Consider the following 56,607-nt stretch of genomic DNA (forward strand, 5'->3'; position numbering starts at 1 on the left):
ATATCGACAGGTGGCTTTCGGGTATCGAGGCCCTGCCCGGCTGGAAACACCCCTATGACCTGATGCCGGGCTCTCCGGCGGATCGCGCCTGAGCCGACCTCGGCGCGCATGAGAAACAAACAGACACGACAGGACAACCAAAGGAGTCCGCACATGACCGAAGCCTATATCTATGACGCGGTCCGCACGCCGCGCGGCAAGGGCCGCAAGGACGGCGCTCTGCACGAAGTCACCGCCGTGCGCCTCAGCACCCATGTGCTGAACGCGCTGAAAGACCGCAACGGCCTCGACGGTCACGCCGTCGAGGACGTGATCTGGGGCAACGTCACTCAAGTGATGGAACAGGGCGGCTGCCTGGCACGGACCGCCGTGCTGGCCTCGGACCTCGACGAATCCATCCCCGGCCTTGCCATCAACCGCTTCTGCGCCTCCGGCATGGAAGCCGTGAACTTGGCCGCGAACCAGGTCAAGGGCGGCGCGGGCGAGGCCTATATCGCCGGCGGCGTCGAGATGATGGGCCGCGTGGCCATGGGCAGCGACGGCGCGGCGATTGCCGTTGACCCCAGCGTTGCCATGGACAGCTACTTCGTCCCTCAGGGCATCTCGGCGGACATCATCGCCACCGAATACGGCTTCAACCGCGACCAGGCCGATGCGCTGGCGGTTGAGAGCCAGAACCGCGCGGCGGCGGCGTGGAAGGACAAGCGTTTCGAGAAATCCATCATCGAGGTGAAGGACCAGAACGGCCTCACGATCCTCGACCACGACGAATACATGCGCCCCGGCACCGACATGCAGGCGCTGGGTGGGCTCAATGCCAGCTTCCAGCAGATGGGCGAGGTGATGCCGGGCTTCGACGCCGTGGCAAAGCTGAAGTACCCGCACCTTGAGAAAATCAACCACATCCACCATGCCGGCAACAGCTCTGGCATCGTGGACGGGTCGGCCGGTGTGCTGATCGGCTCCAAGGAATTCGGTGAGAAATGGGGCCTGAAACCCCGCGCCCGCATCCGCCAGACCTGCAAGATCGGCACCGATCCAACGATCATGCTGACCGGCCCGGTGCCGGCGACGCAGAAGATCCTGGCGGATTCTGGCATGAACATCGGCGACATCGACCTTTTCGAGGTGAACGAGGCCTTCGCCTCGGTCGTGCTGCGCTTCATGCAGGCCTTCGACGTCGATCCCGAGCTGGTCAACGTCAATGGCGGCTCGATTGCCATGGGCCACCCGCTGGGCGCAACCGGCGCGATCATCATCGGCACGCTTTTGGACGAGCTGGAACGCTCGGACAAGGAAGTCGGGCTCGCCACGCTCTGCATTGCGTCCGGCATGGGCGCGGCCACGATCATCGAACGCGTGTAACCCGGGATACGAGGATTAGAGACATGACTGATTTCACGATGGAAAAAGGCGCCGACGGCGTCGCAATCATCACCTGGGACACCCAAGGCAAGTCCATGAACGTGATGAACATGGAAGGCTGGCCCCTGCTGGAAAGCCTGGTGGACGACGCGCTGGCGGACGATGCGGTCAAGGGCATCGTCATCACGTCGGGCAAGGAGGGCACGTTCGCCGGGGGCATGGACCTGAACGTCATCGCCAAGATGAAGGAAATGGCCGGCGACAACCCGGCGCAGGGCCTGATGGACGGGCTGATGAACATGCACTCGATCCTGCGTAAGATCGAGCGCGGCGGCATGGATGACAAGAACAAGGGCGGCAAGCCCATCGCCGCCGCCCTGCCCGGCACGGCGCTTGGCATCGGGCTGGAAATCCCGCTGGCCTGCCACCGCATCTTTGCCGCCGACAACCCCAAGGCCAAGATCGGCCTGCCCGAGATCATGGTCGGCATCTTCCCCGGCGCGGGCGGCACCACCCGCCTTGTCCGCAAGCTGGGCGCAATGGGGGCCTCGCCCCTGCTGCTCGAAGGCAAGCTGAACGATCCCAATAAAGCCAAGTCCGCCGGCGTGGTGGACGAGGTCGTGCCCGCCGACGAGTTGATTGCAAAAGCCAAGGAATGGGTCCTTTCCGAGCCCAGCTTCGTCAAGCCGTGGGACGAGAAGGGCTACAAGATGCCCGGCGGTGCGCCATACCATCCGGCAGGCTTCATGACCTTCGTGGGCGCCTCGGCCATGGTGAACGGCAAGACCCAGGGCGCCTTCCCGGCGGCCAAGGCGCTGCTCTCCGCTGTCTATGAAGGCGCGCTCGTGCCCTTCGACACCGCGCTCAAGATCGAGGCGCGCTGGTTCACCAACGTCCTGATGAACCCCTCCTCGGCGGCCATGATCCGCAGCCTTTTCATCAACAAGGAGGCGCTGGAAAAAGGCGCCAACCGCCCCGACGTGCCCGACCAGAAGGTCAAGAAGGTGGGCGTCATGGGTGCGGGCATGATGGGCGCGGGCATCGCGCTCGTCTCGGCCATGGCGGGGATGGAGGTCGTGCTGATCGACCAGAAACAAGAAGCCGCCGACAAGGGCAAGGCCTATACCGCCGATTACATGGACAAGGGCATCAAGCGCGGCAAGGCCACCGAGGAAAAGAAGGCGGCGACGCTGGACCTCATTACCGCGACCACCGATTACAACGCGCTGAAAGGGGCCGACCTGATCATCGAGGCCGTGTTCGAGGACCCCGGCGTCAAGGCCGAGGTGACGAAAGAGGTGCTCAAGGTCGTGGGCGACGAGTGCATCTTCGCCACCAACACCTCGACTCTGCCAATTACCGAACTGGCCAAGGCGTCGGACAACCCCGAACAGTTCATCGGCATCCACTTCTTCTCGCCCGTCGAAAAGATGATGCTGGTCGAGATCATCAAGGGCGCGGAAACCGGCCCGCGCGCCGTCGCCAAGGCTCTGGATTACGTTCGCCAGATCCGCAAGACACCCATAGTGGTCAATGACGCGCGGTTCTTCTACTGCAACCGCTGCATCATCCCTTACATCAACGAGGGCATCCGCATGGTGGCCGAGGGCGTGACGCCAGCGCTGATCGACAACGCTGCCCGTCAGTTGGGCTTCCCCGTGGGGCCGCTGCAACTGGTCGACGAGACCTCGATCGACCTCGGTGCCAAGATCGCCCGCGCCACCAAGGCCGCGATGGGTGACGATTATCCCGACGGTGCCGTCGACGAGGTGATCTTCTGGATGGAAGGTGAGGGCCGTCTGGGCCGCAAGTCCAACGCAGGCTTCTTTGATTACGACGACAAGGGCAAGCGGCAGGGCTACTGGTCCGGGCTGGAGGAGAAGTACCCTCATGCCGAAGATCAGCCCGACCTGATCGAAGTGCAGCATCGCCTGATGTTCGCACAGGTGCTGGAAGCCGTCCGCGCGCTGGAGGAAGGCGTGCTGGAAGACATTCGCGAAGGCGACGTCGGCGCGATCCTCGCCTGGGGCTTCGCGCCGTGGTCGGGCGGTCCGTTCTCGTGGCTCGACATCATCGGCACGCCCTACGCGGCCGAACGCTGTGACGAGCTGACGGCCAAGTTCGGCGAGCGCTTCGCCACGCCCGAATTGCTGCGCGAGATGGCCGGGAAGAACCAGTCCTTCTACAAACGGTTTGGCACAGAGGCAGAAGCCGCGTAACCGCACCCCTTCGAGCAAAGGCAAAACCCGCGCGGCAAGGCAACCGCGCGGGTTATTTCTTTAAGCTAAGACAAGCTGGCCGCCGTTAGGCCGGAACAGCCGCCGCCCAGATATCCTGCGGGGAGTTGCCGCAAACCGCGGCAATCTCGTCCTCGATCTGCACGGCCAGGAACCGCGCCTCGTCCATCGACAGGACAGAATAGAATGGGCGGGGTTCTTCGGTGAAGGCCGCGTCGATCATGTCCGCGAAGCCCGGGCAGAAGAACAGCGCGCCGTCCTCACCGAACACCACCTGGTCGGCGGCGAAATGCAGGACCAAAACCTCCACATCGTCATCGGGCGGCGTGCGGGCGACACCGTAAAGCCCCTCGATCGCCTCGGCGGGGATCAGGGTGAAGGGATCGCCGTAGAGATCCTCAGCCGCGTCGCTCTCCACCATGATGTTCTGCCCCGGCAGCACGCGCATCACCTCGCGGTTGCCAAGCGCACCGGCGGGCACCTCAAGCGGCCAGAATTGACGCGGACAATGGTCCTGTCCGCTCCACAGACGGATACGGCTGACCTTTGTGACTGTCTGAAGCCCCCCATCGAAGGTCAGAACCCTGTCGCCCTCTGCAATCGCCTCGACGGGGCGCCAACCCATGCCGGTCGCCACTTTCGTGCCGGAAATCAGACCTGATTTGACTGCCGTCGCATCTGCGTTTTCGAAACTTTCGCGCGTCCCAGGCGTGGATTTCCATCCGAACATCAATCTTTTCCCCTCATGGGCCGTTGGCAGACGGCATCAGCAGACCGATCCCATGTGGCGTGATTCTCGGGACGCTCCTTGGTCGAAAAAGTGGCACGATTAGGGCATTGTTTCCTGCGCGTGACCATTCGGGACGGCTCCTGACAACAAGGCTAAACCTTGAAACGAAAGTGGCTTAAAATTTGTAGCCGAACCTTTCGATATCGACTGCACACAGACGCGACACCAGTTCCGCGTCAGCCTCATTGTAGTAGCCGCGGTAATCCTGCGCGCGGTCCGACCGGTTCTCGTGCGGCAGGTCCAGCCGGAATCCCAGATGTGCCCACAACGGTGCGGCGTCCGACTCGAAATGCTCCAGCCGGATATAAAGCTGCGCCTGCGGCTCGCCCTTTGCCGCGCGCATGTAGCTGGCGTAATCCGCGGCACGGATCGACGCCTGGATCTCCGCGGCGTTCAGAAACCCAGTGAAATCGGCGGCTCTGGCGCGGGCTACGGCGGGATGGTCGAAGGTCTGAACCTGCAACCAGTGGTAATAGCTGACCATTCTGTCCCAAGGGTTGCGCACCAAGGTGAAGCACAGGGCCTGCGCCACGAAGTCAGGCGACACCAGCCCGTCGATATCCGCCAGCGTCGAATGCTTCCACAAACGTCCAGCGGTTTGCGCATCCTTGATCCGACGCCGCCTCTTCTTCGCTTTCGGCGTGTCGCCGATCAGGATGTCGTCCCGCATCGCCCGCCCCTCCAGGGCCAGCGCCAGGGAGGTGCCCCCCGTCTTCGGGATATGCACGAAGATATAGTTGCGGCCCGGCGAGATGATCATGGAAGGACGCTAGGCCATAGAGGATGCCTTGGAAAGATTGCCGCAAGTGCGAAACAGCTTTGCGTTCGGCCGGGAAATACGCGATACCTCCTGCCGATCAGAACATACGCTTTCACGAAAGGAAGTCTGGCATGGGTTGGATGAAAGACGAGACCGGGCTTGGCCGGAACCCCGCCAACTACGTTCCGTTGACGCCGCTGTCGCACCTGCGTCGCGCCGCGCACGTGTTCCCCGACCACGATGCGGTCGTCTACGGCACTTTTCGCAAGACCTATGCCGAGTATTACGAGCGCGCGACGCGTCTTGCCTCCGCCCTCCAGAAGCTTGGCATCGTCCCCGGTGACGTTGTGGCCACGCTCCTGCCCAACATCCCCGCACATGCCGAGGCGCATTTCGGCGTGCCGGCCTCCGGTGCCGTGTTGAACACGATCAATACCCGCCTGGAACCTGACACCATCGCCTATATCCTCGACCACGGCGAGGCCAAGGTCGTTCTGATCGACCCGCAGTTCCTGCCCGCCTGTGCCGCAGCGATCGAGATGATGGAGGGCCCGGCCCCCACCCTGATCGAGGTCCCGGATGACCAGGCCGGTGTAAAGGCTTACGGCGACTACATGCTATACGAGGATTTCCTCGCCACGGGCGATCCGGCCTTCAAGTGGATCATGCCCGAGGACGAATGGGAAAGCCTTGCGCTCAATTACACCTCCGGCACCACCGGGCGCCCCAAGGGCGTGGTCTACAGCCATCGCGGCGCCTACCTGCTGACCACGGGCGTCGCGGTCACCTGGCCGATGCCGCGCCACGCGCGCTATCTGACCATCGTGCCACTGTTTCACTGCAACAACTGGAACCACACCTGGATGATGCCGATGGTCGGCGGCACCGTGGTGTGCTGCCGCGACATCACGGCAGCCAATATCTACAACGCCATCGCCGACGAGGGCGTCACCCATTTCGGTGCGGCCCCCATCGTGCTCAACATGATCGTCAACGCCAAGGACGAAGAGCGCCGCGAATTCGACCACGCGGTCAATGTCTTTACCGCCGGCGCGCCGCCCCCCGCCGCCACCCTGCGCGCAATCGAGCCGCTGGGCTTTGACGTGACGCAGGTCTACGGCCTGACGGAAACTTATGGCCATGTCACCGAATGCCTGTGGCACGACCGCTGGAACGACCTGCCCGAGGACGAACGCTACGCCATCAAGGCCCGCACCGGTATCCTCATGCCCTTCATGGAAGATATCACCGCGTTGGACCCCGAGACGATGGAACAGGTTCCCATGGACGGCGAAACCCAGGGCGAGGTGATGATCAAGGGCAACGCGGTGATGAAAGGTTATCTCAAGAACCCGAAGGCTACCGAAGAGGCCTTCCGCGGCGGCTATTTCCACTCCGGCGATATCGCCTACCAGCACGAGGACGGCTACCTCAAGATCGCCGACCGGGCCAAAGACATCATCATCTCGGGCGGCGAGAACATCAGCTCGGTCGAGGTCGAAGGCGCATTGATGATGCATCCCGCCGTGCTGCTGTGCGCCGTGGTGGCCATGCCGGACGAGAAATGGGGCGAAGTGCCCTGCGCCTTCGTCGAGGTCAAGGACAGCGCCACGGTCACCGAGGACGACCTGATTGCCTTCTGTCGCGAGCGGCTGGCCGGCTTCAAATGCCCCAAGAAAGTGGTGTTCGAGGAACTGCCCAAGACTTCCACCGGCAAGATCCAGAAGTTCGAGCTTCGCAAGGCGTTTAAATAGGCGCGGCGTCATCGGCAATTGCCCGCGCGCGGGTCGGCGTGATATGCTTGCCCGAACGCGCTAACGAGGCAGAGCAGGCCCACGCGACATGACGGCGTTGAGCGAATACGAACGGCTGGAGGCCTCTGGCCTGTGGCGGGCGTCCCCGGACGCGCAGCGCGTTGATGTCTACGTCTCTCTCGGTGATGCCACGCTGACCATTCTTGACAGGCGTGAACGGCCCCTCACCCACTGGTCGCTCGCCGCCATCGCGCGGGCCAATCCCGGCAAACGACCCGCGCTCTATCATCCCGACGGCGACGCGAGCGAGGTCCTGGAACTGGACGACGACGCGTCCGAGGTTATCGACGCCATCGAAAAACTTCGCACCGCCGTGGACCGGGCCCGCCCGCGTCCGGGCCGGCTTAGGCTGGTGATGTTCTTGGGCAGCCTCGCGGCCGTCGCGGCTCTATCGACCCTTTGGTTGCCCGGCGCGTTGCGCGACCACGCCACCAAGGTCCTGCCGCAGGTCACCCGCGACGAGATCGGCCAAGCCCTGCGCCGCCATATCGAACGGGTCACCGGCCCGGCCTGTGACGGCCCGGAGGGCCGCCGCGCCCTTTCGGAATTGGGCAACCGGCTTCCGGCCGGAGACGACCCAGGCACTCTCGACGTGATGCGCGACGGCGTGAAAGGCGCGGTCGCCCTGCCCGGCAAGACCATCCTGTTGGACCGCGCCCTCGTCGAGGATTTCGAAGAGCCCGACGTGCTGGCCGGTTTCATCGTCGAGCAACGTATGCGCGCAAGTGTCCATGATCCCATCGATGCCCTGCTGCAACATGCCGGAACGTGGGACAGCCTCCGCCTGCTGACCACCGGCGATCTGCCCGAGGATGTCCTGTCGGACTATGCCCGGCACCTTCTGACACGCAAGCCGGAGCCGCTGCCCGTCGAAACGCTGCTGAACGGATTTGAGAGCTGGTCGGTGCGGTCGACGCCTTATGCCTATGCTCTGGACGTCACCGGCGAGTCCACGCTCGGCCTGATCGAGGCAGATCCCTTCGCCAGCGAAGCACCGCCGCCGATCCTCAGCGATGCCGACTGGATCAGGCTGCAAGGCATCTGCGGCAGCTGAGGCCACCACAGAACGCACTGATCATTTTCGCAAGTAGGCGTTGGGATATCCCGCGCGACGTACGGCCCGCATGCCTGCCTGAAGCTGTGCCTGCGTCTCAAAAGGACCCACGACCACCGAAGAATAGCGCTCGCCCTTGTGGGTGGTCTTGCCCATCCGGGCCGGAAGCCCCGCATTGGCGAGCCGCTGTGCAGCACTTCGCGCCAGGTTCGGTTCGCTGAAGATGCCGACCTGCACATAGCGATGGCTGGCCGCCTTGGCCGCCGATCTGGGTGCCGAGGACCGTGTGGAAACCGTGGGCTTCACGGCTTCGCTGCGAGGAGCGGTCTCGGCGAAGTTACGAGTCCGCTTGACGGAACGCACCTGCCCATCGCCGCGGCGCACGACAGTGATCGGATCGGGCACCATCCGGCCTCGCGTGGCGATGATCACACCCGCTGCCCGTTGCTGTTCAAAGCTGGTGTAGGGGTATTGCAGACCCGGATAGTTGTGCGTCACCTCGCGCCCGGTGCGGCGGTCGATAAGGCGGCGCGGCACGGTTTTGGTCCAGGCGACCTCCATCATCGCCTTGCCGGCGAATGTCTGGTGGGCGCGCCGCGGGTTCAGGCGGTCATCCTCCCAGACCGGCTGATAGCCCTCGGGCACGTAGACGCCGCGCGTGCTGCTGACTTGCCGTTCATAGACGTGCCGCGGCGCCACGCGCACGGGCGGCGACGGCACCTCCCGCGGGGTCACGACTTGGCCGGGCTGCACCACATACACTGGCGCGGGCATGGGCGCGGGCCGCGTTTGCGGCGCCGGGGCCGCCGTCACGACCCGGATCGCTGTGCCCGTGCCGGACCCGCCGGAAATGACGTTGGCGTGCGGTGCGGTTTGCGGCCCACAGCGCACCGCGAGGCCCTGCTTGGCTTGCATGTAACGTTGCGACAGTGCGCTGGCGCCTTGGCAGGCGGGCTGGCTCTGCACCACGCGTTCAGCCTTCGGGGTCGGCTTCGGCGCAGGTTTCGGCGCGGTCGCCGTCTTGGGCGAGACCGTGATGATCTTGGGGGCGGTTGCGGCCGTGCTGGGCGCAGCCGGCTTCGACGCAGGTGCAGGGCGCACGACTTTCTTCGGCGCAGTGGCCACGCGCCTGGTCGTCGGGACCGGCTTCGGTGCGGCGGCAGGCTGTTGCGGAACGGTGATAACCTCGGGCTGCCGTGCAGCCGGTTGCGCCGGGGCGGGCCGCGCCGATGCGGTCGCGGTACCGGCATCCAAAGACGGCTTGAACCCGCAGATCACCTTGCGGCCCCGCGTCACGCGGGGCACCCAGGTCACATTGCCGTCGATGCCCGCGCGGATGAACACGCATCCCCGGCTGTCGACATATTGCCGGCCGGTGTAGCTCGCCGGTGGAAACTCCGCCGGAACCCTCGCGCCCGAATCACTCTGCGCGACAGCCTCGCCGTGCGCTAAAGTCGCGGCGATTGCAGCTATCGCCAAAACACGCGTCGCTCTCATTTTGCCCCCAAGACAGATGGGGAAAGAGTGCCTTAATATCCTCTCTGAGTAAACAGCAATTAGCCTATTTGGTGCCGAACATCCGATCGCCCGCATCACCTAGCCCCGGGAGGATATATCCGATGTCGTTCAGCCGCTCGTCCAGTGCCGCCGTCACGATGGGCACATCCGGATGCGCCTCCTTCATCCGGGCCACGCCCTCGGGCGCGGCCAGCAGGCAGAGAAACCGGATATCCGTAGCACCCGCCTCTTTCACCATCTCGACCGCTGCCGCCGAGGAATTACCCGTGGCCAGCATCGGGTCGACCACGATGGTCAACCGTTTGCTTAACTGCTCGGGCACCTTGAAATAGTATTTCACCGGCTTCAGAGTCTCCTCGTCGCGGTACAGCCCGACGAACCCAACGCGGGCTGACGGGATCAGCTCCAACATGCCGTCAAGCAACCCGTTGCCCGCCCGCAGTATCGAGATCAGCGCCAGCTTGCGCCCCGCCAGCACGGGCGCGTCCATCTCCTGCAACGGCGTTTCGATGGTCTGCGTGGTCATCTTCAGCTCACGTGTGACCTCGTAGGCCAGCAACTGGCTGATCTCCCGCAGAAGCTGCCGGAACACGGCGGTTGGCGTGTGCTTGTCGCGCATCAGGGTCAGCTTGTGCTGCACCAAGGGGTGGGTCACGACGGTCAGGTGCTCTTTCATCTCGGCTCCGTTCGGCAAGGCAGGTAGGCTGAACTGTTCTTTCCAGAAAAAACCGCGAAGGGCAACGCAGAGGTCAGGGAAGAAAAGACCGCCCCGGCCCGCGCTCCGCCAATCCAAGATGCGCGGCCACGCTCGCGGCCACATCGACGAAATCCACGATCCCGGCCTCATGCGCCCCGACCCCGGCCACCAGCACCGGCACGCGCTCGCGCGTGTGGTCGGTGCCCGGCCAGGTGGGGTCGTTGCCGTGATCGGCGGTGATCAACATCAGGTCGCCCGGTCGCAGGAGCGACAGGCATTGGCCGATCCCGAGGTCGAACCGCTCCAGCGCCTCCGCATAGCCTTTCACGTCGCGCCGGTGCCCGTACTTGCTGTCGAACTCGACGAAATTGGCGAATGTCAGGCTGCCCTCGGCCGCCACGACCACGGCCTCCTCCAGCTCTTGCATCAAAGCCGCATCGCTGCCGGTCGTCAGGTCGTCGATCCCTTGCATCGAGAAAATGTCGCCGATCTTGCCGAGACCGTGCACTTGTCGCCCCCCCGCCTGAGCCCAGTCGCACAAGGTCGGCGCCGGCGGCGCCATGGCAAAGTCCTTGCGCCGTTCGGTCCGCTCGAACCCATCGCGTTCCGAGCCGACGAACGGGCGCGCGATGACACGCCCTACGCCCATGTCGTGCAAGAGCGGCGCGATCGTGCGGCAAAGGTCCAGCAACCTGTCCAGCCCGAACCGTTCCTCGTGCGCGGCGACCTGGAACACGCTGTCGGTCGAGGTATAACAGACCGGCCAGCCCGTGCGCATATGCTCTGCGCCAAGCGCCTTCAGGATCTCGGTGCCCGAGGCGTGGCAATTGCCGAGGATGCCGTCCACCCCCGCGGCCTTTCGCACCGCCGCGACCAGCGCCTCGGGAAAGGCCGGCACCTCTTGCGGAAAGACATGCCACGCAAACGGTACCGGCACCCCGGCCAGTTCCCAATGCCCGGTCGGCGTATCCTTTCCCGGCGAAATTCCTTGCGCCGCACCCCAGCATCCTTCGGGCGCCGCGCCAAGCCCCGGCGCCGCCGCGCCCGAGGCCAGCGCCACCGCGGCTCCAAGCCCCAGCCGGTCAAGGTTGGGCAGACTCAACCCGCCTGGTCGCGCCTGCGCGATATGGCCGAGCGTGTTGGCGCCGGTATCGGGAACAATCCCGTTGAAGAACCTGTCGGCATCCGGCGCCCCGCCGATACCCACCGAGTCCATCACCACCAGAAAGGCGCGACTCATGGCCCGACATGCTCGATCACCAGAGGGCTCTCCGCAGGCGCAACCGGCCCGATCTCGATCGCGCGGCGCACGATGGCCTCGGCGATATCGGCATGGGCCGCCCGGCTGGCATGAATGCGCAACAAAGGCTGTCCCGCGATCACCTCTGCGCCCAGGGTCAGAATGTCGGACAGGCCCACCGCCGGGTCGATCCGGTCGGTTTCAACCCTGCGACCACCGCCGAGCGCGATTACCGCGTGGCCCAGCGCCTCGCCGTCAATCGCGGCGACAAAACCCGGCGCCTGTGCCGGGACCTCGCGGATGATGGTCGCCTCGGGCAGGAACCGCTGCCACGTATCGACGAACTGAACCGGCCCGCCCAGGGTGCGCAGCATCCGACCAAAGGTCTCTGCCGCCTGCCCGTTCTTCAACACGTTCAGCACCTGGCGCACGCCGCTTTCCGGACTGTCGCACAGACCGCCATGATACAGCGCCTCGCCGCCCAGATAGCAGGTCAGCTTTGCCAGCCGCCCCTCGACCGTTCCGGTCAGGACGCGCATCGCCTCGGCCACTTCCACCGCGTTGCCTGCCGAGGGCGCAAGGGGCTGGCTCATATCCGTGATCAGCGCGCTGCACCTGCATCCGGTCGCGTTCGCGGTTTCGACCAGCGATCCGGCCAGCGACCGCGCCGCGTCCAAATTCTTCATGAACGCGCCCGAGCCCTTCTTGACGTCCAGCACCAGCCCCGTCAGCCCCGCCGCCAGCTTCTTGGACAGGATCGAAGCCGTGATCAGATCCACGCTTTCCACCGTGCCCGACACATCCCGCACCGCGTAAAGCCGCCGGTCCGCCGGGGCGATCTCGGCGCTGGCCGCGGCGATCACGACGCCGAGTTCCTCGACAATCCTTTGCAACCGCCCGGTCTCCAACTCGGTCGAAACGCCCGGAATGGCCTCCAGCTTGTCCAGCGTTCCACCGGTATGGCCCAGCCCGCGACCCGAGATCATGGGCACCGCCGCGCCGCAGGCCGCCAGCGCCGGCGCCAGCACCAGGCTGATGCAATCGCCGATCCCTCCGGTCGAATGCTTGTCCAGAACGGGGCGATCGGTGCGCCACTGCAATATCTGCCCGCTGTCGCGCATCGCCAGTGTCAGCGCACGGCGGCTGTCGGGCGCAAGCGATTTCAGCAGGACCGCCATGGCAAAGGCCCCGGCCTGCGCATCGCTCACGCCGCCATCGGCAAGACCGCTCACGAAACCTTCGAGGGCCTCGTCAGATACCGCGTCGCCATCGCGTATCGCCGCTATGACCTGTCGCGCTTCCAACGCTCAGCCGTTCGCCATGTGTTTGGTCGCAAATGCGCCGGGCAGCAGGTCCTTCAGGGCCCGGGTCTCACTTGCGCCGCCCAGCGTGGCCATCGTGACCGGCGTGTCCCCGCCGCCGAATTCCGCCAACTTCTGTCGGCACCCGCCGCAGGGCGACACCGGTTCGGGGCTGTCGGCAATGACCAGGATCTCTGCAATTTCGGTCTCGCCCGCAGCCACCATCGCGGCAATGGCCCCAGCCTCGGCGCAAGTGCCTTCGGGATAGGCAACGTTCTCGACGTTGCACCCGGCGAACGTCCGACCGTTGCGCGTCGTCAGAGCGGCCCCGACCTTGAAGCCCGAATAGGGCGCATAGGCGTTGTCCCGCACGCGCCGCGCATCGTCCAGCAAACTCATCACGCCTCCCGGTCTGTTGCCCGCATCCTCGCTCTTTTGAGATTGCGTCGCCACGCCCCGATATGCAAGCTAACTGTGGCCCGGCACCAACAGGGCTGGAACATCCGGCGGATACAATATAGTTTAGCCTTAAACTATTTCCTCAGAGGGACCTTATGGCCGATAATTCGAACGAAACCCTGCGCCAGGCAGCACTGACCTACCACGAATTTCCAAAGCCCGGCAAACTCGAGATTCGTGCGACGAAACCGCTGGCCAACGGCCGCGACCTGGCCCGAGCCTATTCGCCCGGCGTCGCCGAGGCCTGCCTCGAAATCAAGGCGAACCCGAACGACGCCAGCCGCTATACCGGTCGCGCCAACCAGGTTGCCGTGGTCACCAACGGCACTGCCGTCCTCGGCCTTGGCAATATCGGCGCGCTGGCCGCCAAACCGGTGATGGAGGGCAAGGCGGTCCTGTTCAAGAAGTTTGCCAATATCGACTGTTTCGACCTCGAACTGGACGAGCAGGACCCCGAGCGCCTGGCCGAGATCGTCTGCGCCCTGGAGCCGTCCTTCGGCGCCATCAACCTCGAGGACATCAAGGCGCCCGACTGTTTCATCGTCGAAAAGATTTGCCGCGAGCGCATGAACATTCCGGTCTTTCACGACGACCAGCACGGCACCGCCATCGTCGTTGGGGCGGCGGCCACCAACGCGCTGCACGTCGCCGGCAAATCCTTCGAGGACATCAAGATCGTCTCCACAGGTGGCGGCGCTGCCGGCATCGCCTGCCTTAACCTGCTGCTGAAACTGGGCGTGAAGCGCGAAAATGTCTGGCTCTGCGACATCCACGGCCTCGTCTACGAGGGCCGCACCGAGGACATGAACCCGCAAAAGGCCGCCTTCGCGCAAAAGACCGACCTGCGCACGCTCGACGATGTAGTCGAAGGGGCCGATCTGTTTCTCGGCCTTTCCGGTGCGGGCATTGTGACGCCCGAGCATGTTTCCCGCATGTCCGACCGCCCCATCATCCTGGCGTTGGCCAACCCCGTGCCTGAAATCATGCCCGACGAGGTGCGCAAGATCGCGCCCAATGCGATCATCGCCACGGGCCGCAGCGATTTTCCGAACCAGGTCAACAACGTGCTCTGCTTTCCGTTCATCTTCCGCGGGGCGCTGGACGTGGGTGCGACCGACATCAACGACGCCATGCAGATCGCCTGCGTCGAGGCCATTGCCGAACTGGCCCGCGCCACCACTTCAGCAGAGGCTGCCGCCGCCTATCAGGGCGAACCGATGAATTTCGGACCCGATTACCTGATCCCCAAACCCTTCGATCCGCGGCTTTCCAGCGTCGTACCCACCGCCGTCGCCAAGGCCGCAATGGACTCGGGCGTGGCCGCGCGTCCGATCGAGGATCTGAACGCCTATTCCGCCAACCTCCAGGCCTCGGTCTTCAAGTCGGCGATGCTGATGCGCCCGGTCTTCGAGGCCGCGGCCACCGCTGCCCGCCGGATCGTCTTTGCCGAGGGCGAGGACGAGCGCGTGCTGCGCGCCGCGCAGGCGATCCTTGAGGAAACGACCGAGCTGCCGATCCTGATTGGCCGCCCCGACGTGATCGCCGCGCGCTGCGAACGGATCGGGCTGGAGATCCGCCCCGACAAGGATTTCAGCATCGTGAACCCGGAACGCGACCATCGCTACCGCGACTACTGGGCCACGTATCATGACATCATGAAACGGCGCGGTGTCACCCCCGACCTCGCCAAGGCAATCATGCGCACAAACACCACCGCCATCGGCGCCATAATGGTCTACCGCGAGGAGGCCGACTCGCTCATCTGCGGCACGTTCGGCGAGTATCGCTGGCATCTGAACTACGTCACGCAAGTGCTGGGCGACGCCGATCATCACCCGCATGGCGCGCTCTCGATGATGATCCTCGAGGACGGCCCGCTGTTCATCGCCGACACCCATGTCCGCGTCCGCCCCACGCCCGAAGAACTGGCAGAGACCGCCATCGGCGCAGCGCGCCACGTCAAGCGGTTCGGGTTGGAACCCAGTGTCGCCTTCTGCTCGCAGTCGCAGTTCGGCAACCAGGGCAGCGATTCCGGCAAGCGCCTGCGCGAAGCGCTCGAAATCCTTGACCGCGCGCCGCGCAATTTCTGCTACGAGGGCGAGATGAACCTCGACGCCGCACTCGACCCCGATTTGCGGCAGCGCTTGCTGCCCGACAACCGTATGGAAGGCGCCGCCAACGTGCTGCTCTTCTCCAACGGCGACACCGCCTCAGGCGTGCGCAACATCCTCAAGATGAAGGCCGGCGGGCTGGAGGTCGGGCCGATCCTGATGGGCATGGGCAACCGGGCGCATATCGTGACCCCGTCGATCACCGCGCGCGGGCTCCTCAATATGGCGGCCATCGCGGGCACGCCGGTGGCGCATTACGGCTGACGCGCCAGCATATTCCCTTCGCAGGGCGGCTTGCGATATTGTGACACGGGCCGCCGGGACAGTCTTGTCTCGGCGCGTTGCCCTGGCGTAAACGATGCGCGAGGACCGTGGAGGGGATACAATGGCATACAAAGACATCTACGAAGGTTGGAAAGCCGATCCGGAAGGCTTCTGGATGCAGGCCGCCGAGGCGATCGACTGGGAGAAGAAACCTTCCAAGGCGCTGTTTGATGACAAGACCCCCTTCTATGAATGGTATAGCGACGGCAAGGTGAATGGCTGTTTCAACGCCGTTGATCGCCACGTCGCGAGCGGACACGGCGACCAGGTGGCGATCATCCATGACAGCCCCATCACCGACAGCGTAACCAAGATCACCTACGCCGAACTGAAGGACCGCGTTGCCGGCCTGGCCGGGGCGCTGCGGGCCAAGGGCGTGGAAAAGGGCGACCGTGTCCTCATCTACATGCCCATGGTTCCCGAGGCGCTGGAGGCAATGCTGGCCTGCGCCCGGATCGGCGCGATCCACTCGGTGGTCTTCGGCGGTTTCGCGGCGCACGAACTGGCCGTGCGCATTGACGATGCCAAGCCCAAATGCATTATCGCTGCCTCCTGCGGGCTCGAGCCGGGCCGTGTCGTCCACTACAAGCCCCTGCTCGACGGCGCCGTGGACCAGGCCACGCACAAGCCCGACTTCTGCGTGATTTTCCAGCGCGAGCAGGTAACAGCCCTTCTGACAGAGGGCCGCGACGTTGACTGGCACGATTTCCAGAAAGGCACCGAACCCGCCGACTGCCTGCCAGTCGAGGGCAATCACCCCGCCTATATCCTCTATACCTCCGGCACCACCGGCGCGCCCAAGGGCGTCGTCCGCGCCACGGGCGGCCATCTCGTGGCGCTGCACTGGAGCATGAAGAACATCTACAACGTCGATCCCGGCGACGTGTTCTGGGCCGCGTCCGACGTCGGCTGGGTCGTGGGGCACAGTTATATCTGCTATGCGCCGCTGATCCACGGCAACACCACCATCGTGTTCGAGGGCAAGCCTGTCGGCACCCCCGATGCCGGCACCTTCTGGCGCGTCATTGAAGATCACAAGGTGAAGTCCTTCTTCACCGCGCCCACCGCCTTCCGCGCCGTGAAACGCGAGGATCCGCGTGGCGAGTACCTGAAGAAATACGACCTCTCGAATCTGAACGCTATCTACCTCGCGGGCGAACGTGCCGACCCCGACACCATCGAGTGGACACAAAAGATGACCGGCAAGCCGGTCTATGACCACTGGTGGCAGACCGAAACCGGCTGGACCATCGCGGGTATGCCCGCGGGGATCGAGGCACTGCCGGTCAAGATCGGCTCGCCTACCGTGGCGATGCCCGGCTACGACATCCAGATCCTCGACGATGCGGGCCACCCGGTCGCGCCCGGCACGCTGGGCGCCATCGCGATCAAGTTGCCCCTCCCCCCCGGCACCCTGCCCACGCTCTGGAATGCCGAGGACCGTTTCCGCAAAAGCTATCTCGACCATTTCCCCGGCTATTACGAGACCGGCGACGCCGGCATGATCGACGAAGACGGCTATGTCTGGATCATGGCGCGCACCGATGACGTGATCAACGTCGCGGGTCACCGCCTGTCTACCGGCGGGATGGAAGAAGTGCTGGCCAGCCACCCCGACGTGGCCGAATGCGCAGTAATCGGCGTCAGTGACGAACTTAAGGGGCAACTGCCCGTCGGCTTCGTCTGCCTGACGAAGGGCGTCGACCGTCCGCACGAGGAGATCACCGCCGAATGCGTCAAGCTGGTGCGCGACCAGATCGGCCCGGTCGCCGCCTTCAAGCTGGCCGTCGTGGTCGACCGCCTGCCCAAGACCCGCTCGGGCAAGATCCTGCGCGCCACCATGGTCAAGATCGCCGACAGCCAGGATTTCAAGATGCCTGCCACGATCGACGATCCGGCAATCCTGGACGAGATCCGCGATGCGCTGCAAACTATCGGACTGGCGAAGTAGGGTTTAGCTGAACTGCTCTCGCAACAGCCGTTCCTCCAGCCCGTGGCCCGGATCGAACAAAATCCGGTGCTGAATGGTGGGATCGGACCGCACCTCGACCGACAGGACATCGCGGATCGAACTGCTGTCCGCATCCGCCATCACCGGCCGCTTGCCGGGGTCCAGTACGTCGAACCGCACATGCGCGTTCTTCGGCAACAGCGCGCCGCGCCAGCGCCTTGGCCGGAAGGCCGCCACCGCCGTCAGCGCCAGCACGTCCGACCCGATCGGCAGGATCGGTCCGTGTGCGCTGTAGTTATAAGCCGTCGATCCGGCGGGTGTCGCCAGAAGGCAGCCATCGCAGCTCAGCTCTTCCAGCCGCAACCGCCCGTCCACCGTAATCCGCAGCTTGGCGGCCTGGGGCCCAGCCCGGAGCAAGGACACCTCGTTGATCGCCAAAGCTTCGTGCGTGCGCCCGTCCTTGTCGGTGGCCGACATGAACAGCGGGTTAATAACCTCTTCCTCGGCTTCCTCCAGCCGCTCCAGCAGGTCCGATTCGCTGTATTCGTTCATCAGAAAGCCGACTGTGCCGCGATTCATCCCGTAAACCGGCTTTCCCAGCTTCTGAACCGCGTGCAGTGTCTCCAGCATGAACCCGTCGCCGCCCAACGCGACGATCAGGTCCGCCTTCTCCGGCTCGGCATGATCGAACCGCGCCGCGAGGGCCGCTCGGGCCGTCTGCGCTATGGGCACATTGCTGGCGACAAAGGCGATTTTCTGCGGATTGCCCATTTTGGCTACCTTGATTTGTTCTGGATGTTGATCGAAGCATAAATCGCGCCTTCGTACCAGCGATGCCGGTCCGCGGGCCGCATGTGTCGTATTACCGCCTTCCAAAGAGACGGTGTTTCCGATACGAAATCGCCTGGCTCGCAATGTGGAGGACATCACCAATGGCGCACGACGGAAATCAAGATTTTGTTTCAGAAGGCTTTTTCACGGAATCGCTGGCGTCTCGCGACCCCGATATCGCTGAAGCTATCCAAAAGGAATTGGGTCGCCAACGCGACGAAATCGAATTGATCGCATCGGAAAATATCGTCTCCGCCGCCGTGATGGAAGCGCAAGGCAGCGTGATGACCAACAAGTACGCTGAAGGCTATGCCGGCCGACGCTACTATGGCGGGTGTCAGTTCGTCGACATCGCCGAGAACCTGGCCATCGAGCGCGCGTGCAAGCTCTTCGACTGCGGCTTTGCCAACGTTCAGCCCAACTCGGGCAGCCAGGCCAATCAGGGTGTGTTCACCGCCCTACTGCAACCCGGCGACACCATCCTCGGCATGAGCCTCGATGCAGGCGGCCACCTGACCCACGGCGCTGCGCCCAACCAGTCGGGCAAGTGGTTCAATGCGGTGCAATACGGCGTGCGCAAGGAAGACAACCTGATCGACTACGATCTGGTCGAGGCCCTGGCCAAGGAACACCAGCCCAAGCTGCTGATCGCCGGTGGTTCGGCCGTGCCGCGCCAGATCGACTTTGCCCGGATGCGCGAGATTGCCGACATGGTCGGGGCCTACCTGCACGTGGACATGGCCCACTTCGCTGGCCTCGTCGCGGCGGGTCTGCACCCCTCGCCCTTCCCGCACGCGCACGTGGCCACGACGACCACGCACAAGACCCTGCGCGGCCCGCGCGGCGGCATGATCCTCACCAATGATGAGGCACTGGCGAAGAAGTTCAACTCCGCCATCTTCCCCGGCATCCAGGGCGGCCCGCTGATGCACGTGATCGCGGCCAAGGCCGTCGCGTTTGGCGAGGCACTGCGGCCCGAGTTCAAGTCCTACATCCAGCAGGTCATCACCAACGCGCAGGCGATGAGCGACCAGCTGATCAAGGGCGGGCTCGACACCGTGACCCACGGCACCGACACCCATGTCCTGCTCGTGGACCTGCGGCCCAAGGGCGTCAAGGGCAACGCCACCGAGAAATCGCTGGGCCGTGCGCACATCACCTGCAACAAGAACGGCGTTCCGTTCGATCCGGAAAAACCCACCGTCACCAGTGGTATCCGCCTTGGCTCGCCCGCCGGCACGACGCGCGGTTTCGGCGAAACCGAGTTCCGGCAGATCGCCGACTGGATCGTCGAAGTGGTCGATGGGCTTGCTGCCAATGGTGAGGACGGCAACAGCGACGCCGAGGCCAAGGTCAAGGCCGAGGTCGCGGATCTCTGCGCCCGCTTCCCGCTGTACCCGAACCTCTGATTTCGGTCTGAACGCACCTGGAACCCGCGTAAGCCCTTGCTCGCGCGGGTTTTTATATGATCCTCTGCCAGCGCAACGCGAACAGCACCAGCGCGCCCAGGATCAGCAGGTTGAACACCAGCCCGGCCAGCCAATGGATCAGCCGGCTGCGCCGCCGATCAGCCGCATCGATGGTTTTCAGGTGCGCCTCCAGACCCTCGAAAGCCCTCTCCACACGCGCCTCGTCCACTTGGGCGGCCAACCGCGGATGCGACAGTTTCCGCTCCGCGTCCACAAGGTACCGGCCGTCTTCCCGGAGGCGCTTGGGCAATATCCGCCCGGCGCGGCGCAACCGCGTGCCAAGGGTCTTGCCCCGAAGCCCCAGCTTTTCGTAAAGCTGCTTTTCAAGCGCCTCGCGCCGTGTACCAAATTGTTTGCGATCAATCACTTAAGCCACCCCTCGGCAGCGCACATTAGGCGCAATTGAATGCGGGAGCAATGGCGTGTATTGGCTTAAGCCATGCTGAACGTCATTCACCACACCTCGGACGGCAATGCACCGCCGCTTCTCATCGCCCACGGGCTTTATGGCTCTGGGCGAAATTGGGGCGTAATCGCCAAGCGGCTGTCCAACCGTGGCCTGGTCATGGCCGTCGACATGCGCAACCACGGCACAAGCCCTTGGTTTTCCAAGCATTCCTATCAGGACCTCGCCGCCGATCTCGCCGAGGTGATCGAGGCCGAAGCAGACGGGCCGATCGACGTGCTGGGCCATTCGATGGGCGGCAAGGCGGCGATGGTGCTGGCGCTGACCCGCCCCGACCTTGTGCACCGGCTGATCGTGGCCGACATCGCGCCGGTCAGCTATGGCCACAGCCAGGCTCAGTATATCGACGCGATGCGTAGCGTGGACCTGTCGCAGGTCACCAAGCGGTCGGACGCCGAGGCACAGTTGAAAGGCGTCGTGGATGACCCGGCGCTGATCCCGTTTTTCACACAATCGCTTGATGTAAAAGAGAAAAAATGGCGCCTCAACCTCGATGCGCTCGAGGCCGAGATGCCGAAAATCCTCAGCTTTCCCGACATGGACAGCCGCTTCGACGGCAAGACGCTGTTCCTGTCCGGCGCGAACTCCGACTATGTCGCGCGGGAGTACCGAGCCCGCATCAAGGAGCTGTTCCCCGACGCCACCTTCATCAAGCTCAAGGACGCGGGTCACTGGCTGCATGCCGAGCGGCCGCGGGAGTTCGAATCCGCCGTGCGCGGCTGGCTGGAAAATACCGCGTCGGTATAGCGTCGGTATCCGAGTGGTATCGCGTCGGTGCCGCGTCACCCGGCGCAGCGGGGATGGCAGGGCTGCTTCGCCTCGACCCGCGACGCTCACGGGGCCTGTGGCCGATTTGCGAAGATATGGTGAAATTTGATCGCCGCGCCGCCAGATATGGTTGACCGGCGGCAAACAGCGCTATATCGCAGAAGCACAGGTGTTAGACGCGGTAGCATCACTGACAGCGGGGTCCGGCGGCCATTGGCCACGGACCCCGTTCGCATTCCGACCTACTGCCATTCGGCGCATCGGATGATGAAAAGGCGCCAGGTGCTCAGACGCGGTCCTTGCATCGCGGGAGTCACCCCGCACCCTGACGCCTTTGCCGAACCGACCACCCCAGGGGGCATCCGGCCCAGCTTTGCCGCAGGCCTCATAGAGACCCTTGGCGATCCCGCCGCCGGAAGGCAGCGACACCGTTCCACACCCGTCGCCGGGCGTGGCCGCCTCAAGATCCGAAGACCTCCTGGCCACGGACAAGGGGCACGCCCCTGCCCGCCTGCATCGACCCGGCGATACGCGGTTCGTTCTGCCCCGAAGGACGTGAACGTTTCCGGCATCGGCCTGAACCGGCTTGAGCGGTCGTTAAGGCCCAAAGGCCCCCGTTTCCACCCGCGCCGGCCCCGAGGGGCCTTTGCGACGCTGCGCTGGGTCAGCGACCCGTTGCAGTCATTCAAATGACACACCCGAAACCGTGTTCGGGCAAGAAAAAAGTAATGAGGCATCGAAATTTCTTGGGGATAACCTGTTGATATTACGCCGGGAATCCCTGTGGATAAGTCTCGAAATCTTAATGTTTTGGCTGCTTTGCTCCGGGATAACTGCAATCGTGACGGGAGCAGGCGCACCTGGGCAGTTTCTGCAGTTGCAAATTTACCTTTTTTGGAAAATTGACTCAGAAATGCGCGACTCACGTGATATGCTGTCGGGACATATCACCAGGGTGGGGACCCATGCTTAAAACATCTTTGTGCGCCGCTGCCGCGGCATTTCTCGTGATGGCCGATACTGCCAAGGCCGATACCTACATCCTCGTTAGCTGCTATCGCGGCCCTTGGAACGAAGTGATCTGGGACAAGGCGAACCCGAACTTCGTCGATTCGCTGGTCAGCGCGGGCTACAGCGAGCAGGAAGCGGCCAGCGTCGCCAACTATATCTGCCGCGACCCGCGTCTCGTGAACAATCCGATCGCCCTGGCAAAGGAAGTCCGTTCCGCAATGGCCAACGCGCCGCGCGGGTGAGGGACGGTCCGGACGCGGCTCTTCAAACCGTCCGGGCGACGGTTTGAAGCGCGAACGGGCGGAGCCTAGGGAATAGGCCGGGCGGCGACGCCCTGCGTCCGATTCGTGGCGCCGTAGGGTGGGTGAAAACCCACGCGTGCCGAACCGTTATGCCGGGTGGGTTTTTATCCACCCTACACGGTTTCTTAACCTCGGCGCGGAACGGTGGGCGCATGCCCAGGTATCGACGCCTCTATGTTCCCGGTGGGACGTACTTCTTCACCGTCACACTCGCCGACAGATCGGCGACGACCCTGACCGACGAGATAGGTCTTTTGCGGTCGGTCTATGCCTCCGTCACCGCGCAACATCCCCTGCATTGCGATGCCATGGTCGTTCTGCCGGATCACATTCATGCGGTCTGGACGCTGCCCCCAGGCGACGATGATTTTTCAACAAGGTGGAAAAAGGTCAAAGGTTTGTTTTCACGTCATTGTTCGGCGACCGGTTTCGCCAACCAGAGCAGGCGGCGGAAAGGCGAAAGAGGTATCTGGCAGCGGCGTTTCTGGGAACATGCGATACGCGATGATGCGGACTTTATCGCGCATGTGAATTATTGCCATTTCAACCCGGTGAAACACGGATTGGTCGACCGCCCCGAGGATTGGCCCTATTCGACGATACATCGAGATATCCGCGCCGCCGCGTAGGGTGGGTGAAAACCCACGTGTTTTGGAACGTCGCGCCGCGTGGGTTTTCACCCACCCTACGGCTCAATTATCCATCTTGAGCGCCGAAATGAACGCCTCCTGCGGGATATCCACCTTCCCGAACTGGCGCATCTTCTTTTTCCCCGCCTTCTGCTTGTCCAAAAGCTTGCGCTTCCGGCTGGCGTCGCCGCCATAGCACTTCGCCGTCACGTCCTTGCGCAGCGCGGATAGCGTCTCGCGGGCGATCACCTTGCCGCCGATGGCGGCCTGGATCGGGATCTTGAACATGTGGCGCGGGATCAGGTCCTTGAGCTTTTCGCACATCGCCCGGCCGCGCATCTCGGCCCGGTCGCGGTGCACCATCATGCTGAGCGCGTCCACCGGCTCATCATTCACCAGCACGGACATCTTCACCAGGTTGTCCTCGCGGTAGCCTTCCAGCTGATAGTCGAAGGAGGCATAGCCCCGCGTCACCGATTTCAGCCGGTCGTAGAAGTCGAACACCACCTCGTTCAGCGGCAGGTCATAGACCGCCATCGCCCGGCTGCCGGCATAGGTCAGGTCCATCTGGATGCCGCGCCGGTCCTGGCAGAGCTTCAGCACGTCGCCCAGGAATTCGTCCGGCACCAGGATGGTGGCCTTGATCCGCGGCTCCTCGACATGGGCCACGGTCGAGGGGTCGGGCATGTCGGCGGGATTGTGCAGGTCGATCTGCGTGCCGTCCTTCATGTAGACGTGGTAGATCACCGAGGGCGCGGTGGTGATCAGCTCGATATCGTATTCCCGCTCGATCCGGTCGCGGACCACCTCGAGATGCAATAGCCCCAGGAACCCACAGCGAAAGCCGAAGCCCAGCGCGGTGGAGCTTTCCATCTCGTAGCTGAAGGACGCGTCGTTGAGCGCGAGTTTCTCGATGGCGTCGCGCAGATCCTCGAACTCCGCCGAGTCCACGGGGAAAAGCCCGCAGAAGACCACCGGCTGAGACGGGTTGAAGCCGGGCAAGGGCTCGGGTGTCTGGTTCTTTTCCAGCGTGATCGTGTCGCCCACGCGGGTGTCGCGGACCTGCTTGATCGAGGCGTTGAGATAGCCGATCTCGCCCGGTCCCAGCTCCTTGACCGGTTTCATCGACGGGCGGTAGACGCCGATATCGTCCACGTCATAGGTGCCGCCGGTCTTCATCATGCGGATGCGGTCACCTTTCTTCAGGACCCCGTCGATGATGCGGACAATACAGATCACGCCCAGATACTGGTCATATTTGCTGTCGACCAGCATCGCCTTGAGCGGCGCGTCGCGGTTTCCCTTGGGCGGGGGCAGCAGGTTGACGATCGCCTCCAGCACCTCGCGGATACCCTCGCCCGTCTTGGCCGATACCGGGATGGCGCCCGAGGCATCGATGCCGATCACGTCCTCGACCTGTTCGGCGACGCGGTCGATATCACTGGCAGGCAGGTCGATCTTGTTGAAGACCGGGACGATCTCGTGGTCGGCGTCGATCGCCTGGTACACGTTGGCCAGGGTCTGCGCCTCGACCCCTTGAGTGGAGTCCACCACCAGCAGCGAGCCCTCGACCGCCCGCATCGAGCGCGAGACCTCGTAGGCGAAATCGACATGGCCGGGCGTGTCGATCAGGTTCAGCACGTAATCCTCGCCATCGAGTGCGGTATACTCGATGCGCACGGTGTTGGCCTTGATGGTGATGCCGCGCTCGCGCTCGATATCCATCGCATCGAGCAGCTGTTCCTTCATGTCGCGGTCCGGCACCGTGTCGGTGGCCTGGATCAGCCGGTCGGCCAGCGTCGATTTCCCGTGGTCGATATGCGCCACGATGGAGAAATTGCGGATATGCGAAAGCGGTGTCATGCGCTGGGTATGTAGTGGATTTGGGAGGTGGTCAAGGTGGCTTGATCGCGCGGGACATCAGGGTGAAACGCCCTATGTCACAACACGGAACAGGAGGCGACCATGCATAACGAGACGACACTTACCGGCGTTCTGGTCACCGGCAAGGTGCAGGGCGTGAACTATCGCGGCTGGACGCAGAAAGAGGCCCGGGCACGTGGTCTGCGTGGCTGGGTCCGCAACGAGGAGGATGGCTCGGTCCGCGCCGTGCTGTCGGGGCCGGAGGAGGCCGTGGCGGACATGTTGCGCGCGATGGAAAAGGGGCCGCTGGCGGCGAATGTCGCGCGGGTGGAGCCGGAACCGGCCGAGGCACCGCAGCAGGACGGGTTCGAGATCCTGCGCTGAGCTTCCGGCCGCCTGTCCGGCGTCATCCCGGACTCGATCCGGGATCTCTCTGCCCCCGGGACCGCGCAGCTTATGCCGCGGAAACAGGCACCGCGCCATGCCGCGTCGTCTCACCGACCGTTCAACGCTGACTTTCCCACGCCATGCGCTACACTCCTCGCCAGGAGGTATCGCCGATGGTCCGACTTGCCCTGTTCCTCGCCGCTCTTGCAACACCTGCCGTCCCACAGGAGGCCGAGCGCAAGCCCAGCCATTGCCTCTCGATCGCGCAATCCGCGCCCGGCATCGACTTCGTGCACAAGGCCAGCTTCCGCGATCCGGTGCCGCAGGACCGGGTGCGCATCCATTACATCGCCCACGCCTCGTTCCTGATCCAGGCGCATTCCGGCACCAGCGCGGTCACGGATTTCACCGGCTTTATCGGCAATGTCGATTTCCTGCCCGACGTGGTGACGATGAACCACGCGCACGAAACCCACTGGACTCCCTTTCCCGACCCCGGCATCCCCAACGTCCTGCCAGGGTGGGGCGAAGAGCATGGCGCAGGCATCGACCACTATCTCGATCTGGGCGACATGGTGATCCGCAATGTCTCGACCGATATCCGCTCGCGCTATGGCGCGCCGGCCGAGCCCGAGGGCAACTCGATCTTCGTGTTCGAGACGGCGGGGCTGTGCATCGGCCACCTGGGGCACCTGCATCACATGCCGACCGACGAGCAATTCGCGGCCCTGGGCCGGGTCGATGTGCTGCTGGCGCCGGTCGATGGGGGCTATACCTTGCCCCTGCCCCGGATGATCGAGACTGTGAAACGCCTGCGGTCGTCGATCGTCATTCCGATGCACTGGTTCGGTGACGGCACGCTGCAAAGCTTTCTGAATGCGATGGAAGAGGAATTCGCGGTCGTCCGGACAGAGGACAGCGCGCTCACCGTTTCGCTGGATACGCTTCCGGGGCAGCCCACAATCATGGTGCTGCGGCCCCGGTGGCTCCGCGAGCCGGAATGAGACCTACCGTTTCCGGTCGCGCCGCGAGCTCATCGGCTGGAACGCGACGCCGACATGCGCTTCGCAATAGGGCTTGCCGGATTGCACAGGCAGACCGCAGAACCAGAAATCATGCGTCGCCGGATCGCCCACGGGCCATTTGCAGGTCCGCTCGGTCAACTCCATCAGCGTCAGCCGCTTGGCCTTTTTCTCGATCTCGCTGACCTTGGCCAGCGCCTCGGGGTCGATCTCGTTCGCAGAAGGTTGCGGCGGCAGGGGCTGGCCCGCCGGGATGATCGCCTTGACGCGGCTCGCCGCGGCGGTGGGCGCGGGTTCTTCCTTGGGCTCGGGCTTTTTCGCCTCGGGCTTGGGCGCGGCGGGCTTGGTCTTGGCCGCCGCCGGTTTGGCCTTGGCGGCGGGCTTGGCCTTGGCCGGCGCCTCGGACGCGGCGGCGCCATTGCCCGACCCGCTGCGGTTCGACAGGCCAAGGCGGTGTACCTTGCCGATCACCGCGTTGCGGGTCACGCCGCCCAGTTCCTTGGCGATCTGGCTGGCCGACTGGCCCTCGCTCCACATCTTCTTCAGCAGTTCGACGCGCTCGTCACTCCAGGACATGAGCCACCTTTCATTGGTTCATCACGCCGCCGGTGCACCCGGGAGCGTGGTCTTTTTGTCAGTTGCCCTATTCTAATCACTGGGCGTTGAGTTACAAGGCACCGCGAGACGACAATCGAGGCCAAGATGCAGGAATTTCACGAAATGGGCAGCCGCCGCTTCGGGCGGGTCAACTGGCTTGGGCTGGCCACGCTGGCGCAGCGCGAAACCCAGCGGTTTCTTGCCGTCTGGACCCAGACGCTGATGGCGCCGCTGGCGACAGCCGGCCTCTTCCTTGTGATCTTTTCCATCGCCATCGGAGAGCGCCGGGGCGACGTGATGGGCGTGGATTTCACCACTTTCATCGCGCCCGGCATCCTGATGATGACGGTGATCCAGAACAGTTTTGCCAACACGTCCTCGTCCATCGTGATTTCCAAGGTGCAGGGCAATATCGTCGACACGCTGATGCCGCCCCTGTCGCCCGCCGAACTGGTGCTGGGCTATCTGGCCGGGGCCGTGGCGCGGGGCGTGCTGGTCGCGCTGGCCATCGCGGTGGGGCTGGCGCTGTTTCTGGGGATAGTGCCGGTGCATCCGCTGATCTGGCTGGGCTTCGTGACGCTGGGCGCGGCGTTTCTGGGCGCGCTTGGCATGGTGGCGGGGATCTTCGCGCAGAAGTTCGACCAGATGGCGGCGATCACCAACTTCATCGTCACGCCGCTCGCCTTCCTGTCGGGCACGTTCTACTCGGTCGAGGCGCTGCCCGGCGCGCTGTACACGATCAGCCACGTGAATCCGGTCTTCTACCTGATGGACGGGGGCCGGTACGGCATGATCGGCGTGTCGGACAGCAGCGTGTCGATGGGCGCGGCGATCGTGCTGATATCGACACTGGCTGTCTCTGCCCTGGCTTGGGCGCTCTTCCGCAAGGGCTATCGGCTGAAGGCGTGAGCGGGGCCATTTTCCGCGCGGAAAATGATAGCGAAAATGCGCATTTTCGCGCGCCCGGCGGCGCAGGTCAGCCTTGGCCGGCCGGGCTGAGCGCGCAGACATGGCGCACCTTGCGCCCGTCGCGGAAATAGTCGTGCATCCCCCGCCTGTCCTCGCCCAGGATCGGGTCGTGGTCGAGCCATGTGGCCTCGTAATTCAACGCCTCGGCCATGAAATCGGTGGCCTTGCGCGACGGCACGCCCACGACCGTGTGGCTGCGCCCCTCGACCTCGGACACCGCGTTCAGCGGGTTCGACACGTCTTCCTTCAGCACCTGTATCACGGCGTTGTCCAGCACGATGAACTCGCTGTCGATGATCACCAGCCTGGGCTGCAACGCGCGGATGAGCGACAGCAGGCGGAAATGGTCCATCACATGGTAGAAGATGCCGTAAAGCGCCACCACGTCGAACTGCTCGCCCGCCGCGCCCCGCGTCTCGAGATCGGCGAAAAGATCGCCGCAGGTCAGGCGCACGCGGCGCTTGAAATCGGTCTCGGGGAAGGCGTCGAACCGCGCGACAAGTTCGGGCCGTGCCTCGACCCCCACGACTTCGGCCGCGCCGGCGGCGGCCAGCGCGTAGGACCACCGCCCGTCATGGGCGGCGAGGTCCAGCACGCGGGCGCCCTCGATCTGCGGCAGAAACGGGTCGATGATCAGCTTGTGACGCTGGTTCAGCCGATAGATCGTGGTCGCGTTGTCGTCATAGGGGGGAAGCTCGGCGAGAAAGTCGAACAGTCCGCTCATCGGCACAGTTGCTCGGCGCGGTCCCCGTAAGCGCGATACGCCTTCCAGAAAGCCTCGTCCCGGCCCCGGTCCGACTGGCGGATTTCCTGCGCCTGGTGCGGGTCGCGGTAGAACGCGGCGGCGCGGCGCTGGTCGGACGGGTTCAGCGTCTGGTCCGCCGCCGCCTGGATGCAGCCGCACAGCGCCTGCGAGCGCGATTTGCGGTCCGACGCCATGCAGGCGCTGGAAATCGGGCCTGACGCCATCGGGGCGGCCCGGCTGACCGCTCCGCTGCGCCCGTCGAAGCGGTCCGGCTGGCCGCATCCGGCAAGGCCGAATGCCATAAGGGTCATCAATAGCTTTTTCATCGGGACTGTCCTGCTCTGTCCTCGTGGGGCGGCGGGATCGCGGGTTTGCCCCGTCTTGGCCGCGCCGTTTCGTTAACCTTCAGTGGGCGCGATATTGCCCCATCGCCAGAGGTTTTTCAATTGAGTTGATACCGGCGGCGACGCTCAGTCCCGCGCCGTGTTCTGCTCGGGCGGTGTCGTCTCGTACTGGTCGCCGGGCGAGGTAAAGCGCGTCCACCGCGCCGGCAGAATCGAGCCCGCGGTCAGCGCGAGGTTTTCGCCCGTGGCCGGCATGAACCAGATCTCCATGCCGCTGTCGGCCCTGCCCAGTTCCCGCACCACGGCCCGGCGCGGGATGCGGATCTCGACGGTGGCCCCGTCGCGATAGGCCAGTCCGGTGCCCACGCAGGTGGCATCCTGCCCGATATAGTTCTGCGCGGGGGCAACCTCGTTGAAGACCCGCAGATCATGCAGCACCACCTGCCCGTTCACCGCCAGCGTCGCGGGCGCGAGAAGGTCGCGCACATGCGGGCGCACGTATGCGGTCAACCGCTCGCTTTGCGCCCAGACGCCACACAAGGCCAGTTGACCGTCGATGGCCCGGCGCGGCTCGACCGCCACGGTGATGCCGCCGCCGGTGGTGAACCCGCCGCCGCCCAGCGTGACATCCCCTGCCAGAGGCACGGTGTCGGGTGCCGCAACGGCAGAGCCCGGCCCGGAAACTGCGGCCAACGCGGCGATCATAAAGGCGCGGAATGACATGATGCGGCTCTCCGTTGCATTTCGCGTGAGTCTACGCAGCACCAAGCCACTCTTCAACAGGCGTGCACGCACCTTTGCGTGAAACCGCGCGTGCGCGTTCGAAAAAAATTTCGGGCGCGGCGAAACTTCCCGAGGCGGTCTTTCGTGTCTTGGGTCAAGCACCGGCCAGAATGGACGGTCGCCCGAGATAGTAACGAAGAGAGGACCACAATGTATACTCGTACCATCACCGCCGTTTCCGCCCTGTCGCTGCTGGGCACTGCCGCGTTTGCGCAAAGCGAAGGCGCGGACATGGGTTTCGCGCTGGCCAATGACGGCATGACACTCGTTTCCATGGCCGATATCACGTCGCCAACCGACGTGCAGACCATGGACCTCTCCGAGGCGCTGGACGCCATCGCGTGGCGCCCGGTCACCGGCGAACTGCTGGGCTTCAAGAACGGCAAGGTCGTCACCATCGACCCCGCCAGCGGCGAGATGACCGATCTCGAGGCTTCGTTCAACGAAGATGCCATGGTCGCCGACGGCTCGAAGGTCGCCTTCGACTTCAACAACAAGATCGACGCCGTGCGCGCCGTCTCGTCGGGCGAAGACAACCTGGTCTACTTCCCGACCGACTTCAGCGATGGCGAGAAGGCGGGCAAGGTCGTGCGCGTCACCGATCTGGCCTATGCCGAGGGTGACGCCAATGCCGGCGCCGATCCGATGATCTATGCCAACGCCTATACCAACGCGATCAATGGCGAGACCGCCGGCAGCACGTTCCAATATGCGCTCGACGCCGAGACGGACTCGCTCGTGAGCCTGGCCAACAACGAAGGTACGCTGGAAACCATCGCCGAAGTCACCGTCGACGGCGAAGCCGTGGACCTGAGCGACTGGGGCGGGTTCGACATCATGTCGCCGTCCGAGGGCGACGACATGGCCTATGCCATCCTGCAGATGGAAGGCGCCGAAAACGCCGGCTTCTACACCATCAACCTGGAAACGGGTGAGGCCACGATGCAGGCCGACCTGGGCATGGGCGGCTTCACCGCGCTGGCCATCGCACAGGCGCGCTAAGCCAAAGGTTGCGTAGCGAGTTCTCTGTTGAGTTCGTAACGAGTAATGAGGGGGGCCTTCGGGCTCCCCTCTTTTTATGCATTGTTATTTTGGTAGCCGCGCGGAAGACAGGTGGCCATGGTGGCGGGGTGAAACCCCGCCCTACCCCACATCCGTCCGGCCGCGCCGGTCGCCTCGCAGCGCGGCGTAAAGCACATGTGTCCGCCAGCGGCCTGCGATCTGCAAATAGCTTTGCGCCACGCCCTCGTACTTGAACCCGCAACTTTCCAAAAGCCGCCGCGACGGCGCGTTTTCCGGCAGGCAGGCCGCTTCCAGCCGCGACAGGTCCAGCCGCTCGAACGCGTAGTGCGACACCGCCTGCAATGCCTCGCGCATGTACCCCATCCGCGCATAGGGCTGGCCGGTCCAGTAGCCCAGGGTGCCCGACTGCGCGGGGCCGCGGCGGATATTGTCCAGCGTGATCGCCCCCACCAGCCTGTCGTCGTCGCGGCGGAACAAAAACAAGGGCACCGCCGATCCCGAGGAGATCGACCGCTGCGACCAGTAGACCCGGTTGGCGAACCCCTTGCGCGACAGGTGGTCGGCGGCCCATTGCGGCTCCCACGGGGTCAGGAAATCGGCGCTGCCTTCGCGCAGGGAAGACCAGTCGCGGAAGTCCGTCAGGACGGGCTGACGCAGGGTCAGGCGCTCCGTCTCGATCCGGATCTTCCGGCGTGGCAGGAACATCAGGCGGCGCGCCTTTCCTGCAAGGTCTGCAACGATGGCGCATGGCTGACGGGGCCGTAAAGCGCCAGCGCCGCGGGCGCTTGCGTTGCGATCACCTCGGCGTGGGATTTGAGGTCCTTCAGCGTGACCGCGTCGATCCGCTCGACCACCTCGTCAAGGTCCGGCACCCGGCCCCAGATCTGCATCATCCGCGCCGACCGCTCGGCCCGGTTCGACGGGCTTTCCAGCCCCATCAGCAGGCCCGCCTTCATCTGTGCGCGCGCCCGGTCCAGCTCGGCCTGGCTGAAATCCTCGGCGGCGCGCTTCATCTCGTCCACCGTCAGGCGGCCAAGGCTTTCCATCTCCTCGGCGGAAGTGCCGGCATAGATCGTCAGCATGCCGGTATCCGCATAGGCCCCGGCCTGCGCGAAGATCGTATAGCACAGGCCCCGCCGCTCGCGGATCTCCTGGAACAGGCGCGACGACATCGAACCGCCCAGCGCCGAGGCGTAGATCTGCGCGGTGTGAATGTCGGGGCTGGTGTAGTTCGAGCTCTCGAACGCCATGGCGAAATGCGCCTGCTCCAGCGTGCGCACGGTGCGCGTCTCGCCACCGGCGAATTTGGCGGAAGGCGGCGCGATGGTGTTGGAGGGCTGCATGTCGCCGAACGCCTCTTCGGCCAGCTTGACCAGCGTATCGTGATCCACCGCACCGGCAGCGGACAGGATCATCTGCCCGGGGCGATAGCGCTGGTCGACGAACCGCATCAGGTCATCGCGGGAGAAACCGCGCACCCGGTCCTCGGGGCCCAGGATGGTGCGGCCCAGCGGATGGTTGGGATAGGCCTGCTCCTGCAACCAGTCGAAGATGATGTCGTCGGGCGTATCCAGCGCCTGTCCGATCTCCTGCAGGATCACGCCGCGCTCCACCTCGATCTCGCGCGCGTCGAAAATCGGGTTGCGCAGAATGTCGGACACCACGTCCAGCGCCAGCGGCACGTCGTCGGCCAGAACGCGGGCGTAATAGGCCGTCACCTCGCGGCTGGTATAGGCGTTGATATAGCCGCCCACATCCTCGATCGCCTCGGCAATCTCCAGCGCGTTGCGGCGTTTGGTGCCCTTGAAGGCCATGTGTTCGAGGAAATGCGCGATCCCGTTCTGGGCGGCGTCCTCGTGCCGGGCGCCGGCGAGCACCCACACGCCGATGGCGGCCGATTGCAGGCCGGGCATGTGTTCGGTGACGATGCGAAATCCGTTGTCGAGAGTGGTCAGGTTGACGGTCAATTCGGGATGCGGTCCTTGATGAGGGTTTCGATGGCGGCAAGGTCGTTTTCGACCCGTGTCACGCGTTCCGACCGCTCATACAGGTCGGCCATGCGGTCGGGCAAGGGGGGATGTTGGCCGCTTGCCTCTTCCACCGCCGCCGGGAATTTCGCGGGATGCGCCGTGGCCAGCGTGATCATCGGGGTTGCCGCGTCGCGCATTTCCTCGGCCACCTTTACGCCCACGGCGGAATGCGGGCACAGAAGTTCGCCGGCGGCGTTCCAGGTCTCCAGGATCGTCGCGCGAGTCTCATCCTCGTCGCTGCGACCCGAGGCGAAGCACTCCTGCAGCGCCTCCAGCGCGCCCTGGCTGACCGAGAAGCCGCCGGCCTTCAACTCATCCATAAGCTGGCCCACCGCCGCGCCGTCCTGATCATAGGCATAGTAGAGCGCCCGCTCGAAGTTGGAACTGACCTGGATATCCATCGACGGGCTGATCGAGGGGATCACGCCGTCGGGCCTGTACTCGGACGTGGTCAGGCAGCGATGCAGGATGTCGTTCTGGTTGGTGGCGACGATCAGCCGGTCGATGGGCAGACCCATGCGCTTGGCGATGTAGCCGGCGAAGATATCACCGAAATTCCCCGTCGGCACGGTGAAGCTCACTTTGCGCTCAGGCGCGCCCAGCGACACGGCGGAGGTGAAGTAATAGACCACCTGCGCCAGCACCCGCGCCCAGTTGATCGAGTTCACGCCGGCCAGGCCCACGGCACCGCGGAACTCGAAATCGTTGAACATGTCCTTCACTCGGGCCTGGCAGGCGTCGAAATCGCCGTCGACGGCGATGGCGTGCACGTTGTCCTCGGTGGGCGTGGTCATCTGCCGGCGCTGCACCTCGCTGACGCGGCCGTGGGGGTAGAGGATGAAGACATCCACCTTGTCCAGCCCCCGGAACGCCTCGATCGCCGCCGAGCCGGTATCGCCCGAAGTGGCCCCCACGATGCACACCCGGTCGCCCGAGCGTTTCAGCGACGCCTCGAAAAGCTGGCCGATCAGCTGCATCGCGAAATCCTTGAACGCGAGCGTGGGGCCGTGGAACAGCTCCAGCAGGAAATGCCCGGCATCCAGCTGCTTCAGGGGCGCCCGCGCGGCATGTCCGAACCCGGCATAGGTGCGCGCGATGATGGTGCGGAACTCGTCGCCGGTGAAGGCGTCGCCGATGAACGGACGCATGATGCGGAACGCCGCCTCTTCGTAACTGACCCCGTGCAGCGCCTTGATGTCGTCCGCCGACAGCGTCGGGATGCTTTCGGGCAGGTACAGCCCGCCATCCCGTGCCAGCCCGGTCAGCATGGCGTCCTCGAAACTCAGCACGGGGGCGTTGCCACGGGTCGAGATGTATTTCATCGGTCCAGTCCTTTTTCGGCGCCGCGGTCGCGGAAGATGTAGAAGCCGGTCATGCCCAGCCAGATGGCCGCCAGCGAGAACCACGTGATCGCGTACTGCAAGTGATCGTTCGGAATGTGGGCCGTGTCCACCGGCAAGGGCGTCACGGCGTCCTCGGGTTGCGACAATTCACGTGCAACCAGCAGCACCGGCTCGGTCTCCAGCACCTCTGCCATCTGGCCCAGGTCCCGTGCGAACCACGTGTTGCCCGCGACATCGTTCTCGGGCGTGGAGCTGTTGCGGTCGTCGGGCCAGTGCAGGTTGCCGGAAACGGTCAACTCACCTTCCGGCGGCCCCGGCAACGCATCGCTTTGCCGGATAAAGCCGCGATCCACCAGAATGCGCCGCCCCGCCTCGGTGACGAAAGGCGAGATCACCAGGTACCCCGCCCCCACCTGCTTGCGGCTGACCAGCACGCGCAGCGCGCCATCGCCGAACTGTCCGGTGACGGCGACCGGCAGGTACCTGTCGGCCTCGGGTTCGAAACTCTCGGGCAGCGCCACCGGCTCGGCGGCGATCCGCGTCTCGATCCGGGACAGGATGCCTTGCTTCCACTCCAGCCGCTGCATCTGCCACACGCCCAGCCAGATCAGCACGGCCGCGCCGGCCAGGCCGAAGATCAGCGGAAGTACCAGGTTTCTTTGCATGACGCCCCATCTGACGCGAAAATGCGGAAGGAACCCCCTCCGCATCTTCCTCTGGCTTCAAATATCCCCGCCGGAGGCAGAGAATTTTCGTACGAAAATTCTTCAGCCGCCCCAGATATAGACCGCGGCGAAGAGGAACAGCCACACCACGTCGACGAAGTGCCAGTACCAGGCGGCGGCCTCGAATCCGATGTGTTTCTCAGGTGTGAAGTGCCCCCGCATCAACCGCATCAGGCAGACGAACAGGAAGATCGTGCCGATGACCACATGCGCGCCGTGAAAGCCGGTCGCCATGAAGAAATTGGCGCCATAGATATTGCCCGAGAACCCGAAGGCCGCGTGGCTGTACTCGTAGGCCTGCAGCCCGGTGAAGATCACACCGAGGGCGATGGCGATCGTCAGGCCCCACTTGACGTCTTCGCGGTTGTTTTCGTGCACCAGCGCGTGGTGCGCCCAGGTGGCGGCCATGCCCGAGCACAGCAGGATCAGCGTGTTGATCAGCGGCAGGTGCCAGGGGTCGAACGTTTCGATCCCCGCGGGCGGCCAGACGCCATCGGTGATCGGGGACATCTCGCCCATCGGATAGATTGCGTGCTTGAAAAAGCTCCAGAACCACGCGGCAAAGAACATGACCTCGGACATGATGAACATGATGAAGCCATAGCGCAGACCGATCCGCACCACCGGCGTGTGATCGCCGGCATGGCTTTCCTTGATCGTGTCGGCCCACCAGCCGAACATCACGTAGGCCACGCCCACGAAGCCGGCCAGCAGCATCCACGGCCCGCTGCCGTGGAAGAACAGGACCGCGCCGAACAGCATGACGAACCCGGCCAATGCGCCAAGCAACGGCCAGATTGAGGGGTTCAGAATGTGATAGTCGTGATTTTTTTCATGTGCCATCTGGCTTGGTCCCTCGTCGGTGGCTCTCAGTTCACGTTATTATCAGGTGTCGCGCCCTTGTCGAGCGCAGCCTGCGTTTCGTCTTCGGGCAGGTCGATCTCGTAGAACGTATAGCCCAGTGTGATGGTTTTCGCGTACTTCGCGTCGCGGTCGTCGACAATCTCCGGATCGACGAAAAACGTCACCGGCATCTGCACGCGCTCGCCCGGTTGCAGCACCTGCTGCTCGAAGCAGAAGCAGTCGATCTTGGTAAAGAACCCGCCCGCCTCGAACGGCGTCACGTTATAGCTGGCCGATCCCGCGACAGGCTTGTCGGTGGGATTGTACGCCTCGTAGAAGGCAAGGCCCGTCTCGCCGATGCGGATCTCCATCTCGCGTTGCACGGGCTTGAATTCCCACGGGAAGCCACGCTCGTTGCTGGCGTCGAAACGCACCTTGATGGTGCGGTCGAGGATCTCGTCCGAGCCCAGATCGGCCACATTGGTTTCGCCGCCATAGCCGGTGACCCGGCAGAACCAGTCGTAAAGCGGCACCGAGGCCCAGGCCAGAGCGCCCATCGTGACCCCCACGGCCACCAGCTGCATCACCGTCTTGGTGTTCCGGTCCATCGCCATCAGTTCGCCTCCTCGGTCGTCACCGCGAAGTCGTCGTCGGAAACCTTGGCAATGGTCAGCCCGAAGACAAGCGCGACGAAAGCCGCCAGAACCAGACCAAGGCCGAGGTTGCGTGAAAAGCGGCGCTTGTGCATTTCATGCTGGCGCGACAGCGACATGGCTTACCACCCTCCCAGGCCGTAAGGCGCCAGAAGCGCCTCGGCGGCAATCGCGCCGAAATGGGCGAAAAGGTACAGCAGCGACGCCTTGAAGAACTTGCGCTCGGCAAGGTACTTGTCGGCTTCCGAGGCGGCCTCGTCCCGGCGCCAGATATCCACGGCGCCCTTGAGGAAGTTCAGGTTCAGCACCACGGCGACGGCGAGGTAGATCGGCCCGCCTACACTGGTGAACCCCAGCCCGATGGCGAGTGCGGCGAGCAGCACGGTATAGACGAGGATATGCACGCGGGTCGACCGGCGGCCGTGGGTCACGGTCAGCATCGGCACCTGCGCGTTGTCGTAATCCATCTTGGTGAAAAGCGCCAGGGCCCAGAAATGCGGCGGCGTCCACATGAAGGTCAGGCAGAACATCAGCACCGCCTCGACCGAGACCGAGCCGGTGGCCGCGGCCCAGCCGATCATCGGCGGAAAGGCCCCTGCGGCGCCGCCGATCACGATGTTCTGCGGCGTCCAGCGTTTCAGCCACATGGTGTAGATCACGATGTAGAAGAAGATGGTGAAGGCCAGCAGGCCGGCCGCCAGCAGGTTGGTCGCCAGTCCCAGCATCACCACGGCGAAACCCGACAGCGCGATTCCGAAGGCGAACGCCTCGTCCCGTGTCACCTTGCCTGCCGGAATCGGGCGCTTGGCCGTGCGTTTCATCACCGCGTCGATATCGGCGTCCCACCACATGTTGAGCGCGCCCGACGCGCCCCCGCCCACGGCGATGAACAGGATCGCGGCAAAGCCGACCACCGGATGTACCGAAACCGGCGCCGCGATCAGGCCGACGAATGCCGTGAACACCACCAGCGTCATCACCCGCGGCTTCAGGAGCGCGAAGAAATCGCCGAAGGTGGCCTCGTCCTCGAGACCCTGGACCTTGCTGGTGTTGAGACTTGCGTCGCTCATGTCGTCTCCGAAACACGGGACGCGCCCGGGGGCGCATCCTGCGGGGGATGGCGTGGGGCGCGCCATGGCGCACCCCGGCTGTCTTTTACTCGGCGGCGGCCAGCTTCACCCGATCGGGAAGCGTCGACGGATCGCCGGCGTATTCCTCGATCGCGCCTTCGAGCCATGTGTCATAGTCTTCCTGGCTGACCACCTTGACCGTGATCGGCATGTAGGCATGCGCCTGGCCGCAAAGCTCGGAACATTGGCCGAAATAGACACCTTCCTTCTCGGCGGTGAACCAAAGCTGCGCGATCCGGCCGGGAACGGCGTCCTGCTTCACGCCGAAGGCCGGGATGGTCCAGCTGTGGATCACGTCCGCGCCGGTGACCTGCATCACGACCGTCTGGCCCACGGGCACGACGACGGCGGTGTCGGTGGCCAGCAGGAACTCGTCCTCGGAATAGCCGGCCTCTTCCAGCTGCGCGCGCACGTCGTCAGTCAGACGGTTGTCGCCGCCGGTGGCCGGTGCGCCGATCATGTAGCTGTCGAAGGCGAAATCGTGGTCCATGTATTCATAGCCCCAGAACCACTGGTAGCCGGTGACCTTGATGTTGATGTCGCCCTCGGGAATTTCCTGCTGCTTGAACAGCACCGGCAGCGAGAATGCGGCGATGAAGACCAGGATCACGATCGGCACCACTGTCCACGCCACCTCGATCGGCGAGTGGTGGGTAAAGCTGGCCGGGTTCGGGTTGGCCTTCTTGTTGAAGCGCACGATGCAATAGCCCAGCAGCGCACATACGAAAATGGTGATCGCGGCGATGATCACCAGAACCATGCCGTCAAGCCAGTGAAGATCGCGCGCAAGCTCGGTTGCCGCCGGTTGGAAGCCCGTCGCGCCCGGTTCGGGCTTGCCGATGACCTCGAGGTTGTCCTGTGCCATTGCCGGAAGCGCCGTTGCGGCGGCCGCGACGGACGCCAGAAAGCTGGTGAATTTGCGCATGTTGCACCCTGATCCCGTTAGTTCGGTTTTGTCTTTGCAGAACGTTCCAAGGCGCACGCCATGGAATCCCGTTGTTTCCGGGCCGTAAATAACAATATTCTTACGGGGCGCACAAGGAAATGCGTTGCGGCAAACGGACGCTTTTAAAACCGTTAAAATATTGGCGTTTCAGGCGCCGGGAGCAGGAGCAAGCAGATGACATCAGACGTTTTTCGCCCCTTCGAGACCGAGATCGAGCGCGAGGCGGCGCTGGCCAAGCTGCGCGAGGCCGTGGCCGGGGCGGATGACGGCGAGCTCTTCTTTGAGCGTCGTCGGGCGGAATCGCTGGTGTTCGACGATGGCCGGGTCAAGACCGCCTCCTACGACGCGGGCCAAGGGTTCGGACTGCGCGCCGTGCGGGGCGAGGTGGCAGGCTATGCCCATTCGTCCGAGATTTCCGAGGCCGCGATGGGCCGCGCCGTCGAGACCGCCCGGCTTGCCGTGGGCGAGGGCGGCGGCACGATGGCCGACGCCCCTGCGGCCACCAACCGGCGGCTCTATTCCGACGCCGACCCCATTGCCGGGCATGAGTTTCCCGTCAAGCTCGACACCCTGCGCGAGATCGACGCCTACCTGCGCGACATGGACCCGCGCGTGGTGCAGGTGACCGCCACCATCGCCGCGTCCCTGCAAGAGGTCGTGATCCTGCGCGCCGACGGTCACGAGGTCTCGGACACCCGGCCCATGACGCGCCTCAATATAAGTGTCATCGTCGAAAAGGACGGCCGCCGCGAAACCGGCAGCGTCGGCGGCGGCGGGCGCGTCATGCTCGACAGGCTGATCGCACCCGAGGACTGGCAGGCCAAGGCGCGCGAGGCGCTGCGCGTGGCACTGGTCAACCTCGAGGCCGAGGCGGCGCCGGCGGGCGTGATGGACGTGGTCCTCGGCCCCGGCTGGCCCGGCATCCTGCTGCACGAGGCCATCGGCCACGGGCTGGAAGGCGATTTCAACCGCAAGGGCAGTTCCGCCTTTGCCGGTCTGATGGGCCAGCGCATCGCCGCTCCCGGCGTCACCGTGCTGGATGACGGCACCATCCCCGACCGGCGCGGCAGCATCACCGTCGATGACGAGGGCACGCCCTCGGGCAAGAACGTGCTGATCGAGGACGGCATCCTCGTGGGTTACATGCAGGACCGCCAGAACGCTCGCCTGATGGGGGTCGAGGCGACCGGCAACGGGCGTCGCCAAAGCTATGCCCACGCGCCCATGCCGCGCATGACCAACACCTACATGCTGGGCGGCGAGGCCACGCGGGACGAGATCGTGGCGGACCTCAAGGACGGGATCTATGCCGTGGGCTTCGGCGGCGGGCAGGTCGACATCACCAACGGCAAGTTCGTCTTTTCCTGCACCGAGGCCTACCGCGTGAAGAACGGCAAGATCGGCGCGCCGGTCAAGGGCGCCACCCTGATCGGCGACGGTGCGACCGCGCTGCAACAGATCCGGGCGCTTGGCAACGACATGGCGCTCGATCCTGGCATGGGCAACTGCGGCAAGCAGGGCCAATGGGTGCCCGTGGGCGTGGGCCAGCCCACGGTGATGATCGGCGGGCTGACCGTGGGCGGCTCGCAGGCGGGGAGTTGAGGGAGTCGATTGCGACTTGGCAGCGCTGTTTCGTGCGGAATCAAGGCGCGGCCCTGCCGCGCCGCCGCGCGATCGCCAGACCGCCCCCCGGGCTGGCGATTGGGTACCGTTAGCACTTCGATCGGAAGTTTTCCGGAGTTGGCTTGGATAAAGTGCCCTGAAAAGCCGCTAGGACGCCAGCCCGCGGTCTGGCAATCACGCGGCCAAACCTGCTGCACATCTGCGCAGATCGTCCCATGAGATTTGCCCGAATTAGAGAAAGTTCCTCGCCGCACATGACCGACCCGACGAAAAGCATCGACCCCGACGCCCTGCGCAGCTTTGGCGAGGAGGTCGATTTCGGCCGCACCGCGACGGACTACGCCACCCATCGCGCCGGCTTCCCGCCTGCCTTTTTCGAGCTTCTGACACAGCGCGGCTGGGCCGGCCCTGGCCAGACCGCCGTCGATCTGGGCTGCGGCACCGGCACCGTCGCGCGCGGGCTGGCGGCGCTTGGGCTCGAGGTCACAGGCATCGACCCCGCGCAGCCGCTGCTCGACGAAGCCGTGAAACTCGACACGGCTGCGGGCGTCGAAATCACCTACAAGACAGGCACGGCCGAGGCGACGGGCCTTGCGTCCGGCGTGGCCGATCTCGTCGCGGCGGGGCAAAGCTGGCACTGGTTCGACCGATCCGCCGCCGCGGCCGAGGTCGCGCGGCTGCTGCGCCCCGGCGGGCGGGCGGTGATCGCCCATTTCGACTGGCTCCCCTTGAAAGGCAACGTGGTGGCGGCGACCGAGGCGCTGATCCTGCGCCACAATCCCGACTGGGCCGGCGCGCACGGCAGCGGGATCTATCCGGCATGGCTGACCGATCTCGCGCAGGCGGGCTTCACCGCGCTGGAGTCGGCCTCGTTCGACCTCTGCCAGCGCTACACGCACGCCGCCTGGCGCGGGCGCATCCGTGCCAGCGCCGGCGTCGCCGCCTCGCTCGACGCCGCGGCGACCGCGCGATTCGATGCCGACCTCGCCGCGCTCCTGGAACGAGACTTCCCGGGCGATCCCATGGCGGTTCCGCATCGGGTCTGGCTGGCCACCGGCGTGCGGGGCACTTGAAACACGTCCGTTGCCGGTGTCCTGCGGAACCTGCGCAGCAGCCCGAAACCCCATGGCAAAAGCGTCTTTCCGCCCCCCGATCGGAATTTCTTCAGACGATAAGGGTTTGGTTTACTCCCTATTAACCAACCGCGCGTATCACTGAGGCTGCAATCAGGCGAAGTCACGATGTCCGAGGAACTACATCCTTCCACTCACCCCCCAACTCCCACCCACCACGGAAGATGATCGGGTAGCGTGGCTTCGTCTGTTGCGTTCCCGCCGGGTCGGGCCGGCGACGTTTCACAGGCTGATGAACGAACATGGCAGCGCCCAAGCCGCGCTGGAGGCCCTGCCCGAAGTCGCCCGTGCGGCCGGGGTCGAGAACTATGAGCCCTGCCCCGTCGGCGTGGTCAAGGCCGAGTTGAAGGCCGGCGCCGCCATCGGCGCCCGGTTGATCTTCATGGGCGCACCCGATTATCCCCCCCTGCTGGCGGACACCTCCGACGCGCCGCCCTTCCTGTGGGCCATCGGACAGGGTGCGCATCTGCTCGACCGCCCCATGGTGGCGCTCGTCGGCGCCCGCAACGCCTCCTCGCTGGGCCTGCGCATGGCCAAGGCGCTGGCGGGCGCGCTGTCGGAACAGGGGCATGTCGTTGTCTCCGGCCTCGCTCGCGGGATCGACGCGGCCGCGCATCTGGCATCGCTCGACCACGGCACGGTCGCCGTTGTCGCGGGCGGCGTCGACGTGATGTACCCCGCCGAAAACACCAAGCTGGCCGAGGATATTGCTGTCACCGGCCTGCGCCTGTCCGAACATCCCCCCGGCATGGTTCCGCAGGCGCGGCACTTTCCGGCCCGCAACCGTATCATCAGCGGGCTGGTGCAGGCCGTCGTCGTGGTCGAGGCCGCAGCGAAATCCGGCTCGCTGATCACCGCGCGCACCGCGCTCGACCAGGGGCGCGACGTGCTGGCGGTGCCGGGTCACCCGTTCGATGCGCGCGCCGCGGGCTGCAACATGCTGATCCGCGACGGTGCCACGCTGGTGCGCAATGCCGACGATGTGCTGGCCGCCCTGCCGGCCCCGTCACAACCCGCCCCGTCCCCACAACCGGAACTGCGCCTCGCGCCGCCACCCGAAAAGCGCAGCCTGGCCGAAACCGCCCGGCTGCATACCGACATACTGAGCCGTCTCGGCCCGGCACCGCTGGCCGAGGACCAGCTGATCCGCGACCTCTCCGCGCCCGCCGCTCAGGTTTCGCCCGCGCTCACCGATCTGGAGGTCACCGGCAAGATCACGCGCCATCCCGGCGGCCTCGTCTCGCGGACCTGATGCAGCCTCAGTCAAACGGCGCACAGGCCCCCGGCGTCACCGCGCGATACTCCCTGCACAGAGGTTCCCACGACCACCACGCGTCGGTCGCGCCGAAACTGTAATGCACCGCGACCCAGGTATCGCCCGATTTCTTGTAGAGAACGAAGATCTCCGAAATGTCGAAGCTGCCATCCTCCTCGCCACGCGCCACGGCGGGCGTTTGCCTCGGGTCGATCGCCCCTCCGCCCGGACGCTGCGCCGTCAGCCCGGCAAAGGCCACGTTGCCCTCGCGGCGCAGGTCATGCACCACGAACTGCACCGGCGCGCCCAGTTTCCACTCGGCGATGGGCCTAATCGCATCCATCAATGCACCGCGCGTCGCGCTGCCCCGCGCCGGCTCCTCCCACGCGGCGGCGGACCCTGCCAGCATCACGAGCAGCATGGTGAAAAGGGATCTCGGCATGACCTCCTCCGTTGCTGCATTCACATAACGCCGTCCGGCCGGGATGAACAAGCCACGGGATACCCCGCATTGACAATCCCCATTGAGACACCACATGTTGCGCCGCCATGGGGCCGGGCCGAGTCGCCTGCCCCGTTTTTCAGACCACAGGAGTGTTCATGCCAGTCGTTGTTGTCGAATCCCCGGCCAAGGCCAAGACGATCAACAAGTATCTGGGCAAGGACTATACCGTGCTGGCCTCCTACGGCCATGTGCGCGACCTTCCGGCCAAGAACGGCTCGGTCGATCCCGACCAGGATTTCGAGATGACCTGGGAGGTCGGCAATGACAGCAAGAAACACATCAAGGCCATCGCCGACGCGCTGAAGGACGACAATTCCCTCATTCTCGCCACCGACCCCGACCGCGAGGGCGAGGCGATCAGCTGGCACCTGGAAGAGGCGTTGCGCAAGCGCCGCGCCATCAAGAAGGACACCGACGTCAAGCGCGTGGTGTTCAACGCCATCACCAAGACCGCCGTCACCGAGGCGATGCAGAACCCGCGCGAGGTGGACGCGCCGCTGGTCGAGGCCTATCTCGCCCGCCGCGCGCTCGATTACCTCGTGGGGTTCAACCTGTCGCCGGTGCTGTGGCGCAAGCTGCCCGGCGCGCGCAGCGCGGGCCGGGTGCAATCGGTCTGCCTGCGACTGATCGTCGAGCGCGAGATGGAGATCGAGGCGTTCAACCCGCGCGAATACTGGAGCGTGAAGGCACTTCTGACCACGCCCCGGGGCCAGGAGTTCGAGGCGCGGCTGGTCAGCCTGGCCGGCGACAAGCTGGACAAGTACGACCTGGAAAATGCCACGCAGGCCGAAATGGCCCAGCAGGCCGTCGAGAGCCGCGACCTGACGGTCACGAGCGTCGAGGCCAAGCCCGGCAGCCGCAACCCCAGCCCGCCTTTCATGACCTCCACCCTGCAACAGGAAGCCAGCCGCAAGTTCGGCATGGGCGCGCGCCAGTGCATGAGCGCGGCCCAGCGCCTCTACGAGGCCGGACACATTACATATATGCGGACAGACGGTATCGACATGGCCCCCGAGGCCGTCGAGGCCGCCCGCGATGCCATCGGCGAGCGCTTCGGCAAGGATTACGTGCCGTCCAGCCCCCGCATCTACAAGAACAAGGCCAAGAATGCGCAGGAAGCGCACGAATGCATCCGCCCCACCGAAATGACGCGGGACGTGGACAGCCTGAAGCTGTCAGAGCCCGACCAGCGCAAGCTGTATGACCTGATCTGGAAGCGCACGCTGGCCTGCCAGATGGAAGGCGCGCGGCTGGAACGGACCACCGTCGAGATCGGCAGCCGCGACGGTCAGGTCGGCCTGCGCGCCACCGGCCAGGTCGTGCTCTTCGACGGATTCCTGCGGGTCTACGAGGAAGGCCGTGACGATGCGGTCGTCGATGATGACGACAAGCGCCTGCCGCAGATGTCCGAAGGCGACAAGACCGACAAGCGCTCGGTCACCCCCGAACAGCATTTCACCCAGCCCCCGCCCCGCTATACCGAGGCGACGCTGGTCAAGCAGATGGAAGAGCTCGGAATAGGCCGCCCCTCGACCTATGCCAGCATCGTCACCACGATCCAGGAGCGTGAATATGTCCGCAAGGACAAGAACCGCCTGATCCCCGAGGACAAGGGCCGGATCGTCACGATCTTCCTGCTCAACTTTTTCCGCAAATACGTGGGATACGAATTCACCGCCAACCTCGAAGAAGAGCTGGACGTGATTTCGGCCGGCGACGCCGACTATAAAAAGGTGCTGGCGGATTTCTGGCGCGATTTCCACACCGCGGTCGAGGAAGCCTCCGAGCTGCGCATCGCCGAGGTGCTCGACAAGCTGGACGAGGTTCTGGCCCCGCAACTCTATCCCCCGCGCGAGGACGGCTCCGATCCGCGCATCTGCCCCAAATGCGGCGAGGGGCGCCTGCACCTCAAGACCTCGCGCACCGGCGGCTTCGTCGGCTGCGGCAACTATCCCGAATGCACCTATACCCGCCCCATCGCCGGCGAGGGCGCCGAGGGTGACGAGCGTCTGCTGGGCGAGGATCAGGGCGACGAGATCTGGCTGAAGTCCGGCCGCTTCGGGCCTTACGTGCAGCGCGGCGAACCCACGCCCGAAAACAAGAAGCCGCCCCGCGCCTCCCTGCCCAAGGGTTGGGACAAGGACGACATGACGCTGGAAAAGGCGCTGACCCTGCTCAGCCTGCCGCGGATCGTCGGCACCCATCCAGATGGCGGCGAGATCAAATCCAACTTCGGCCGCTTCGGACCCTACGTGATGCACCAGGCCGAGGACGAGGCCAAGCCGGTCTATGTGAACCTCAAGGATCCCGCCGACGTGTTCGAGATCGGCATGAACCGCGCGGTGGAGCTTTTGGCCGAGAAACGCGCCAACCCGGGGCGCGGACGCGGGCGCACCGCCGCCAAGCCGCTCCGGGAACTGGGTGAACACCCCGAGGGCGGCGGGCCGGTCAATGTCATGGAAGGCCGCTATGGCCCCTACGTGAAGTGGGAAAAGGTGAACGCCACCCTGCCCAAGGACGTGGAGCCGGCGAACGTGACGATGGAAATGGCGGTGGAGCTTATTGCCGAAAAGGCCGCGAAAAAAGGCACGAAGAAGGGAACGGGCCGCGCCAGGAAGAAGGCGTGACGTCCGTCCTCAGTACGACGCCAGCGTCAGCGCACAGGCATCGGTAATCAGTTCCGGGCGGGTCTTGCACAGCCCGCTGGCCACCTGGAAGGCCGCCAGCACCTTGGGTACGTAGTCGCGGGTTTCGGCATAGGGCGGCACCCCTTCGTGCTTCTTCACCGCGTTCTCACCCGCGTTGTAGCCCGCCAGCGCCAGCACCGCGTCGCCGCGGAATTCCTTCATCAGCCAGTCAAGGTAGGCCACACCGCCCTTGATGTTCTGCCCCGCCTGCATCGAGTCGCTGACGCCGAAGCGTTGCGCGGTGGCCGGGATCAGTTGCATCAGCCCCTGCGCCCCGGCGCCGCTGACGGCATCCGTGCGCCCGCCCGACTCCACCGAGATCACCGCCAGCACCAGCGCCGGTGACACCTCGGTGCCGATCGTGGCGCGCAGGATGTCGGCGCCGTGGGTACGGGCGATCTCTTGCATGTGCTGCAATCGCGGCCCCTTGACCGATGTGCCGCCCGGCCCGTCGCGCAGGTTCTCGAACGCCAGGCGCAGCCGGTCCGGCCCGCTGGTCTTGTCGTCCGTCGGCACTTTCGTCCAGAACCAGCCATAGGCGGCGGTCACGCTCGGCACCACCGGAATGTCGGCCGCGGCATCCTCGCCGTCCTTGCTCTTGGCGGCGGGTTTCAGATGCGCCTGGTCCTCGGGGTCGATCTGGACCGTGATCAGCTTGCCACCGCCTTTCTTGGGCGGCTTGCCTTTCTTGAACGTGAACTCGGGAAACGGAGGCGGATCGCCGGCGTGAACGGGGAGTGCACACGCCAGGCACACGCCCAGGGCGAGAAGTCGTTTGAATCGCATGTTCGGGCCTGCTCTGCCTCGATTGGTTTTTTGCCAGTATGCCACCAATCGTGCGATTTGCCCACAATTGTCGTGGCTTGCGACACGGCAAAACCGGACTTTTGTGGCCGGTCACCCCCTTCAAAGCCTTTATTCAAAAAAATTTAGTCATTTATATCTTTTAAGATCATAGGCTTAGCCAAGACTCTGCAGAAAAAGTTAATAAGTTCCAAAATCGCGCGAAAGCGGCCTAAATCTTGCCGGATTCGGACGGCTATATGCTCCCCATACCGCAACGCAGCGGGCCAAAGAGAGAGGCGGCCCACTCACCTGCTAACGGTTGTAACCTGAATTAAACTGATCCTTTGGAGGGACCAACCATGATCAAATTCATCAAAAATTTCCGCAAGGACGAAGACGGTGCCGTGACGGTTGACTGGGTCGTTCTGACCGCAGCAGTCGTGGGCCTGGGCGTTGCCGGCGTTGCCACCGTTTCCGGCGGTGTGAACACGCTGGCCACCGCGATCAGCGATGGCGTCGAGGGCCAAAACGTTGGCACCGGCGGCACCGGCGGCACCGGCGGCAGCGGCACGTAAGCGGCACGCGACAAGTCAATCTCGTGACTTGCAAAGCGCCGCGTACCTTTCGGTATGCGGCGTTTTCTTTTGGATTAAGGGATTCAGGCGAAATCGCCAATCTTGAGCCTAATAAAGGTCACATTCACCAAGCATAAAAAACCGGTGAGAAACCTGATGAGGTCTGAAATGTTGAAGATGCTGAAGCACTTCTCAAAGTCGGAGGACGGCGCAGTAGCCGTGGACTGGGTGGTTCTGACCGCAGCCATCGTGGGCGTGGCAGCTGGTGCAATTCAAACAATTGGCTCTGCCAATGAAGCCTTGGGGACGTCTGTTGCCACGACGGTCGCCGAGCAGAATGTCGGAATCGCCGATTAAGGTCGAAGCGCGCGCACCTTTCAAGCAAGCGCGCGTCGGCAATTCTTGGTCGTCCATCCCTTGGGTTGGAAGAACCACGGTCGATGCTCGTCCGGCCCTAGAGGCGGAGCAAAGATCAAGAAAGGCGCTTCACGCGCCCCGTGAGCAGTAGAAATTTGAAAGGACACGCCATGCGTTTGGTGTTTGGACTTGTACTCATTCTTGGCGTCGGACTGGCAGGCTTTGCCGTCTACATGGCCAAGAACTACATCCAGGGCTACCAGGCCCAGCTTGAACTGGAGCGCGCCAAGAGTGCGCCCGCCTTCGAAACGGTCGAAGTCTACGTTGCCAAGCAGAAGCTGGAATATGGCCAGCGCCTGCTGATGGATCACGTGTCGCTGGTGGCCTATCCGGCCGGGTCGCTGCCTGAAGGCACCTATTCCACCGAGGAAGAGCTGTTTCCCGAGGGCAAGAACGAGCCGCGGACGGTGCTGCGCACGATGGAGCCGATGGAAGCGATCCTTGAGGCAAAGGTCACCGGACCGGGCGAAGACGCCGGCATCACCTCGCAGCTCGAGCGCGGCATGCGCGCCTTTGCCATCGAGGTGGACGTGTCCAGCGGCGTCTCGGGTTTCCTGCGTCCGGGCGACCGTGTCGATATCTATTGGACCGGTCAGGTCAGCACGGTCAGTGCGATCGACGGCCGCCGCGGCGGAAAGGAAGTCACCAAGCTGATCGAAACCGGCGTCCGCCTGATCGCGGTCGACCAGGTCGCCAATGGCGACACGACCGAGGCGATCATCGCCCGCACCGTCACCGTGGCCATCAAGCCGCAGCAGGTCGCATCCCTCGCCCAGGCCCAATCCACCGGCAGCCTGTCGCTGTCACTGGTCGGCGCCGACGACGAAACCGTGTCCGAGGCGATCGAGGTTGACCAGAACATGCTGTTGGGCATCGAACAGGCCGCCGCCCCCGCGCCGCAGGTTCAGGAAGAGATCTGCACGATCAAGACCCGCCGCGGCGGCGAGGTGATCGCGACGCCGATCCCCTGCGCGACCAACTGATCCACACAACATTTTGTGTTCACGAGGCGCCCCCACCACAGGGCGCCTCGTTTCATTCCGGCAACTGTCCCCCAAAATCCACACCAATTGTGCGTCAAAAGGTGTTGATTCTTGAAAAAATTTTCGAGTTGGCCCACAGTTCCCGCAATTCCGGGCGAAAAGACCCGATAAATGAGGCGTGATCGGAAAGGCAGGTCACATGAAAAATTCGAGCGTGTTCAAGGCTGCCCTTGTAGGGCTGGCTTTCATATTTTCTCCTGTGGCCGAGATGGCGATGGCGGAAAACATCACGGTGATCCGCAAGGGCGCGAACCGTGATCTCAGCATTCCGATGAACCGGGCGGTCGTCATCGAAAGTGACGTCCCCTTCGCGGAGCTGAGCATCGCCAACCCTTCCATCGCCGACTTTTCGACCCTGTCGGATCGCACCGTCTACGTGCTGGGCAAGGCGCCCGGGCGCACCACCCTGACCCTTCTGGATGCCACCGGCCGGCTGATTACGAACGTAGAGGTCCATGTCAGCCCCGACATTTCGGAGTTCAAGGAACGGCTGCAACAGATCATGCCCGGCGAAAAGATCGAGGTCCGGTCCGCCAATGACGGCATCGTGCTGTCGGGTACCGTCACCAGCGCCAGCAAGATGGACCGCGCGCTGGAACTGGCCAACCGCTACGCGCCCGAGCGCGTGTCGAACCTGATGTCGGTCTCGGGCAAGCAGCAGGTGATGCTGAAGGTCCGCTTTGCCGAGATGCAGCGCACCGTGTCCAAGGCGCTTGGCACGTCGCTTTCGCTGGATGCACGCTCGGCCGGCAGCGCCGGGTTCATCGGCGGTACCGGCACGACCAACACCCAGGGCGGCGTCCTGGGCACGCTGGCCGGTGCCATCCCGACTGTTCAGAACAATTTCGGCGCGCTGGCCATTGGCTTCGACATCGGCTCGACCGAGGTTGGTATCCTTCTGGAAGCCTTGGAAGAAAAGGGGGTCGTGCGCACCCTGGCGGAACCCAACCTGACCGCCCTCTCGGGTCAGGAGGCAAAGTTCCTCGCCGGTGGCGAATTCCCGATCCCGGTAGCGCAGGAAAACGGCACCACGACGATCGAATTCAAGCCCTTCGGCGTCGAGCTCAACTTCACCCCGCGCGTGCTGGATGACGAGGTCATCAACCTGGAGATGGCCGCCGCCGTCTCCTCGCTCGACCCCGCCAACGGGATCACCGCCGACGGTCTGAACGTGGCCGCCTTCCGCCGCCGCGACGCCTCGACCACCGTGGTGATGCGCGACGGACAGAGCTTTGCCATCGCCGGCCTGCTTCAGGATGATTTCCGCGACAACGCGGGACAGATCCCGTGGCTGGGCGACATCCCGATCCTGGGCGCGCTTTTCCGCAGCGCGGAATACGAACGCGCCCAGACCGAGCTGGTGATCATCGTCACCGCGCATCTTGTGACCCCGACAAGCGGCACGGTCCTGGCCCTGCCGACCGACCGGGTCAAGCTGCCGACCGAAAAAGACCTGTTCCTGAACGGCCGCGTGGCCAAGGACGTGCGCCAGTCGCGCGGATCCGCCGGCGAAGTCGCCCGGCAGGATTTCAACGGGTCCTACGGCTACGTGATGGACTGAGGAGAGGCCAGGTCATGAAAAAATTCCTGATAACAGCATCGGTTCTAGCCCTTGCCGGGTGTTCCCAGCAGGGCCAAGTCTACAAGTCCTACTTCGGCGAAGCCGGCGGGTTGGTGGATGGCGGTAACTTCGGCAACGCCACGGTCCACAATCAGTTGGTGATGCGCGGCGAGAAAGGCTATGTCTACGACCTTGCCAACCGCTTCTCGAACGAGGTTCTGAGCACGGTCAACTTTGCCTTCAACAGCGCCCAGCTGGACGCCGGGGCCCGCGACACGCTGAACGAACAGGCGCGCTGGATCAAGCAGTTCCCCGAGGTCCGTTTCCGGGTCTACGGCCACACCGACCTTGTCGGCTCGGCCGGGTACAACAAGAGCCTTGGCCAGCAGCGTGCCAACGCGGTCGTCAACTACCTCGTGGCCCACGGCATCAGCCGCAGCCGGCTGGAGGCAGTCGTTTCCTTTGGCGAAACCCAGCCGCTGGTCGTGACGCAGGGCCGCGAACGCCGCAACCGCCGCACCGTGACCGAGGTGACCGGCTTTGTCGCGTCGCATCCCATCGTGATGGACGGCAAGTATGCCGAGGTGGTCTACCGTGAATACATCGCCAGCGCCGAGCCCCGCTCGACCCTGATCATGGTCGAAGAGGGTGGCGAGGTGACCAGCGGCGAGGAATGAACTGATTTCTCCCTGTCCGGCCACAGGCCGGGCCACCTGAAGAACCCGCCCGAAACAATCTGTTGGGCGGGTTTTTTTTGTCGCGAGATATCGCACAATTACGATCTTTTGGCCCAATTATCGACAATATTTTCCAGCAGTTTCCACGCATGGCAATGGGCCCCCTGCGTGCATGCGCAAGGCCCCGCAGCCAATGAAATAACGGTTTCCGACGCATCGACGTCGCAACAATCATGGGGCCGACAAGATGAGTAGTGTGCAAAAACAACCCGAGTCCAGTCCGATCACGGCCTGTACCATCAGCCGTGACGTGCAAGATTTCGACTTGTTGATCGAGGACATGGAAACCGCACTGGGCGAGGCCTGGGGCGATCTGGGCTTTGCCGAGGCGCTGGCTTTCTTCAACCAGCCCGAGGCCGACGGTCTTGAATTCGTGGCGCTGGCCATCGACGCCAGCGACGAGGACGAGATCGGCCTGCTCAGCGAAATCATCACCATGGCCAAGGCGCGCGGGATCAAGGTGATCCTCATCGCCGAGGATGTCAGCCCGGCGTCGCTGCACCAGCTTTTGCGCCAGGGCGCGGACGAGTTTGTCCCCTACCCTCTGCCCGAAAACGAGTTGCAGGCCGCAATCGACCGGCTGGATCGCGCCGAGGTGCCCGCTGCCGCCGCCCCGTTCGACGCGTCCAGCTCGCGGGGCGACGGCGTGCTGCTTGCGGTCCAGGGCCTGGCCGGCGGGACCGGCGCCACGACCCTGGCGGTGAACCTTGGCTGGGAACTGGCCTCGGTCAGCAAGACCGACGCACCGCGCGTCTGCATTCTGGACCTCGGGCTGCAGACCGGCTCGGTCGCAACCTATCTCGACCTGCCGCGCAAGGACGTCGTCTACGAGATGTGGGCCGACACCGATTCGATGGACGAGGATATCTTCAAGCAGGCGCTGGTCACCTTCGAGGACAAGATGTGGGTGCTGACCGCGCCGACCGATATCCTGCCACTCGACATGATCACCCCCGAGGACGTGCAGCGCGTGCTCGATTTCGCGCGCGCCAAGTTCGACTATGTCATCGTCGACATGCCCAGCACGCTGGTCCAGTGGACCGAAACGGTGCTGCATTCCGCGCAGATCTATTTCACCACGCTCGAGCTTGACATGCGCTCGGCCCAGAACGCGCTGCGCCTGAAACGCGCGCTGCGCTCCGAGGACCTGCCGATCGAGAAACTGCGCTTTTGCCTGAACCGCGCGCCCAAGTTCACCGACCTCAACGGCAAGAGCCGCGTCAAACGCCTGGCCGAAAGCCTTGAAATCAGCATCGAGGTGCATCTGCCCGACGGCGGCAAACCGGTGATGCAGGCGGGCGACCACGGCACCCCGCTGGCCAGCGCCGCCGGCAAGAACCCACTGCGCAAGGAAATTGCCAAACTGGCGGTCTCGCTGCACGCGCTTGGTCAAAGCGACGCCGAGCAAGCCGCATAAAGGAAACCGTACCGATGTTCTCGCGATACAAGAAGACGACTGAAGGCGCCCAGCCGGTCAAGGCCGCCAAGAAACCCGTCGCGGAGGCGCCCAAGACCGCCCCCGTGAACGAGGTGCAGAGCGCTTCGCTGCGCAAACCGCTTCAGAAAGCGGCGGCGACCGCTGCGCCTCAGGACAAGGACCGCAAGCGCAAGGAACGGCTGGCCGAGATCAAGATCGACCTGCACCGCGCGCTTCTGGACAACCTCAACCTCGGCGCGCTCGACACCGCGACAGAGGCGGACCTGCGCGCCGAAATCAGCGCCATCACCGGCGAGGCCCTGGAAGAGCGCAGCATCGTCCTGAACCGCGAGGACCGCACCACCCTGACGCAGGATCTCTACGACGAGGTGCGCGGCCTCGGCCCGCTGGAGCCGCTGCTGAAGGACGACACGGTCAACGATATTCTCGTCAACGGCCCGCACCAGGTGTTCGTGGAACGCGCCGGCAAGCTGATGCTGACCGACACCACCTTCAAGGACGAAAAGCACCTTTTGCGGATCATCGACAAGATCGTGTCGGCCGTGGGCCGCCGCGTCGACGAATCCAACCCCTATGTCGACGCCCGTCTTCAGGACGGCTCGCGTTTCAACGCCATGGTGCCGCCTGTCGCGGTGGATGGCAGCCTGGTGTCGATTCGTAAGTTCAAGAAGGACAAGCTGGGCATCGACGACCTGGTGAATTTCGGCGCCTTTTCCGAGGAAATGGCCGCCTATCTTCAGGCCGCCGTGGCCACGCGCCTCAACGTGATCGTCTCGGGGGGGACCGGCTCGGGCAAGACGACCACGCTCAACGCACTCAGTTCCTTCATCGACAATTCCGAACGCATCCTGACCATCGAGGATACCGCGGAACTTCAGCTGCAACAGATCCACGTGGGCCGGATGGAAAGCCGTCCGCCCAACGTCGAAGGCAAGGGCGAGGTCAGTCCCCGCGACTGTCTGAAAAACGCCCTGCGGATGCGCCCCGACCGCATCATCGTCGGCGAGACGCGCGGCGAGGAAGTGATCGACATGTTGCAGGCCATGAACACCGGCCACGACGGCTCGATGACCACGATCCACGCCAACAACCCGCGCGACGGCATCAGCCGTCTGGAGAACATGGTGGCCATGGCCGGGATCGAGATGCCGCTCAAGGCCGTGCGCTCGCAGATCGCGTCGGCCGTGAACCTTCTGGTGCAGGCCAGCCGCCTGCAGGACGGCTCGCGCCGGATGACCTCGATCACCGAGATCACCGGCATGGAGGGCGACGTGATTTCCATGCAGGAAATTTTCCGCTTCCAGCGCGTCGGCCTGTCGCCCGACAACAAGATCATCGGCCACTTCACCGGCACCGGTGTGCGGTCCAACTATTCAGAGCGGTTCCGCCTGTGGGGCTATGACCTGCCGCCCAGCATCTACGAACCGGTAGGGGAATAACGTCATGTCAATCAGTGCAGAACCAATCATCTACGGCCTGATCTTCATCGGGATCATGGTCCTGGTGCAGGGTCTTTACCTCACCGTCTTCGGGCGCTCGATCAGCCTCAACAACCGCGTGAACCGCCGGCTGGAGATGCTGGACAAGGGCGGCAACCGCGAAGAGGTGATGGAAAAGCTGCGCAAGGAGATGGAACAGCATCTCAAGGCGCGCAAGATCCCGCTTTATTCCATCCTCGCCACCAAGGCGCAGATGGGCGCCATCGCGTTCTCGCCCAAGCAGCTCATGATGCTGATGGTGGCCTGCGCCTTCATCGCCTTCATCGGCCTGTCCGTGGGCACCGACACGGCGCTACCCGTGCGCATTCTCGTCTCGGTGGCGATGGGCGTCGGCGGCATCTTCGTCTGGGTCAACATGAAGGCCGGCAAGCGCATGGCGATGCTGGAGGAACAGCTGCCCGATGCCATCGAACTGATGGTGCGCAGCCTGCGTGTCGGCCACCCCTTCACCTCGGCCATTTCCATCGTCGCCAACGAGGTCGCCGACCCGCTGGCCACCGAATTCGGCGTCATTGCCGACGAGGCCGCCTATGGCCGGGATATCGGCGAGGCATTGAAGGACATGGCCGAGCGCCTGAACATGCAGGATTTGCGCTTTCTCGCCGTGGCGGTGACCATCCAGCAGCAATCGGGCGGCAACCTTGCCGAGATCCTCGACGGCCTGGCCAAGGTGATCCGCGCCCGCTTCCGCCTGTTCCGCCGCGTCAAGGCCATCACCGCCGAGGCCAAGTGGTCCGGCAAGTTTCTGTCGGGCTTCCCCGTCCTGGCGCTGATCGCGATTCAGTTGATCAAGCCCGACTATTACGATGAGGCGATGGAACACCCCTACTTCATCCCGGCCTGCCTGGCCGTGGGCTTTTTCCTGGTGGCGAACCTCTTCGTGATGCGCGCCCTCGTGAACATCAAGGTGTAAAGGCCACGAAAATGCTGGATACCGTTACACAACTCATGACAGACACGCTGGGCCCCTTCGGCCCGCTGATCGCGGTCGGCACGCTGGGCGTGCTCCTGGTCCTGCTTACGATCCCGATCCTGATCCGCGAGTCCAATGACCCGCTGGACAAGATCAAGAAGGCGTCGCGCTCGGGCGTGTCGCAGGAAGAGCAGAAGAAAAAGCTGCGCTCGGGCCAGCGCAACGAGAAGCTGGACAAATATGCCAAGTTCCTTGAGCCCGAGGACGAAAAGCAGCTCAGCCAGATCCGCCTGACCCTGTTGCAGGCCGGCTACCGCGACCGCGACGCGGTGCGTTATTTCCACTTCGCGCAGTTCGCGCTCGGCATCGGCTTTCTGATCCTGGGCGTGCTCTACTTCGTCGTGTTCCTGGCGGGAGACGAGAGTACCACGACCCAGCAGACGCTGATGTATATCCTCGGCCCCGGGGGCGTGGGCTACATGCTGCCCAAGTACTGGGTGACAAAGCGCCAGCAGCAACGCCAGCAGGAGATCGAGGAGGGCTTTCCCGACAGTCTCGACATGATGCTGACCTGCGTCGAGGCGGGACAATCGCTCGACCAGGCGATCATCCGGGTCTCCAAGGAAATCCGCGCCTCCTACCCGGCGCTGGCCGACGAGTTCGAAATCGTCTCGCACCAGATCAAGGCCGGGCGTGACAAGCCTTCGGTCCTCAATGAAATGGCCGAACGCTGCGGCGTGCAGGATATCTCCAGCTTCGTGACCGTGCTGGTGCAGTCGCAGAGTTTCGGCACCTCGATCGCCGACGCCCTGCGCGTCTATGCCGGCGAGATGCGTGACAAACGGGTCATGCGCGCCGAAGAAAAGGCCAACAAGCTTCCGACGAAGATGACTTTGGCCACGATGATGCTTACAGTGCCGCCATTGCTGATCATTCTGGTCGGCCCGTCGGTGCTGGGGATCATGGAACTCTTCGCGATGGCGGGTCAGTAACGACCGGACCAACGAAAGGCAGGCCCCGCGCGGGCCTGCCGCCAAGAAGAAGAGGCGGCAAGAAAGGCATGACACGAGCAGGTGTCTGGCTATTGGTTTCCTTCGCTCTCGTCGCGGGCTGCGGCGAGGGCGCTTCGCGTGATCCCGACAACCCCTACGCCCCCGGTGTCGCCCGCGGCGGCACGCCCGTGGATTCCAAGCTGGTGGGCCACCGCCTTGTCGCTGCCGGGGAATTCGAGCTGGCGATCGACGCCTTCTCCCGCGCCGCGCTCGACGAGGGCATGAGCGCCGACGTGCTGGCCGGTCTCGGCACCGCCAATCTCGGTCTGGGCCGGTTGCACACCGCCGAACGCCTGCTGCGCCAGGCCATCAAGAAAGACGAATTTTCGCCCGAGGTCTGGAACAACCTTGGCGTCGTCTTGCTGGAAAAGGGCGAGACCGGCGAGGCGGAACAGGTCTTCAAGAAGGCCTATGCGCTCGACAATGGCCAAAGTGACTCAATCCGCGACAATTTGCGGTTAGTTCTCGCAAAATCGGAAAATTCCCTTTATAGTGAAGAGCTAGAACAAGATTATAAACTGGTGCGGCGTGGGAGTAGCGACTACCTGATCCGCAACATACCAGGTTGAGGCAAAGGCAGTAAAAGGACGCAAAAATGCGCCATCCTATTCTTATGTGCATCTGCGTGGGCAGCGCATTTGCCCTTTCCGCTTGTGATGAAAAGGCCGGCAAGGCCGACGTGGACCGGGCCCTGTCCGATCTCAACGTCGTCGACGAAAGCAACCTTGGCGACGTGATGCTGACGGTCGCCGACCCCAACGAGTCCGTGAAGTATTTCCAGCGGACCCTTGGCGAAAAACCCGACCGCATCGACGTGCGCCGCGGGCTGGCACAATCGCTCATCCGCGCCAAGCGCCACACCGAGGCCGTCGCGGCCTGGAAA

The 56,607-nt window shown here is 64.2% G+C and carries 55 protein-coding genes (2 of these 55 cut by a window edge); 30 read left to right on the forward strand and 25 right to left on the reverse strand.

Annotation, left to right across the window (positions count from 1 at the left end; genetic code table 11):
- From RBB31_RS04660 to RBB31_RS04670, 3 genes are all read left to right on the forward strand, one after another.
- Window positions 1-92 carry the 3' portion of a glutathione S-transferase family protein gene (locus RBB31_RS04660; protein WP_306128095.1) on the forward strand. It extends 547 nt beyond the left edge of the window, so the window shows 92 of its 639 coding nt (coding positions 548-639); the start codon falls outside the window, past its left edge; the stop codon is at window positions 90-92.
- A gap of 61 nt (window positions 93-153) precedes the next feature.
- Entirely contained in the window at window positions 154-1,365 is a 1,212-nt protein-coding gene (locus RBB31_RS04665; RefSeq protein ID WP_306128096.1) for an acetyl-CoA C-acetyltransferase, read from the forward strand.
- 23 nt (window positions 1,366-1,388) lie between these two features.
- A complete protein-coding gene (locus RBB31_RS04670; protein WP_306128097.1) occupies window positions 1,389-3,584 on the forward strand; it encodes a 3-hydroxyacyl-CoA dehydrogenase NAD-binding domain-containing protein in 2,196 nt (731 codons plus the stop codon).
- 85 nt (window positions 3,585-3,669) lie between these two features.
- Here the strand turns inward: RBB31_RS04670 and RBB31_RS04675 are convergent, their stop codons facing one another.
- Together RBB31_RS04675 and RBB31_RS04680 are read right to left on the reverse strand one after the other, a co-directional pair.
- Window positions 3,670-4,332 (reverse strand): Hint domain-containing protein, encoded by a 663-nt coding sequence (locus RBB31_RS04675; protein WP_306128098.1) that lies wholly within the window; start codon window positions 4,330-4,332, stop codon window positions 3,670-3,672.
- A gap of 175 nt (window positions 4,333-4,507) precedes the next feature.
- The gene (locus tag RBB31_RS04680) at window positions 4,508-5,152 is read right to left on the reverse strand and encodes a sulfotransferase family 2 domain-containing protein (RefSeq protein WP_306128099.1); all 645 of its coding nucleotides are present in this window, start codon (window positions 5,150-5,152) and stop codon (window positions 4,508-4,510) included.
- Between the two features lie 131 nt (window positions 5,153-5,283).
- Here RBB31_RS04680 and RBB31_RS04685 point away from each other — a divergent pair, with 131 nt between their 5' ends.
- Window positions 5,284-6,906, forward strand: a complete 1,623-nt coding sequence (locus RBB31_RS04685) for a long-chain-fatty-acid--CoA ligase (protein WP_306128100.1) — start codon at window positions 5,284-5,286, stop codon at window positions 6,904-6,906.
- A gap of 88 nt (window positions 6,907-6,994) precedes the next feature.
- Entirely contained in the window at window positions 6,995-8,020 is a 1,026-nt protein-coding gene (locus tag RBB31_RS04690) for a hypothetical protein (protein ID WP_306128101.1), read from the forward strand.
- Between the two features lie 21 nt (window positions 8,021-8,041).
- On the opposite strand, the gene RBB31_RS04695 is transcribed toward RBB31_RS04690, so the two are convergent.
- The 5 genes from RBB31_RS04695 to RBB31_RS04715 form a co-directional block, all read right to left on the reverse strand.
- Entirely contained in the window at window positions 8,042-9,499 is a 1,458-nt protein-coding gene (locus RBB31_RS04695; RefSeq protein ID WP_306128102.1) for an SPOR domain-containing protein, read from the reverse strand.
- Window positions 9,500-9,581: 82 nt separating this feature from the next.
- Window positions 9,582-10,214: a uracil phosphoribosyltransferase gene (gene upp, locus RBB31_RS04700; protein WP_306128103.1), complete on the reverse strand. Its 633-nt coding sequence runs from the start codon at window positions 10,212-10,214 to the stop codon at window positions 9,582-9,584.
- 73 nt (window positions 10,215-10,287) lie between these two features.
- A complete protein-coding gene (locus RBB31_RS04705; RefSeq protein ID WP_306128104.1) occupies window positions 10,288-11,475 on the reverse strand; it encodes a phosphopentomutase in 1,188 nt (395 codons plus the stop codon).
- Window positions 11,472-12,779: a thymidine phosphorylase gene (locus RBB31_RS04710; RefSeq protein WP_306128105.1), complete on the reverse strand. Its 1,308-nt coding sequence runs from the start codon at window positions 12,777-12,779 to the stop codon at window positions 11,472-11,474. Before RBB31_RS04710 ends, RBB31_RS04705 begins: the two co-directional genes overlap by 4 nt.
- Window positions 12,780-12,782: 3 nt before the next feature.
- On the reverse strand, window positions 12,783-13,175 hold the full coding sequence (locus RBB31_RS04715; protein WP_371931290.1) for a cytidine deaminase: 393 nt from the start codon (window positions 13,173-13,175) through the stop codon (window positions 12,783-12,785).
- A gap of 155 nt (window positions 13,176-13,330) precedes the next feature.
- Here RBB31_RS04715 and RBB31_RS04720 point away from each other — a divergent pair, with 155 nt between their 5' ends.
- Together RBB31_RS04720 and RBB31_RS04725 are read left to right on the forward strand one after the other, a co-directional pair.
- Window positions 13,331-15,610 carry an NADP-dependent malic enzyme gene (locus tag RBB31_RS04720; RefSeq protein ID WP_371931291.1) on the forward strand — a complete coding sequence of 760 codons (2,280 nt, stop codon included), beginning with the start codon at window positions 13,331-13,333 and terminating at the stop codon, window positions 15,608-15,610.
- A 121-nt stretch (window positions 15,611-15,731) separates the two neighbouring features.
- A complete protein-coding gene (locus RBB31_RS04725) occupies window positions 15,732-17,621 on the forward strand; it encodes a propionyl-CoA synthetase (RefSeq protein WP_306128106.1) in 1,890 nt (629 codons plus the stop codon).
- 3 nt (window positions 17,622-17,624) lie between these two features.
- Here the strand turns inward: RBB31_RS04725 and RBB31_RS04730 are convergent, their stop codons facing one another.
- Window positions 17,625-18,392, reverse strand: coding sequence for an NAD kinase (locus tag RBB31_RS04730; RefSeq protein ID WP_306128107.1), 768 nt, complete (start codon window positions 18,390-18,392; stop codon window positions 17,625-17,627).
- Window positions 18,393-18,553: 161 nt separating this feature from the next.
- On the opposite strand from RBB31_RS04730, the gene glyA reads away from it, so the two are divergent.
- Window positions 18,554-19,861, forward strand: a complete 1,308-nt coding sequence (gene glyA, locus RBB31_RS04735) for a serine hydroxymethyltransferase (RefSeq protein ID WP_306128108.1) — start codon at window positions 18,554-18,556, stop codon at window positions 19,859-19,861.
- A gap of 52 nt (window positions 19,862-19,913) precedes the next feature.
- Here the strand turns inward: glyA and RBB31_RS04740 are convergent, their stop codons facing one another.
- The gene (locus tag RBB31_RS04740) at window positions 19,914-20,288 is read right to left on the reverse strand and encodes a hypothetical protein (protein WP_306128109.1); all 375 of its coding nucleotides are present in this window, start codon (window positions 20,286-20,288) and stop codon (window positions 19,914-19,916) included.
- A gap of 72 nt (window positions 20,289-20,360) precedes the next feature.
- Here RBB31_RS04740 and RBB31_RS04745 point away from each other — a divergent pair, with 72 nt between their 5' ends.
- The 3 genes from RBB31_RS04745 to RBB31_RS04755 all read left to right on the forward strand — a co-directional run bounded on the left by RBB31_RS04745 (window position 20,361) and on the right by RBB31_RS04755 (window position 23,097).
- Entirely contained in the window at window positions 20,361-21,134 is a 774-nt protein-coding gene (locus tag RBB31_RS04745; RefSeq protein ID WP_306128110.1) for an alpha/beta fold hydrolase, read from the forward strand.
- Window positions 21,135-22,120: 986 nt separating this feature from the next.
- Window positions 22,121-22,408 (forward strand): hypothetical protein, encoded by a 288-nt coding sequence (locus RBB31_RS04750; protein ID WP_306128111.1) that lies wholly within the window; start codon window positions 22,121-22,123, stop codon window positions 22,406-22,408.
- A gap of 212 nt (window positions 22,409-22,620) precedes the next feature.
- On the forward strand, window positions 22,621-23,097 hold the full coding sequence (locus RBB31_RS04755; RefSeq protein WP_306128112.1) for a transposase: 477 nt from the start codon (window positions 22,621-22,623) through the stop codon (window positions 23,095-23,097).
- A gap of 63 nt (window positions 23,098-23,160) precedes the next feature.
- Here the strand turns inward: RBB31_RS04755 and lepA are convergent, their stop codons facing one another.
- Complete coding sequence (lepA, locus tag RBB31_RS04760) at window positions 23,161-24,960, reverse strand: translation elongation factor 4 (protein WP_306128113.1); 1,800 nt, start codon at window positions 24,958-24,960, stop codon at window positions 23,161-23,163.
- A gap of 102 nt (window positions 24,961-25,062) precedes the next feature.
- Here lepA and RBB31_RS04765 point away from each other — a divergent pair, with 102 nt between their 5' ends.
- Together RBB31_RS04765 and RBB31_RS04770 are read left to right on the forward strand one after the other, a co-directional pair.
- Window positions 25,063-25,344: an acylphosphatase gene (locus RBB31_RS04765; RefSeq protein ID WP_306128114.1), complete on the forward strand. Its 282-nt coding sequence runs from the start codon at window positions 25,063-25,065 to the stop codon at window positions 25,342-25,344.
- A gap of 176 nt (window positions 25,345-25,520) precedes the next feature.
- Window positions 25,521-26,351: an MBL fold metallo-hydrolase gene (locus tag RBB31_RS04770; RefSeq protein WP_306128115.1), complete on the forward strand. Its 831-nt coding sequence runs from the start codon at window positions 25,521-25,523 to the stop codon at window positions 26,349-26,351.
- Window positions 26,352-26,354: 3 nt separating this feature from the next.
- Here the strand turns inward: RBB31_RS04770 and RBB31_RS04775 are convergent, their stop codons facing one another.
- Entirely contained in the window at window positions 26,355-26,945 is a 591-nt protein-coding gene (locus RBB31_RS04775; protein ID WP_306128116.1) for a GcrA family cell cycle regulator, read from the reverse strand.
- Window positions 26,946-27,071: 126 nt separating this feature from the next.
- Between RBB31_RS04775 and RBB31_RS04780 the strand changes: the two genes are divergently transcribed.
- A complete protein-coding gene (locus RBB31_RS04780; protein ID WP_306128117.1) occupies window positions 27,072-27,875 on the forward strand; it encodes an ABC transporter permease in 804 nt (267 codons plus the stop codon).
- Between the two features lie 67 nt (window positions 27,876-27,942).
- Here the strand turns inward: RBB31_RS04780 and RBB31_RS04785 are convergent, their stop codons facing one another.
- The 3 genes from RBB31_RS04785 to RBB31_RS04795 all read right to left on the reverse strand — a co-directional run bounded on the left by RBB31_RS04785 (window position 27,943) and on the right by RBB31_RS04795 (window position 29,747).
- Window positions 27,943-28,659, reverse strand: coding sequence for a methyltransferase domain-containing protein (locus tag RBB31_RS04785; protein WP_306128118.1), 717 nt, complete (start codon window positions 28,657-28,659; stop codon window positions 27,943-27,945).
- On the reverse strand, window positions 28,656-29,006 hold the full coding sequence (locus RBB31_RS04790) for a hypothetical protein (protein WP_306128119.1): 351 nt from the start codon (window positions 29,004-29,006) through the stop codon (window positions 28,656-28,658). The genes RBB31_RS04785 and RBB31_RS04790 overlap by 4 nt, the downstream gene beginning before the upstream one ends.
- A 144-nt stretch (window positions 29,007-29,150) precedes the next feature.
- Entirely contained in the window at window positions 29,151-29,747 is a 597-nt protein-coding gene (locus RBB31_RS04795; RefSeq protein WP_306128120.1) for a hypothetical protein, read from the reverse strand.
- 210 nt (window positions 29,748-29,957) lie between these two features.
- Between RBB31_RS04795 and RBB31_RS04800 the strand changes: the two genes are divergently transcribed.
- Window positions 29,958-30,809: a DUF4394 domain-containing protein gene (locus RBB31_RS04800; RefSeq protein WP_306128121.1), complete on the forward strand. Its 852-nt coding sequence runs from the start codon at window positions 29,958-29,960 to the stop codon at window positions 30,807-30,809.
- Between the two features lie 141 nt (window positions 30,810-30,950).
- Here RBB31_RS04800 and RBB31_RS04805 read toward each other — a convergent pair whose 3' ends face one another.
- The 9 genes from RBB31_RS04805 to coxB all read right to left on the reverse strand — a co-directional run bounded on the left by RBB31_RS04805 (window position 30,951) and on the right by coxB (window position 38,479).
- Entirely contained in the window at window positions 30,951-31,535 is a 585-nt protein-coding gene (locus tag RBB31_RS04805) for a GNAT family N-acetyltransferase (protein WP_306128122.1), read from the reverse strand.
- Window positions 31,535-32,797 (reverse strand): pitrilysin family protein, encoded by a 1,263-nt coding sequence (locus RBB31_RS04810; protein ID WP_306128123.1) that lies wholly within the window; start codon window positions 32,795-32,797, stop codon window positions 31,535-31,537. The genes RBB31_RS04805 and RBB31_RS04810 overlap by 1 nt, the downstream gene beginning before the upstream one ends.
- Window positions 32,794-34,182, reverse strand: coding sequence for a threonine synthase (gene thrC / locus RBB31_RS04815; RefSeq protein WP_306128124.1), 1,389 nt, complete (start codon window positions 34,180-34,182; stop codon window positions 32,794-32,796). Before thrC ends, RBB31_RS04810 begins: the two co-directional genes overlap by 4 nt.
- On the reverse strand, window positions 34,179-34,868 hold the full coding sequence (locus RBB31_RS04820) for an SURF1 family protein (RefSeq protein WP_306128125.1): 690 nt from the start codon (window positions 34,866-34,868) through the stop codon (window positions 34,179-34,181). The genes thrC and RBB31_RS04820 overlap by 4 nt, the downstream gene beginning before the upstream one ends.
- Window positions 34,869-34,970: 102 nt before the next feature.
- Window positions 34,971-35,771, reverse strand: coding sequence for a cytochrome c oxidase subunit 3 (locus RBB31_RS04825; protein WP_306128126.1), 801 nt, complete (start codon window positions 35,769-35,771; stop codon window positions 34,971-34,973).
- A gap of 26 nt (window positions 35,772-35,797) precedes the next feature.
- The gene (locus tag RBB31_RS04830) at window positions 35,798-36,385 is read right to left on the reverse strand and encodes a cytochrome c oxidase assembly protein (protein WP_306128127.1); all 588 of its coding nucleotides are present in this window, start codon (window positions 36,383-36,385) and stop codon (window positions 35,798-35,800) included.
- A complete protein-coding gene (locus RBB31_RS04835; protein WP_306128129.1) occupies window positions 36,385-36,543 on the reverse strand; it encodes a hypothetical protein in 159 nt (52 codons plus the stop codon). The genes RBB31_RS04830 and RBB31_RS04835 overlap by 1 nt, the downstream gene beginning before the upstream one ends.
- Window positions 36,544-36,546: 3 nt before the next feature.
- Window positions 36,547-37,494, reverse strand: a complete 948-nt coding sequence (gene cyoE, locus RBB31_RS04840; protein WP_306128130.1) for a heme o synthase — start codon at window positions 37,492-37,494, stop codon at window positions 36,547-36,549.
- Window positions 37,495-37,579: 85 nt separating this feature from the next.
- On the reverse strand, window positions 37,580-38,479 hold the full coding sequence (gene coxB / locus RBB31_RS04845) for a cytochrome c oxidase subunit II (protein WP_306128131.1): 900 nt from the start codon (window positions 38,477-38,479) through the stop codon (window positions 37,580-37,582).
- A 195-nt stretch (window positions 38,480-38,674) separates the two neighbouring features.
- Between coxB and tldD the strand changes: the two genes are divergently transcribed.
- The 3 genes from tldD to dprA all read left to right on the forward strand — a co-directional run bounded on the left by tldD (window position 38,675) and on the right by dprA (window position 42,508).
- A complete protein-coding gene (tldD, locus tag RBB31_RS04850; protein WP_306128132.1) occupies window positions 38,675-40,102 on the forward strand; it encodes a metalloprotease TldD in 1,428 nt (475 codons plus the stop codon).
- Between the two features lie 275 nt (window positions 40,103-40,377).
- Complete coding sequence (locus RBB31_RS04855; RefSeq protein ID WP_306128133.1) at window positions 40,378-41,196, forward strand: class I SAM-dependent methyltransferase; 819 nt, start codon at window positions 40,378-40,380, stop codon at window positions 41,194-41,196.
- Between the two features lie 250 nt (window positions 41,197-41,446).
- Entirely contained in the window at window positions 41,447-42,508 is a 1,062-nt protein-coding gene (gene dprA, locus RBB31_RS04860) for a DNA-processing protein DprA (protein ID WP_371931292.1), read from the forward strand.
- A 7-nt stretch (window positions 42,509-42,515) separates the two neighbouring features.
- Here dprA and RBB31_RS04865 read toward each other — a convergent pair whose 3' ends face one another.
- Window positions 42,516-42,953, reverse strand: coding sequence for a hypothetical protein (locus tag RBB31_RS04865; RefSeq protein ID WP_306128134.1), 438 nt, complete (start codon window positions 42,951-42,953; stop codon window positions 42,516-42,518).
- Window positions 42,954-43,111: 158 nt separating this feature from the next.
- Here RBB31_RS04865 and topA point away from each other — a divergent pair, with 158 nt between their 5' ends.
- Window positions 43,112-45,643, forward strand: a complete 2,532-nt coding sequence (gene topA / locus RBB31_RS04870; protein WP_306128135.1) for a type I DNA topoisomerase — start codon at window positions 43,112-43,114, stop codon at window positions 45,641-45,643.
- A 9-nt stretch (window positions 45,644-45,652) separates the two neighbouring features.
- Here topA and RBB31_RS04875 read toward each other — a convergent pair whose 3' ends face one another.
- Window positions 45,653-46,489, reverse strand: coding sequence for a lytic transglycosylase domain-containing protein (locus RBB31_RS04875; protein WP_306128136.1), 837 nt, complete (start codon window positions 46,487-46,489; stop codon window positions 45,653-45,655).
- Window positions 46,490-46,848: 359 nt separating this feature from the next.
- On the opposite strand from RBB31_RS04875, the gene RBB31_RS04880 reads away from it, so the two are divergent.
- The 11 genes from RBB31_RS04880 to RBB31_RS04930 all read left to right on the forward strand — a co-directional run.
- Window positions 46,849-47,064, forward strand: coding sequence for a Flp family type IVb pilin (locus RBB31_RS04880; protein WP_306128137.1), 216 nt, complete (start codon window positions 46,849-46,851; stop codon window positions 47,062-47,064).
- Window positions 47,065-47,232: 168 nt separating this feature from the next.
- Entirely contained in the window at window positions 47,233-47,421 is a 189-nt protein-coding gene (locus RBB31_RS04885; protein ID WP_306128138.1) for a hypothetical protein, read from the forward strand.
- A gap of 170 nt (window positions 47,422-47,591) precedes the next feature.
- Complete coding sequence (cpaB, locus tag RBB31_RS04890) at window positions 47,592-48,464, forward strand: Flp pilus assembly protein CpaB (RefSeq protein ID WP_306128139.1); 873 nt, start codon at window positions 47,592-47,594, stop codon at window positions 48,462-48,464.
- Window positions 48,465-48,663: 199 nt separating this feature from the next.
- Window positions 48,664-50,085: a type II and III secretion system protein family protein gene (locus RBB31_RS04895; protein WP_306128140.1), complete on the forward strand. Its 1,422-nt coding sequence runs from the start codon at window positions 48,664-48,666 to the stop codon at window positions 50,083-50,085.
- Between the two features lie 14 nt (window positions 50,086-50,099).
- Entirely contained in the window at window positions 50,100-50,762 is a 663-nt protein-coding gene (locus tag RBB31_RS04900) for an OmpA family protein (RefSeq protein ID WP_306128141.1), read from the forward strand.
- Between the two features lie 247 nt (window positions 50,763-51,009).
- Window positions 51,010-52,239: an AAA family ATPase gene (locus tag RBB31_RS04905; RefSeq protein WP_306128142.1), complete on the forward strand. Its 1,230-nt coding sequence runs from the start codon at window positions 51,010-51,012 to the stop codon at window positions 52,237-52,239.
- A 14-nt stretch (window positions 52,240-52,253) separates the two neighbouring features.
- Window positions 52,254-53,699, forward strand: a complete 1,446-nt coding sequence (locus RBB31_RS04910) for a CpaF family protein (RefSeq protein ID WP_306128143.1) — start codon at window positions 52,254-52,256, stop codon at window positions 53,697-53,699.
- Window positions 53,700-53,703: 4 nt separating this feature from the next.
- Window positions 53,704-54,672 carry a type II secretion system F family protein gene (locus RBB31_RS04915; RefSeq protein WP_306128144.1) on the forward strand — a complete coding sequence of 323 codons (969 nt, stop codon included), beginning with the start codon at window positions 53,704-53,706 and terminating at the stop codon, window positions 54,670-54,672.
- Between the two features lie 35 nt (window positions 54,673-54,707).
- Entirely contained in the window at window positions 54,708-55,664 is a 957-nt protein-coding gene (locus tag RBB31_RS04920) for a type II secretion system F family protein (RefSeq protein ID WP_306128145.1), read from the forward strand.
- Between the two features lie 68 nt (window positions 55,665-55,732).
- Window positions 55,733-56,293: a tetratricopeptide repeat protein gene (locus RBB31_RS04925; protein WP_306128146.1), complete on the forward strand. Its 561-nt coding sequence runs from the start codon at window positions 55,733-55,735 to the stop codon at window positions 56,291-56,293.
- A gap of 26 nt (window positions 56,294-56,319) precedes the next feature.
- Window positions 56,320-56,607, forward strand: the 5' portion of a protein-coding gene (locus RBB31_RS04930) for a lipopolysaccharide assembly protein LapB (RefSeq protein WP_306128147.1). The gene runs 570 nt beyond the window's last position; the window shows 288 of its 858 coding nt (coding positions 1-288); it begins with the start codon at window positions 56,320-56,322; its stop codon lies beyond the right edge, outside the window.

It is taken from the genome of Roseovarius sp. MMSF_3350 (assembly GCF_030733425.1).
Taxonomy (GTDB): domain Bacteria; phylum Pseudomonadota; class Alphaproteobacteria; order Rhodobacterales; family Rhodobacteraceae; genus Roseovarius.

Bases quoted from the DNA above. Each gene is read 5' to 3' on its own strand.
- RBB31_RS04665 (WP_306128096.1), top strand. From the start codon at position 154: ATGACCGAAGCCTATATCTATGACGCGGTCCGCACGCCGCGCGGCAAG.
- RBB31_RS04670 (WP_306128097.1), top strand. From the start codon at position 1,389: ATGACTGATTTCACGATGGAAAAAGGCGCCGACGGCGTCGCAATCATC.
- RBB31_RS04675 (WP_306128098.1), bottom strand. From the start codon at position 4,332: ATGTTCGGATGGAAATCCACGCCTGGGACGCGCGAAAGTTTCGAAAAC.
- RBB31_RS04680 (WP_306128099.1), bottom strand. From the start codon at position 5,152: ATGATCATCTCGCCGGGCCGCAACTATATCTTCGTGCATATCCCGAAG.
- RBB31_RS04685 (WP_306128100.1), top strand. From the start codon at position 5,284: ATGGGTTGGATGAAAGACGAGACCGGGCTTGGCCGGAACCCCGCCAAC.
- RBB31_RS04690 (WP_306128101.1), top strand. From the start codon at position 6,995: ATGACGGCGTTGAGCGAATACGAACGGCTGGAGGCCTCTGGCCTGTGG.
- upp (WP_306128103.1), bottom strand. From the start codon at position 10,214: ATGAAAGAGCACCTGACCGTCGTGACCCACCCCTTGGTGCAGCACAAG.
- RBB31_RS04705 (WP_306128104.1), bottom strand. From the start codon at position 11,475: ATGAGTCGCGCCTTTCTGGTGGTGATGGACTCGGTGGGTATCGGCGGG.
- RBB31_RS04715 (WP_371931290.1), bottom strand. From the start codon at position 13,175: ATGAGTTTGCTGGACGATGCGCGGCGCGTGCGGGACAACGCCTATGCG.
- RBB31_RS04720 (WP_371931291.1), top strand. From the start codon at position 13,331: ATGGCCGATAATTCGAACGAAACCCTGCGCCAGGCAGCACTGACCTAC.
- RBB31_RS04725 (WP_306128106.1), top strand. From the start codon at position 15,732: ATGGCATACAAAGACATCTACGAAGGTTGGAAAGCCGATCCGGAAGGC.
- RBB31_RS04730 (WP_306128107.1), bottom strand. From the start codon at position 18,392: ATGGGCAATCCGCAGAAAATCGCCTTTGTCGCCAGCAATGTGCCCATA.
- glyA (WP_306128108.1), top strand. From the start codon at position 18,554: ATGGCGCACGACGGAAATCAAGATTTTGTTTCAGAAGGCTTTTTCACG.
- RBB31_RS04745 (WP_306128110.1), top strand. From the start codon at position 20,361: ATGCTGAACGTCATTCACCACACCTCGGACGGCAATGCACCGCCGCTT.
- RBB31_RS04750 (WP_306128111.1), top strand. From the start codon at position 22,121: ATGCTTAAAACATCTTTGTGCGCCGCTGCCGCGGCATTTCTCGTGATG.
- RBB31_RS04755 (WP_306128112.1), top strand. From the start codon at position 22,621: ATGCCCAGGTATCGACGCCTCTATGTTCCCGGTGGGACGTACTTCTTC.
- lepA (WP_306128113.1), bottom strand. From the start codon at position 24,960: ATGACACCGCTTTCGCATATCCGCAATTTCTCCATCGTGGCGCATATC.
- RBB31_RS04765 (WP_306128114.1), top strand. From the start codon at position 25,063: ATGCATAACGAGACGACACTTACCGGCGTTCTGGTCACCGGCAAGGTG.
- RBB31_RS04770 (WP_306128115.1), top strand. From the start codon at position 25,521: ATGGTCCGACTTGCCCTGTTCCTCGCCGCTCTTGCAACACCTGCCGTC.
- RBB31_RS04775 (WP_306128116.1), bottom strand. From the start codon at position 26,945: ATGTCCTGGAGTGACGAGCGCGTCGAACTGCTGAAGAAGATGTGGAGC.
- RBB31_RS04780 (WP_306128117.1), top strand. From the start codon at position 27,072: ATGCAGGAATTTCACGAAATGGGCAGCCGCCGCTTCGGGCGGGTCAAC.
- RBB31_RS04785 (WP_306128118.1), bottom strand. From the start codon at position 28,659: ATGAGCGGACTGTTCGACTTTCTCGCCGAGCTTCCCCCCTATGACGAC.
- RBB31_RS04790 (WP_306128119.1), bottom strand. From the start codon at position 29,006: ATGAAAAAGCTATTGATGACCCTTATGGCATTCGGCCTTGCCGGATGC.
- RBB31_RS04795 (WP_306128120.1), bottom strand. From the start codon at position 29,747: ATGTCATTCCGCGCCTTTATGATCGCCGCGTTGGCCGCAGTTTCCGGG.
- RBB31_RS04800 (WP_306128121.1), top strand. From the start codon at position 29,958: ATGTATACTCGTACCATCACCGCCGTTTCCGCCCTGTCGCTGCTGGGC.
- RBB31_RS04805 (WP_306128122.1), bottom strand. From the start codon at position 31,535: ATGTTCCTGCCACGCCGGAAGATCCGGATCGAGACGGAGCGCCTGACC.
- thrC (WP_306128124.1), bottom strand. From the start codon at position 34,182: ATGAAATACATCTCGACCCGTGGCAACGCCCCCGTGCTGAGTTTCGAG.
- RBB31_RS04820 (WP_306128125.1), bottom strand. From the start codon at position 34,868: ATGCAAAGAAACCTGGTACTTCCGCTGATCTTCGGCCTGGCCGGCGCG.
- RBB31_RS04825 (WP_306128126.1), bottom strand. From the start codon at position 35,771: ATGGCACATGAAAAAAATCACGACTATCACATTCTGAACCCCTCAATC.
- RBB31_RS04830 (WP_306128127.1), bottom strand. From the start codon at position 36,385: ATGGCGATGGACCGGAACACCAAGACGGTGATGCAGCTGGTGGCCGTG.
- RBB31_RS04835 (WP_306128129.1), bottom strand. From the start codon at position 36,543: ATGTCGCTGTCGCGCCAGCATGAAATGCACAAGCGCCGCTTTTCACGC.
- cyoE (WP_306128130.1), bottom strand. From the start codon at position 37,494: ATGAGCGACGCAAGTCTCAACACCAGCAAGGTCCAGGGTCTCGAGGAC.
- coxB (WP_306128131.1), bottom strand. From the start codon at position 38,479: ATGCGCAAATTCACCAGCTTTCTGGCGTCCGTCGCGGCCGCCGCAACG.
- tldD (WP_306128132.1), top strand. From the start codon at position 38,675: ATGACATCAGACGTTTTTCGCCCCTTCGAGACCGAGATCGAGCGCGAG.
- RBB31_RS04855 (WP_306128133.1), top strand. From the start codon at position 40,378: ATGACCGACCCGACGAAAAGCATCGACCCCGACGCCCTGCGCAGCTTT.
- RBB31_RS04865 (WP_306128134.1), bottom strand. From the start codon at position 42,953: ATGCCGAGATCCCTTTTCACCATGCTGCTCGTGATGCTGGCAGGGTCC.
- topA (WP_306128135.1), top strand. From the start codon at position 43,112: ATGCCAGTCGTTGTTGTCGAATCCCCGGCCAAGGCCAAGACGATCAAC.
- RBB31_RS04875 (WP_306128136.1), bottom strand. From the start codon at position 46,489: ATGCGATTCAAACGACTTCTCGCCCTGGGCGTGTGCCTGGCGTGTGCA.
- RBB31_RS04880 (WP_306128137.1), top strand. From the start codon at position 46,849: ATGATCAAATTCATCAAAAATTTCCGCAAGGACGAAGACGGTGCCGTG.
- RBB31_RS04885 (WP_306128138.1), top strand. From the start codon at position 47,233: ATGTTGAAGATGCTGAAGCACTTCTCAAAGTCGGAGGACGGCGCAGTA.
- cpaB (WP_306128139.1), top strand. From the start codon at position 47,592: ATGCGTTTGGTGTTTGGACTTGTACTCATTCTTGGCGTCGGACTGGCA.
- RBB31_RS04895 (WP_306128140.1), top strand. From the start codon at position 48,664: ATGAAAAATTCGAGCGTGTTCAAGGCTGCCCTTGTAGGGCTGGCTTTC.
- RBB31_RS04900 (WP_306128141.1), top strand. From the start codon at position 50,100: ATGAAAAAATTCCTGATAACAGCATCGGTTCTAGCCCTTGCCGGGTGT.
- RBB31_RS04905 (WP_306128142.1), top strand. From the start codon at position 51,010: ATGAGTAGTGTGCAAAAACAACCCGAGTCCAGTCCGATCACGGCCTGT.
- RBB31_RS04910 (WP_306128143.1), top strand. From the start codon at position 52,254: ATGTTCTCGCGATACAAGAAGACGACTGAAGGCGCCCAGCCGGTCAAG.
- RBB31_RS04915 (WP_306128144.1), top strand. From the start codon at position 53,704: ATGTCAATCAGTGCAGAACCAATCATCTACGGCCTGATCTTCATCGGG.
- RBB31_RS04920 (WP_306128145.1), top strand. From the start codon at position 54,708: ATGACAGACACGCTGGGCCCCTTCGGCCCGCTGATCGCGGTCGGCACG.
- RBB31_RS04925 (WP_306128146.1), top strand. From the start codon at position 55,733: ATGACACGAGCAGGTGTCTGGCTATTGGTTTCCTTCGCTCTCGTCGCG.